This is a genomic window from Pseudoalteromonas sp. TP27 (assembly GCF_056470645.1).
On sequence record NZ_JARDAK010000007.1, the window covers coordinates 1 to 57,671 of the forward strand.

Consider the following 57,671-nt stretch of genomic DNA (forward strand, 5'->3'; position numbering starts at 1 on the left):
CAGCTCCTAGAATGTAGGTCGGGCGAGCGAAGCGACTCCCGACGCTTAAAATATAATAAAAACACAATAAAACCCCTCAATATCTCTTTTTTGAAATACGTTTTTCTAACTTTAGAATAATACCTTTATTTATCGACTCTGATTAGTCATTGCTCTAATCTCAATTTATGATCTGTCCAATTATATAGTTTATAAAATGTGACAGAGCTCGTTTAAATAAAATTAGAATAATAAGGGCTTAATAATGAGTAAAATTGAAAATCATCCACATGGGATTTTTTGTTGGTCAGAACTTTGTACGCACAATTGGAAAGAGGGGAAGGCGTTTTATACATCATTATTTGATTGGGGATATGAAGATCAGCCTATTGGGGAGGACATATATTACACTATGCTACAAAAGCAAGATGATGATATAGCCGCTATGTACGAAATGCCTGAAGAGCAAATTAGTGCAGAGATACCAAGTAATTGGTTGGCCTATATTGCAGTCGATAATGTAGATGACTGTGCTGCAAAAGCGAAAGAGCTAGGTGCTGAAATTATTGTCGGCTCGCATGATGTTATGAATGCAGGACGAATGTTGATGTTAAAGATCCTGTAGGTGCCACTGTTGCACTATGGCAAGGAGGTGAGCATAAAGGTTGTAAACACTTAGGGGAGTTAAATACGCCTTATTGGCATGTGTTAGCAACCAGAGATAATAAAGTAAGTAGAGACTTTTACTGTACTTTACTAGGCTGGGAAAGTGAAATAAAGCCAATGGAAGGGATGAACTACACTTTGTTTTTGGTAGATGGACAGCCAATTGCCGGCATGCTTGAGATTACAAGCGACTGGCCTGAAGATATTCCTGCTCATTGGATGATTTATTTTGCAGTATAGAGTTGCAATACAGCAGTAAATAAAGCCGCTAGCTTAGGTGGACAAGTATGTGTTCCTGCAACAGATATCCCCGATGTTGGTCGTTTTAGTGTTATATATGCGACCCTCAAGATTAAGTATTTTCGGTGATCGAATCTGTTATAGATGACGTTTAAACAGTTAAATAGCTTTAGCGTTAATTTACTCGCTAGTTTGTTATAATACTCGCCAATTAAATCGTCAGAAAGTGCAGAGAACGCAATGGAATTTGAACAAGATAGCAATTTAACCCTTCCTTTATTTCTATTAGATGAATCATTAAGTGATAGAGATTTAGAGCAGCCTGATTTTGAAATATCAATTGGACTTGATGATGAGTTACTTGCTCAAATTTGCCAAAATCCAAGTGAAGATAGCAGTGTAGCTATTACCGTTAGCGGTTATGAGTTGCTTATAACTGATTCTCTGTATCTAAGTATATTAGAGCAAGAGCATGATGCGCAGATAACATTAACGCATGGACCTCTTTTAAGTATTGTTTTGAATACTGAAGGTCAAAAAACATTCGTTTCTCCTCAAATGGATATGATGCCCACCTTCGATTTAGGTGACGAGGACGAATGAAAAAAATAATAATAAGTACATTTGTATTAATTATCCTTAGTGGTTGTGCTTACTTAGGTAATGCACATTACGATGATTTATTTGGCCCTGAACAAGCGCAAGAGCGAATAGTTCCTCATACTACAGGTGCAGGCGCTGATTTTTTACAAAATGTAAAACCTGTGCTCGATACCCGCTGTGTTGTTTGCCACGGTTGTTACGACGCACCTTGTCAGCTTAAGCTCTCATCCCCTGAAGGTATTGACCGTGGCTTGAGTAAAGAACTTGTTTACGATGGAACTCGTTTATTGGCAACAACCCCAAGCCGTTTATTGTTTGATGCAACCAATACACAGCAATGGCGAGAAAAAAACTTTACCCCAGTGCTTAATGAGCGCATGCAAAGTGAAGAGGCTAACTTAGCGGGCAGTGTGTTGTTTAACAGCTTGGTATTAAAGCAAAGCTATGAATTACCAGTTAATGAAGTTTTAGGTGATGAATTTGATTTTTCGTTAGGGCGTTCACAAACCTGTGCAACAATGGGGGAGTTTGATAGATTAGCAGATGATCAGCCTCATGGCGGTATGCCTTATGGTTTACCAGGTGTTTCGCGTGAAGAGTTTAATCACTTACAGGACTGGCTTAAAAATGGCGGTAAAATGTCACACATTAAGCCGCCAAGTAAATTTGATCAGAATAAAATAACGGGTTGGGAAGCATTTTTAAATCAAGACGATTTAAAGTATCAGTTATCAGCACGTTATATTTATGAACATTGGTTTTTAGCACATATTTATTTTACGTCAGAAAACCCACAAAGCTTTTTTAAACTAGTTCGCTCGAGTACGCCTCCTGGTGAAACAATAAAATTAATAAATACGCGTCGTCCATATGACGATCCTAAAGTTAGTCGTGTTTATTATCGCTTTATGCAAGAGCGTACAACCATACTTTCTAAAACGCATTTACCGCTTGAGCTTAATGAAGCTAAGTTACTGCGCTTATACAAGCAGTTTATTGCACCAGATTATACAGTTACGCAAATGCCAAGTTATAAAGCAGAGTCGGCTTCTAATCCTTTTAAAACCTTCGAAGTAATCCCTATTAAGTCTAAATATCAGTTTATGCTTGATGAGTCTGAACTTATTATTATGGGCTTTATTAAAGGACCTGTTTGTCGTGGTCAGATTGCTTTAAATGTTATAAATGATCACTTTTGGGTGGCGTTTGCTGATCCTGATAAGGTTGCGACTCCTGCTGTAGGGGAAATGCTAATGCAACATGAAGAAGCTCTAGAACTTCCTGCCGCTGAAGAAAGTAATGCGTTACCTATTTCTAGCTGGGTTAAATATTCAGTTCGTGAGAAAAAATATTTACAGGCAAAAGTTGAGCTTGCTAACGAAATGTTTAAAGGTGGCGAGCATCTTACAACTGACTTGCTTTGGAAAGGTGATGGGCACAATAAAAATGCTGCGCTGACTATTTTCCGCCATTTTGATAGTGCAACTGTTGTTAAAGGTTTTATTGGTCAAGAGCCTAAAACCACGTGGATACTTGATTATGCGTTATTTGAACGTATTCATTATTTGCTTGTTGCAGGCTTTGATGTATACGGAAATATAGGCCATCAATTGGTTACACGTTTATATATGGATTTTTTACGTTTAGAGGGAGAGCAAAACTTTTTAGCTCTATTACCTGAGCACAAGCGTAATCAAATCAAAAAGCAGTGGTACCGTAATTCACCACCTGACTTATCTAAGTTCTTTAAAAGTAACCGAGAATTTAGCCAGCCCAGTGGTATTAACTATGAAACTGATGATCCACAGCATGAACTATATACCTTGATGAAAGAAGCCTTAGCGCCAGTTTTAAGTGAAAAATACAACTACACTGAAGTGCCAAAGCCGTTAAATGTAGTAAGTAACATGCCAGCAAAAGCGGTTAACTTATTACCTCAGCTTTCTTTTATACTTGTAAAGCAAGAAGATAATAGCCATAAGGGCTACACTATTATTCATCATAATGCGCACTACAATATATCTAGTTTATTAAACGAAGATGGTCAGCGTGCTTATGATGAAGATACAGCAACAATCGTTCCTGGCTTTATTGGTGATTACCCAGCTGCCATTTGGTATTTAAATAACGAGCAACAAGTAAATGCTTTTGCTGAGCAATTACCAATGATGCAAATTGAAGCTGATTACCGCGCTTTAAAAAGTAAATATGGTATTCGTCGTACTCATCCGCAATTTTGGCAATACAGCGATATATTGCACGAAACGGCTAAAAAATATCGAGGAATAGAATATGGAATGTTTGACTATAATCGATTAGAGAATCGTTAACACTTACCTTTATATATGCCCAGCTTTTGCTGGGCTTTTTATTGCTTATTAACTTAAAAACATAATTACTCTGACTGATTTTTTGTTTTATAAAATTAGTCTACACTTAAATAAAAAACAGGCTTTTGCATGTTCGATATTATTAAAAGTGTTAGAAAGCGATATCGATGGGCGTTATTGACTATTGCTCTTTTAATCAGTGGTTCTGCTCTATTGTTACAATATAGTTTTTCCGTTCAAAAATATGATGCAAAAGTTATTAATATTGCTGGTAAGCAAAGAATGCTGTCGCAAAAAATAGCGTGGCATAGCAATACCATACTCAGCATTAGTAATTATTCACCACTTCATACAGAATCGCTTGAAAAATCTCTCAATACATTTAAAAAATCCCACCAAACACTATTAACAAAAAATTCTGATGATGAATACATTTATTTAGATTCAGCATTAGTGGATTTATATTTTGGTGCAACTACTGGCTTGGATAAGACAGTATTAGAATATGTAGAGCAAACTGAGAGGCTTTTGTATCAAGAAGGTGAGGTAAACCACTCAGTATTTTCTATAAAGCATATTGAAACGCTGTTAGCTACGCTTGATAAAGCGGTTAGCTTATTTGAGTCCCAAGCTGTTAAAAAAATTAACAGAGTCGCCAACCTAGAGATATTATGCTGGTTATTGGCAATGGTGCTGCTACTTGTTGAGCTAAGATTTGTTTTTATGCCAATGGAAAAAGAGATTTCAGATACGCTTATAAAACTACAAAAGCAAAAAGATTTTGTTCATCAAACAAGCCAAAATAAAGAGCACTTTATTGCTAGAGCAAGTCACGAATTTAGGACACCTTTGCAAGGGCTTATTACGTCTATTGAGGATCTGGAGGTTTCTGATACTCAGCAAAGCGTTAAAACCCAAGCTAACTATTGCGCGCTTCGGTTAATAGCTATATTAGATGAGCTACAGGACTTACAGGCTTTAAGCGCAGGTAAATGGATACCGCATTTAAAAGATGAAAACCTTTTAGAGTCGTGTAACAAAGTAGTAATAGCTTACGAGTATGCATGTCAGCAAAAAGGCCTAAAACTAGTTAGTTGTTTAGATGAATCGTTAAATTGTGTATGTAAATTAGATCACCAACGTTTGCAGCACACACTTACAGAATTAATTAGTAACGCTATTAAGTTTACGAAAGAAGGTGAAATTACTGTCTCTGCAAAGCTTTTTAATGATGAATTTCATTTAACGGTGAGTGACACTGGCAGTGGCTTTTCGAAGAAAATTACTGACCTGGAATTTGACTCATTTAAACAAACCAATCACTTTCAAGGGTTAAGAACAGGCCTAACCCGGGTTCAATACGTTGTAAAAGCACTGAATGGTGAAATTATTTTTACAAATAATAAAACTCATGGTGCTTTGGTGTCTTTGTATTTACCAGTGGCAATAAGTAAAGCCCTCCCAAAACCTCTTAAAGTAAACGACAAGCTAACGTGTTTAGTCGTCGAAGATAATCCATTAAACACCATGTTATTAACCCGCATACTTAGTTTATTAGGTTTAAGCTATGATTGCGCAGAAAATGGAAAAGTCGCCTGTGATATGGTGAGTGAAAATCAGTACGATATTGTTTTTATGGACCTAAACATGCCAGTAATGGATGGGTTTGAGGCGATTAAAAAAATACGATCAGAGCTTAATAAAGTAATGCCAATTATTGTTATAACAGCAAATACCTCACAAAATGATATAGATCGAGTTTATGAATACGGGGCTAACCTTCATATTCATAAACCAATAAGTCAGCAAGCAATTAAAGACGCATTAAATAGTATTAGCGTTGTGAATGAAATAAATTAATTTTGCAGATAACACGCTTGCTAAGCACTTTTAATATGCGTTAATTTACTGTTTTAAGGTCTATTAGGGAAAGTTAGTGCAGTCAATTACGCTTGAGCAATTTAATGGTTACTTACAAGGGCAAGGCAAAAGTCGTTATGATATATGCAACCTAGATTGGCAAGTGAACCTAGGAGAACATTGGTTGCTTCTAGGTGCTAATGGAGCAGGTAAATCTGCATTAACAGCTGCGTTAGTTGGTGAGGCTAAGTGCGAAAGTGGTAAGCGTACAAGTAGTATAAATAAACTTATGCTTGTGTCTTCAGATTCGCATAAACAGTTACTGGCCCAAGAATTAGAGCGTGAAAAGCATAGCCTTGTTAAAGACCTTATATTTGCAGAGCATAGTAATAATAGTGAGTTATTAGCGCAGCTAATAGAATTATTTAAATTTAGCTCATTACTAAATAGGCATTTTAGAGATCTTTCAACCGGTGAAACTCGTAAACTCCTACTTATTAAAGCACTCAGCTCCCAGAGCGAGTTAGTCGTGCTTGATGAGCCATTTGATGGGCTCGACGTACAATCTTGCCAGCAGCTTAATAAAATACTCATAGCGCTTAGCCACACAGTTACTTTTGTTTTTGTACTAAACCGCCTAGACGAAATCCCTTCATTCATTACTCACTATGGTTATGTAAACCAAGGCAGCTTGTTACATACTTTAGCAAAGCCAAGTAGTGAGCAATTAAGTGACTTACTAAAACTACTTCATTTAGAGCATACTTCATTGGATGTGCCATCTCCTGATACCGAGCAAGAGCAAAAGGCATTCACTGGTAATACCTTAGTTAAATTGAGTAATGCTAAAGTTAGTTATAGTGACGCAAGCATATTCAAAAATCTTAATTGGACTATAAAAAAGCATCAGCATTGGCAGCTTAGTGGGGCGAACGGTTCAGGTAAAACCTGCCTATTAAATTTAATAACAGGTGATAACCCACAGTGTTATAACAACGACATTGAAGTATTTGGTTTTAAACGTGGAACAGGGGAGAGTATTTGGGATATAAAACAGCATATTGGTTTTATATCTAACGCGCTACATATGGATTATCGCATAAGTATATCGGCTTTAAATACTGTTATTTCGGGCTTTTACGACAGCATAGGCTTATATCAAAAACCGAGTGACGCACAAACTAATATTGCTCAGCAGTGGCTGGCATTTATTGGTTTAAGTGACAAACAAAACACCTCATTCACCCAACTTTCGTACGGCGATCAACGTATGCTGTTAATTGTACGAGCTATGGTAAAGCATCCAACATTACTTATTTTAGATGAACCTTGCTTAGGTTTAGATGAAGCAAACAGGCAGCGTGTACTACTACTAATCGAGAAAATTTGTGCTGCCAATACAAGTACCGTGATTTATGTAAATCATCATGCGGCAGACAAAATTAAAGGAATAGAGAACTACTTAAAAATGGAAGACTTTAATTAAAAGCTCAAAGAAAGGTTGAGCGAAAACTCACTCAACCCATTTTTATTTTAAAGACGAGTAACGCTAAACCCTTTATCTCGTAGCTGTTTAAGTAAACCGTGTTTTTCAGGCAAATGTAGCGCACCCACGGCAATAAATAGTTGCTCATTTGCTAAACGCGGTGTGAGTTGTTTAACCCAATTATTATTGCGATTAGTTAGCATAACTTGCTCGCTAATCTCGCCGTAATTACTGTCATCAAAACTCATGTTGTAGTAATCGGTTAGTGTATCCATATCACCGTTTTTCCAGGCATTAACTAACTTGATAAAGTAAGTATTAATATCGCTTAGCTGCTCAAATGTTTCTTCAATCATTTCATTGCTCAGTAGCGCCATGCCATCAAACATCTGTAGTTGTTGCTCTAGCGTTTCAAGCTCACCTATTTTTATTTTATGCTCTTTAGCGTAAGCAAGTACTTGTTTATCTATGCCTGTTTTATCTGAATATCCTGCATTTTGAAATTCAATTTGCATCATAGTCACCATAACAGCCCATGGTTTTAAGCCATTAAACATAGCAATATCAATCGACTTTTTAGCAAAGTAATCTTTTAGCTTGGTATAATTTTGCTTTGAAAGCTCAGTTTGCAATGTTTTACCGTCACTTAGCATCATAAATGGCATTGAACGCTGCTGCATTTCAAGCGGTGTGAGTTTACTTATATCAACCTCAACAATCACTTCTTGGCTAGCAGAAATAGCATCGGTTACATTTTTAGGTAAGCCTTTCATACTGGCATCACCAACGTGTACGGTGCCAAATAAGTAAGAGCTGACGCCATTTTTTTCTATTTTATATAAGGCAGGAGCTGCATAGCTGTTAAGGCTAAATGTTATAAGTAATGCCACAATAAAAAAGTGGCTAACACGGATAAGAGCATTCATGGTTTGTCCTTAAATCTGGAAATTAGTAGTGTAAATACTAACCTAAATTTACTTAATGGATAACGTTAATATAAACGTTAGCGTATTGTTCTCGGTATTACTGGCCGTAATCGTAAAGCCATTTAAGTTGCATAAGCTCTGCACAATAGATAACCCTAAACCGTGGCGCTGGTTATTAGTTCTAGATGAATCTAGCTGATAGAGCGGGTCAAAAATAGCTGTTAGCTGTTCACTACTTAATGGCTGATTTACTTTGTTGCTAACAGAAATAGTCATGTTTGTGTTGTTATTTACCGCAGTTAATTTAATTAGCGCCTCAGGGAGTCCATAAAATAGTGCGTTATCGATTAAGTTACACAAAATGGTATTTAAACTAAATTCGTCAGCATTAAGTGTAAGTTCGTCACTTATTTCGTTATTTAAACGCGTTTTAATATTTGGATGCTTAAAGGTCAGCTCATCAATAACTTGATTTACTAAGTTATTTAAAATGATGCTTTGTGCATTCAATTGCATAGTACTACTACTTGAGCGCTGCAATAGTAAGAGGTTGCTAACAATCGTTTTCATGCGCTGTGAAATACTAAGTACATCACTGGTATAGGTGTCACTAATACGTTTATCTTCGGGATAACGAATAGCTACCTCTGAAAGGCTTATAAGTTCAGCAATTGGGGTTTTTAGCTCATGTGCAATATCGCTTGTTAGGCGTTTTTCATTACTATAAAGCTGCTGATTAACAGTAATAAACTTATTTAGCTCGTTACGTATGGGCTCTATTTCAACTACTTTAAAGTCGCTTTCTATTGTTTGTGCCACACCTGTAATATCGAGTAACTTAATTTGGTCGTTTAAGCTGTGTAGAGGATGCAGGCCTTTATTTACAATACGTGTCACTAAATAGCGCACACCAAACACACCAAGCACACAGGTTAAAATAAAGACCACATCAATAATAATCAGTACTTTATTAAGTTCGGCTGTCGGCGCTGCAATCGCAAGAGTCATGGTATTAAAAACAGCAGAATGAGAGGTGTCTCTATCATCTTTTTGGGCTATAAAATGACTTATAAGTGCGCGGCCATCAAGTCCGTTAGGGAGCTCGTAATCTATAATTTTAGATTCGTTTATCGGCATTTCTAAAAAAGGCAGGTTAGCATTTTCATAAAGCGCTAATGAGTCCGAGCGCTCAAACACGTCACGGCCATGCCATAATTGGTAAAACTCAGTGGCATCTGCAGCTTCATACTCCGACATAAACTCGCCAGCAAAATCAAATTCAACCACATTGTTGTCATCTTCAACTAAGGTTTTTAAGTAGTTGGCTTTATTAGTTAAAGATTGATTGAATTGATCTTCCACCCAAGTATCAACGCTTAAATCAACGGTTAAAAATATGGTGAATAAAATAACTAAGATCACGGCGCTAATATTATTAACGAGTTTACGCCTTATTGAGTGACTTTTATTTTGTTGTTGCGACATAACCAAATCCACGTTTATTTTTTATCGGGAGCTCGCCATCAAACTGTCTTACTTTTTTACGTATAGTAGATATGTGTGCTTCAAGCGCATTTTTAGAGAGCATATCGAACTGACCTACTACTGCTTCACTTATAAACTCTAGTCCTAACACCCGCTCAGGAGTATTAAATAAGCATTCTATTATTTTATATTCATTACGAGTGAGCTCAATGGCATGTTGCTTGTAATGAAGCGTTTTAAGCGAGAGATCTAATACGCAGTCGCCTACTGTCAGTGTATTTTGTTGGTTTTGCAGTGATCCACGGCGAAGTAATGCAAGGACACGAGCATGGAGTTCTTCAAACGAAAATGGCTTAGTTAAATAGTCATCTGCGCCTTTCATCAGGCCGTTAATTTTATCTTGAGGTTCACTTCGTGCAGATAAAATAAGCACACGGCTTTGGCTATTACTGCTACGCAGTGCTTGTAAAATACTCATGCCATCAACACTCGGCAGCATTAAATCAAGTACCAGGAGGTCGTAGTTTCCACTCAGTGCCATGCTTAAACCTTCTGAGCCATCACCGGTTTCATCTACCGTAAAGCCAAGGTTGCTAAGGCCAACTTGCAAGCTGCGCCTTAGTGCTTCAGAGTCTTCAATTACGAGGATTTTCATGTTTACTCGGTTTATAAAAATAGCCTTGTTACTTTAACAAGGCTTTATTATCAAGTCACTTGGTTAATGATACCAACCGTTTGTATAAGCTAAGTTACCTAAGTTCGCGTGGGCGAGGGCCTTTTTAATCAGTTGCTCATCGTTTTCACATGGTACAAGCTGATTATTACTATATGTATAGGTGGTTGCTGGTTTTTGTGGTTGCAACACCACCACTTTATTACCGTGCATATAGGCAAAGTTTTTGTCGTATTGCATCATGGCGCGTTGTTTGTTGTTGCCAATTGGCTTTGATAAATCATGGCCTATCATAGGGTGCTTGCCACTTGCACCAATTAAAGACAGTAAAGTCACAGGGATATCGAGTTGGCTGGCTAGCTGGTTATCACGTTTATGGGTAATACCTTTACCAAAAATAACGGCTGGAATTTTAAAGTGATCAACAGGAACTAAGCTCGAGCCCGATACGCGTGAATCGTGATCAGCAATAACTATAAATACAGTGTCGTCCCAGTAGCTCGATTTTTTAGCTTTTTTAATAAACTTACCTAGTGCGTAATCGGCATATTTTGCAGCATTATTACGGGTTTGTTTTTGTTTATCGTACAACGTTATTTTGTCGTCAGGAAAGTCATACGGGCTATGATTAGAGCTTGAAAATATAAGGCTAAAAAAGGGTTTATTCTGTTGTTTAAGTTTAGTGAGTTCTATGTCGGCTTGGTCGTACAAGTCTTCGTCTGATGCGCCCCACGAGCCATTAAAGTCTATTTTTTTAAAATTATTTGTATCTACGATATCTTTAAAGCCATTACCTAAAAAGAAGCTTCGCATGTTGTCGAAGTGGCTTTCGCCACCATAAATAAACTGTGTGTTGTAATTTCTCTTCGCTAAAAAGTCAGCAATAGTAAAAAAGTCACGTTGTGATTTATCAAGTTTAACAACCGCACGCGAAGGTGTGGGTGTGAACCCTGTAATTACTGCCTCAATACCACGCACCGAGCGCGTACCCGTGGCGTATAAGTTATCAAATCCCCAGCCTTGTTTATAAAGGGCGTCTATATTAGGTGTAAGCGGTAAACCGCCAAGCGTGCCTACGTAACGAGCACCTAAACTTTCTTGTAAAATAATGACTAGATTTTTTGGCTTACCTGTATTGCTTGCGCCATGAAACGTTTTTGTAGGGGCGGTTACATCATTAAATGCGGCTTGCGTGTTTTGCATGTTACTACGCACAATGCTAAGCAATTCATCGGTAGGCATTTTGCCATAATAGTCTTGGCTTGATTGCTCGTTAGAGAGTTGCTTAACTGCAAATGCGACGCTATAAAGTGAGTTAAGGGTTAAGTCGTTAAGTAAGTGATCAGTAGAGAACGAGACCATGGCGGGGTTAAGTGGTCTGTGCCCTAATGAGTTACGCGCGCCCAAAATAGTTAAGCATACTAAAACGAGCGCTAAAATTGATTGGTTTAAGCCTGTTAGTGATGACGTACTTTGCCATTGATTGCCAAATACTTTACCTGCAAATTTACAGCTTAAAATAAGTGCTATAACAGCAATAAATACTTCTAACTTATAGCCCGAAAAAATCATTTTTGAGACTTCTTTAGGGTAAATTAAATACTCTATAAATAAGCGGTTTGGGCGCAAGTCATACTCGTTTATAAACGTAGGTGTAATCACTTCAAAAAAAACAAGTAAAGCCGACATAGCCACTAAGTAAATTTTAATTAGGCCGCGTACTTTATTTTGCCACCCTATGCTTTGCATAACTAAAGTCAGTAGTAATGCGGGCATAATAATGTAGCTTAAAGTGGCTATATCTACTCTTAAACCACCTATAAATATAGATAACCACGCATGCGATCCAAATACACGCTCACCTTGCCAAACACTCAAACCAAAACGAGCAAGTGTTAAAAAGCTAAGTGCCAAAACAGCAAATACAACAAAAATCCATACAGGGCCAAGTGCATTTTGTACCTTAGGTATTACTTTAAATATTAGCCTCGTTATTTTAGCTATAAAAGTTAGCTTTATGCCCATAACACAGCCCACCAAATAAGAGCCGTAATTAGCATGGCTATAAACACACTGGCTGAGGCAATATCTTTAGCAAGACCCGAAAGCTCATGGTATTCACTGCCAATTCTATCCACCACAACCTCAACGGCTGTATTTACCAGTTCAGCAAACAAAACAAAAAGCAGGCTAGCTATCAGTAATAACTTGTCGCTTAGTACAATTTTTTGTAGCCACACAAACACCCCAAGTAACGAAAACAGTGCTAGCTCTTGTTGAAACGCCGCTTCAAATCGACTCATCCATTTTAAGCCGTTAAAAGAATGACTTAAGGTAAAAATAAGGCGCATTAAGCCTTGGCGTTTTATAACGGTTTTATTACTCATAGTTGTATTTCGCTTGGTGTTGTTTGGCAGCTAGCAAGTAAATCGAGCGATGCCTGATACGTTTTGCTTTTAATGCCAATTAAATTTAAAAGGGTGTGAAAAATATTGTTGTGTGAGCGTGCAGCAGTGGTATCTAAATTAGCTAAACAGGTATTGGTAATGTGCTGATTATGCTCATCAGCCCACATATAAAGGGGGACATGTGTTTGTGTACTTGGGGCAAAGCTATACGGAAAACCATGTAAATACGCACCGGCTTCGCCAAGTGATTCACCATGATCGGAGACATATAAAAATTGCTTATCTATGTTGTTTGGCAGTGCTTTTAATTGCTCAATTACTTGGGCGTTAACAAAGTCACTGTACGCAATTGTGTTGTCGTAGGTATTAACTAATTCATCGAGTGAGCAGTTTTGAATGTCGCTTCTGTCGCACGTAGGTGTAAATTGCTTAAACTTTTCTGGGTAGCGCTTAAAGTAGGTTGGCCCGTGTGAACCCATCATATGTAGGACGATAACAGTGTTAGCTTGGCTTAAATTAGCGAGTTTGCGTTTAAGTGAAGCAAGCAGAGCTTCATCAAAGCAATATTTCCCATCGCAAAGCGCTGATGCAGCGGTTGAAATATCAATGCTAACAACACGGGTGCATACGTTTTTACAGCCGCTGTTGTTATCAATCCACAGTACGTCGCTGCCAGCTTGCTGTGCTAGGTCAATCAGGTTTTGTTGGTTGTCGGCCGCTAATCGATCAAAGTTATCTTGTGTTTGCAGCGAAAACATACACGGCACAGATACAGCTGTTGCCGTACCGCATGAGGCGACATTATTAAAATACGTTACATTATGCTTTTGTGTATAAGGGTTGGTGCTTCGTTTATAACCTTGGTAAGCAAAGTTTTCTGCTCGTGCGGTTTCGCCAACAACTATAACGGTTACGCTGGTGGTGTTAGGCGCAATTAAAGTGGGTGTTGTATCTATATTTTTAAACTTTATATTGGTGTACAGCAGTTGATCGCGCATATATTTATAACCGCTGGAGAGATACTGAAATGGGATAATTTCTTTTTTCAAAATGCGGTTATTACGGCCAGTCGCTGCGTAGTCGGCGTAAAAGTTCACGACCACTAAAACAATTAATGAGCAGCACGCTACAATAAGTTTTATACGGCTAATCGCTTCTTGATGGGGGCGAGTAAAGTGTATTTTTACTTTGCTTAATATAAAAACAGGTAGCGCACAAAATAGCAGTAAAAAGCCTATGAGCTGTGGATTTAAATAGCTCAGCGCTTCGCTTGAATCCGTTTCGAATGTGTTTTGAATCATTGAATAGTCAAACACGACGCCGTAATTTAATGAACCGTAAAGCACGGCACTCGAAATTATCAGTAAAAGGTAATTAAGTGGCTTTAGTAACCACCTAACCGACACTATCGAAAAGAAAATAATTAAAAGGCATAGCAAAAGCAGCGGCACTGAAAGTAAAAACAGCCACGAAAAAGAAGCAAGGGAGGTGATGGCACTAAATGAACCTTGGATAAAAGGAATGTTTATAACTAAGCAGTAATAACAGGCAATCATCACTACAAAGGCGTTTGCACTACAGTGAATGTAAAACCGTTTACTACGATTTGGCTTTTTTTGTGTTGGTGTTTGGCTAGTTACGTTCATATTTAGGCTCGTTTAAAATAACAACGCCATGCTATGTAACAACACTTAAGAATTGCTTAAGAGAACCTACGCATTACCTGAAGATGATAAATAATTTTATTTATAGAAATATTCTTAAAAATTAATCAAACCTTAAATAAGGAATATAAGAATAGTGAATTTCTGTGATTAAAATTAGAGCATAAAAAAACCACTAACAGCTTATATAATGAATTTTAAAACCTGATAAATTGCCTTTTAGTCTTTTTGTTAGATTAACTTTGGTGTTGACTTAAAGGGCCTAGCGCGGTACTAATATAAAAAGAGAGCGAAGGAATAACCTTCGCGATAAATGAACAAAATTTGGTATTAATTACATGCTTACAAATGCACTTAACCTAGTCCTGATTATTATCGTGGTGATTATTCCCGCGAGGGCTTCGTAGTGCTTTAAAAACTTAAGCATTAAAAAAGCCCTCCGCACCTAACCGTTCGGAGGGCTTTTTAGTTTTAAGGGTAAAGTTTTAAGCGTAAAAATGTAATTGGGTTGTCACTGAGGAATGAGGGTTTTATTAATGACAGGCGCAGAACTAACAATCGACTTATTGGCCAAACACGGCGTAAATGAAGTATTTGGCTACCCAGGCGGAGCTATTATGCCAATTTACGATGCGCTGTATGGCGCGCCAGTCAAACACTACCTTACTCGTCATGAGCAAGGTGCAGGGTTTGCAGCCGTTGGTTATGCTCGCAGCACGCGTAAATTAGGTGTGTGTTTTGCAACATCGGGCCCTGGCGCAACTAACTTAATCACTGCCCTTGCTGATGCGATGATGGACTCAGTGCCATTATTGGCGATCACCGGTCAAGTGCCTACTGCTGCCATTGGATCAGATGCATTTCAAGAAATAGATGTACTAGGCATGTCGCTTTCGTGTACTAAGCACAGTTACATGGTTGAACGAGCTGAAGACTTAGCAGAGATACTACAAGAAGCGATTCATTTAGCGCAAAGCGGCCGACCGGGTCCTGTACTTGTCGATATCCCAAAAGATATTCAAATGGCGCAAGTACCTTTTAAACCTTGGCTTGCAGCTGATGAATACTTACCACAATTAGATTTAAATCAAGTTGCTATTGCTAATCAATTACTTAGTGAAGCAAAACAGCCTGTAGCGTATGTCGGTGGTGGTGTACAAGCCGCTGATGCGCAAGACGAGCTAATGCAGTTTTTAAATAAAACACAAATGCCTGCTGTATCAACACTTAAAGCATTGGGCAGTGTGTTACCAGACTACGAACACTACTTAGGCATGCTAGGTATGCATGGCACTCAAGCGGCTAATATTGCTGTGCAAGAATGTGATGTGCTTGTATGTATAGGGGCGCGCTTTGATGACCGCGTAACGGGTAACTTAGCTAAATTTGCAGCTAAAGCCAAAGTAATCCATTTAGATATAGATGCTGCTGAAGTAGGTAAACGTAAACCTGCTAAAGCTTCATTAATTGCTGATTTAAAAACGTCGTTACCCGCACTTGAGTGCTTTGTAACACCTAAAGCGTGGTGTAACACAAATAAAGAAATGAATATTAAGCACGCGTGGCGTTACGACTACCCTGGTGAGAAGGTTTATGCACCTTATTTACTTAGTCAGCTTAGTGAGCGTATGCCAAAAACTGGCGTTGTGTGCTGTGATGTTGGCCAGCACCAAATGTGGGTCGCGCAGCATATGAAATTTAGCCATCCGAGTAATCATTTAAGTAGTGGTGGCGCAGGCACAATGGGCTTTGGTTTACCGGCAGCTATTGGCGCACAAGTAGCACGCCCTGATGACTTTGTTATTACCGTGTCGGGCGATGGCTCAATCATGATGAATATTCAAGAGCTTGCAACTATTCGTCGTAATAATTTACCTGTAAAAATATTAATTTTAGATAACCAGCGCTTGGGTATGGTTCGCCAATGGCAGGAACTGTTTTTTGAAGGGCGCTACTCTGAAACTAACCTTTCAGATAACCCTGACTTTGTTCAACTAGCTGCAGTGTTTGGTATTCCTGGGCAAACAATTACCCACGCTAACCAGGTTGATGATGCTATTACTGCATTAGTTAACAGCAAAGGCCCGTACATAGTACATGCCTGTATTGATGATAAAGAAAATGTTTGGCCACTTGTACCACCTGGGGCTGCTAACGACGAAATGATGACGGAGAAAGCAAAATGAAACATAGCCTAACTATTGCATTAAAAAGCCAAAGTATAGCGGTAGAGCGCTTTTTACGAGTGGTGCGTCATCGTGGTTTTGATCTTACGCATTTTCAGCTCAATATAGATGATGGTTTATACAATGTAGCCATGACGGTAGATAGTGATAAACCTATTCACCTATTAACCAGCCAGCTAAACAAGCTGGTGGATGTAAAAGAAGTCACTTTACAAAATTTACAGCACCAACAGGCTGTGTAATTGCGAATTAAAAAATAAATTTACGAGTAACTGAGTCACTCGGTTATTCACCAATTTTAGAATGAGGAATGCCCGCTTATATTGCGGCAAAAACTGAGGTAACTATGGCTAAATTAAGAAGTGCAACAACAACTGAAGGACGTAAACGCGCAGGCGCAAGAGCATTATGGCGCGCAACAGGTATGACAGACTCTGATTTTGGTAAACCGATTATTGCCGTAGTTAACTCGTTTACACAATTTGTACCAGGGCATGTACACCTTAACCAGCTTAGTGAGCTTATGGGTGAGACAATTACGCAGGCTGGTGGCGTTCCTAAAGAATTTAATACCATTGCGATTGATGATGGGATTGCAATGGGTCACGGCGGCATGCTTTATTCATTGCCTTCGCGTGATTTAATTGCTGATTCGGTTGAGTACATGGTAAATGGCCATTGTGCTGATGCGATGATCTGTATTTCAAACTGCGACAAAATCACCCCAGGGATGATGCTTGCAGCGCTACGTTTAAACATACCGGTAATATTTGTATCGGGCGGTCCAATGGAAGCGGGTAAAACTAAACTTGCTAATATCGACATTAAACTTGATTTAGTTGATGCCATGGTTAAAGGCGCAGATGAATCGGTAAGTGATGCAGATTCAGAACAAGTAGAGCGCTCTGCATGTCCTACATGTGGTTCGTGCTCAGGCATGTTTACGGCAAACTCAATGAACTGTTTACTAGAGGCAATAGGTTTAGCGCTGCCGGGTAACGGTACCACGCTTGCGACTCATAAAGACCGTAAACAACTTTATGTTGAAGCGGGTGCCCGTATTGTTGATTTATGCCGTGAGTATTATCAAAAAGATAATCAAGATGTATTGCCACGTGCTATTGCTAACAAAACAGCCTTTATGAATGCAATGGTTGTTGATATTGCAATGGGCGGCTCGTCAAATACCGTATTACATTTACTCGCAGCAGCGCAAGAAGCGGGCGTTGATTTTGATATGTCGCACATTGATGCGCTTTCTCGTAAAACACCATTTTTATGTAAAGTGGCGCCGGCAACACCAGAGTACCATATTGAAGATGTACACCGTGCTGGTGGCATGATGGCAGTTGTACGCGAGCTTGGTAAAGCGGGCTTAGTTGATATGTCGGTTAATCATGTAGCTGGGTCAACAATGGCTGAGCTTGTTAAAAAATGGGATGCAACAGATCCTACTAACGAAGCTGCGCGCAAGTTTTATCGTGCGGGTCCTGCGGGTATTCGTACTACTAAAGCCATGAGCCAAGAGTGTCGTTGGGATGAAGGCGATAATGACCGCGTGAATGGGTGTATTCGAAGCGTTGAACATGCTTTTCGCCAAGACGGTGGTTTAGCTGTGCTTTCGGGCAACTTAGCCGTTGATGGCTGTGTTGTTAAAAGTGCTGGCGTCGTTGACGAAATGCTACATTTTGAAGGCACCGCAGTTGTGTACGAATCACAAGATGATTCGGTAGAAGGTATTTTAAACGACGAAGTAAAAGCCGGAGATGTCGTTGTTATTCGTTATGAAGGGCCAAAAGGCGGCCCAGGTATGCAAGAGATGCTTTATCCAACAAGTTATTTAAAATCAAAAGGCCTAGCTGAACAATGTGCGCTTATTACTGATGGCCGCTTTTCGGGTGGTACTTCGGGTTTATCAATTGGCCACGTGTCACCAGAGGCAGCAAGTGGTGGCGCAATTGCTTATGTTGAAAATGGCGATAAAATTATTATTGATATCGCAACACGTGAAATTACGTTAGCGCTAAGCGATGAAGAACTTGAAGCACGTAAGCAAAAGCAATTAGCACGCGGAAAAATGGCGTACAAGCCAGTTGATCGTGAACGTTATGTGTCGTCTGCTTTAAAAGCTTATGCATTACTTGCAACCAGTGCTGACAAAGGCGCTGTGCGCGATTTAGCTAAATTGGAGGCGCTTAGTTAATTATGGTTTCTCAAGAGCTCGATTATTTTCGCGCTATTATTCAAGCAAACATGGAGCCTTTGGCTAAAGTCACTGAGGTCAGCGAAATGGCTGAACTCAGTAAAAAGCTAGGTAACCATGTTTGGTTAAAGCGTGAAGACCAACAGCCCGTGTATTCGTTTAAATTACGCGGTGCGTATAACAAATTAAATAAATTACCTAAAGGCTCGGTGGTTATTACGGCTTCTGCGGGTAATCATGCTCAAGGGGTTGCATTAAGTGCATCTCACCTTGGGCACCAAGCTACTATTGTAATGCCAGTAACAACGCCTGAAATAAAAGTCAGCGCAGTGCGTGCACTTGGCGGTGAAGTTGTATTATATGGCCATCATTTTGATGCAGCAAAAGCATATGCGCTTGAGCTTACAGAACAGCGAAAAGGCATATTTGTTCCACCGTTTGATGACCCTGACGTAATTGTTGGTCAAGGCACTGTAGCACGTGAGTTAATGCAGCAATTAAACGAGCTTGATGCTGTGTTTATTCCTGTTGGCGGTGGTGGCTTACTTGCTGGTATGGCGGTTTATATTAAATCTCTGCGTCCAGATATAAAAGTCATTGGCGTAGAAGCCGACGAAAGTGCGTGTTTACAAGCAGCACTTGAAGCGGGTAAACCGGTAGAGCTTGATCGCGTTGGCAGTTTTGCCGATGGCGTAGCGGTTAAAATTATTGGCACTGAAACATTTCGTTTAGCGCAAAAGTTTTGTGATGAGGTTGTAACCGTAACTAGCGACGAAATATGTGCAGCCATGCAGGATATTTTTGTATCTACCCGCGCAATAGCAGAGCCTTCAGGTGCACTTGCAACGGCAGGGCTTAAAAAATGGAGTCAGCAGTCGGGGTTAAAAGGGTTGCACTTAGCGGCTGTTTTATCGGGTGCTAATTTAAACTTTGATCGCTTGCGTTATGTGGCAGAGCGCACTGCACTGGGTGAAAAAAACGAAGCGCTATTAGCGGTTACTATTAAAGAAGAAAAAGGCAGCTTTAAACAGTTTTGTGCTTCTTTAGGTGGCCGTGCTATTACTGAGTTTAACTACCGCTATGCAGGACCTGGTGAAGCACAAATATTTGTAGGTATTGCCCTGCGCCAAGGCGAGCAAGAACTCAATGAGCTAAAGCTAGATTTAACAAATAACGATTATCAATTTTGCGATCTGTCGGATAACGAACTCGCTAAATTACACGTGCGTTATATGGTTGGGGGAAAAGCACCAGAGCAATTACATGAGCGTTTATTGCGTTTTGAATTTCCTGAGTATCCAGGTGCGCTTGCACGCTTTTTAGATACTTTAGGCAGTAATTGGAACATTACCTTATTTCATTATCGTAATCACGGTGGTTCGATGGGGAATGTACTGGCAGGTTTTGCTATTGAGCCGAGTCAGTATGAGATGTTTAACGAGCATTTAAATCGCTTAGGTTACAGTGTACAGGATGAAACACAAAACCCGTGTTTTAGCCAATTTTTAACATCAAAACCGCAAGCAGAAAAAGTAGAAAAACTCGCCTCAGTATAACCCTTCTTTAAAGGCCGGCACCTAACTGGGGTGCTTGCTTTATTACACGTTTTACATATAGTTACAGGTAATCGTCATACTTTTTGAGGACACCTATTTGCTATTTAAAGGATTAATCATTGGATTGTGCTTTTTTTGTAGCCATATAATGGCGCAAGAATCAGTCACATTACAGCTAAAATGGACACATCAGTTTCAGTTTGCTGGCTACTATATGGCAAAGCAAAAAGGCTTTTATAATGAAGCGGGCCTTGATGTAACTATTAAACAAGCTAATCCAATGAAACCTGATACCTTTGGTCCTATCGCTCGTGGCGAGGCGCAATTTGGCGTAGGACATTCGGGTATTTTACAGCAACGTATTGATGGTCAGCCCTTTGTTGCAATGGCAGCTTTACTGCAGTTTTCACCTTACTGCTGGATGGTAAAAGACACGTCTGATATTTTTCACCCTCGTGACTTTGTTAATAAACGTATCACTGCTGTGAGCAAAAATGACGGCACCGAGTTGCTCATTATGCTCAAACGCAGCGGTGTAGAAGTGGATAATCTTAAAGTTTACGACGGCATAAATCCAGGCCAGGCTTGGATTGAAAACAAGCTAGATGCTATGCAAGTTTATGTTACTACAGAGCCTTATTATATGACTCAACAAGGGATCGCTCATCGGCTTGTTTGCCCACAGCGTTATGGGATGGACGTATATAGCGACATTTTATTTACCAGCGAAAACATGCTTAAGCAAAATCCGCAAACGGTCGAAAAATTCTACCAAGCGAGCCTAAAAGGTTGGCGTTATGCAATGATGAACATGGATGAAGCCATTGCAGTTACCCAGCAAAACTATGCACCGAATAAAAGCTTTCATCAGCTCGCCTTTGAGGCTGAAGTGTTAAAAAATTATATAGTACTACCTACCACCAGTTTAGGGCATATGTCGATAGCAAAGTGGCGCTTAATTGCTGATTTATATGGCATACAGCAAAGCGAATTTGACGAAGTAAAATCTCACTTTATTTATAAATACCAAGAGCCTGAAAAAATGCAATTATCGTGGATGCTTATAGCGGCTATTTTGGTGAGTATTATTTCAATCCCTTTGTATTTAAGGCTGATTTTTAGTAAAAATTAACTGTTTAGTGAGATCTCACTGAGCTGATATAATTAATTGTCTTTTTTATTATTTAAGCTGTTATGACTTTAGCCGAGCAATTTTTTGCACTTGATTCACTTTTAATGCGTCATCGCCAGTATTGGCAGTGCACCGCATTTGATTTTGACACTATTCCTTGGCCAGAGCTGCAAGGCATACTTAGCGAATTAACTGATGATCAAGTAACCGCTCTTGATAACGATCAAAATCAGCTATACCAATTTTTTAGCCAACACATAAACCAACTTGATGAACTTAAAAAATTATGCGAATTACCTAGCGCTGCCCCCTCTCGAGTTGATTATCCATTTTGGATAAGTAACGGCATTAAAGGTCGTAAGTTTGATCAGTTACAAGATTTTGTATCTGCATTACCTACTACTAAGCAACCGGTTTTAGAGTGGTGCGCGGGTAAAGGGCACTTAGGGCGAATGCTTGCATTTAATGGCGCAAGTGATGTGCACAGTATTGAGCTGCAACTAAGCTTATGTGAACAAGGGCTAAAAAGTGCACAGCAACAAGGTTTAGCAATGCACTTTAGCCAAGCTGATGTATTAAAAGATGATATTACTCAATTTTTTAATACTGATATGCATGCTGTAGCGCTCCACGCATGTGGTGGTTTGCACCAAGCATTTATGCGCCAAGCAAGTTTGGCAAAAGTACAACAAATTAGCTTTTCACCTTGTTGCTATCACTTATTTACGGCTAATGAGTACCTTGCAATGAGTGAGGTTGCAAACCAAAGTGAGCTTAACCTAACGCATCGCGATTTAAAGCTCGCCTTGCAAGAAACCGTTACAGCGCCTTCTCGTCTGGAAAAAGTACGTAAAACAGAACTTGAATGGCGACTTGGTTTTGATGCACTTAGAAAGTCGATTACTGGCGAGCAATATTATGTAAGCGTACCTTCGGTTAACAAAGCTATATTCTCAGATTCGTTTAAATTATTTTGTGCATGGGCTGCAGACAAAAAGGCAATAAACCTACCTCAAGATACTGATTATAATAAATATTTAGAGGTTGGGGTTGCTCGAAAAAAAATAACTGACCGAGTTGAACTGGTTCGACATGTGTTCAGAAGAGCAATTGAAGTTTGGCTTGTGCTCGATCGTGCTTTATATTTGCAACAGCAAGGCTATCAAGTAAGCGTTAAAACGTTTTGTGAAAAGCAGTTAACGCCTCGTAATATATTGATTCTCGCTAATATCCATTAAATTTCCGTCCTCGACTTAATAAGAGATGCAATGAGAAAGTTAAAAAATTTATTCGATAACAATAAACGTTGGGCTGCTCGCACAAGTGAAGCTGATCCTGAGTTTTTTAAAATTTTATCTATGCAACAAAATCCAGAGTATCTATGGATTGGTTGTTCAGACTCTCGTGTACCTGCTAATCAAATAGTTGATTTATTACCAGGCGAATTATTTGTACATCGTAACGTTGCTAACGTGGTTGTACACACTGACCATAACTGTTTGTCGGTTATGCAGTACGCTGTAGAAGTCTTAAAAGTAAAACATATCATGGTAGTTGGTCACTATGGTTGTGGTGGCGTACAAGCTGTTTTAAACAATGCAAAATTTGGCTTTATTGATAACTGGCTACGCCATGTAGGTGATGTAAAAGAAAAGCATCTTGAGCAACTTGATGCAATGCCAGAAAGCGAACGTTTAAGCCGACTTATTGAGCTAAATGTCATTGAGCAGGTACGAAATGTATGCCGTACTAACATTGTGCAAGATGCGTGGGATCGCGGACAAGAGCTAAGCGTTCATGGTTGGGTTTATGGTTTAGAGAACGGCCACCTTCACGATTTAGAATCTGTAGTAACGTGCGCGAGTGAAGAAACGCAAAGCTACAAAAAAGCAGTGCAGCACGTACTTAAAAAAGTGGGCGAGAATAAATAAATTTATGACTAAAACGGCGATATTAATAGGTGCTACAGGTTTGGTTGGTAACGAGTTGCTGCATAAGCTACTTAATAGCGATCGTTATACCAAAGTGGTTACGTTAAGTCGTCGGGCTTTGCCTATTACACACGCAAAGCTAGTTAATCATGTTATTGATTTTGAAAAATTAACTCAATACGTTGAGCTTTTTAAAGGCGACATATTGTTTTCGTGTTTGGGCACAACCCGTAAACGGGCGGGCTCTACACAAGCTCAGCGTAAAGTAGATTTTGATTATCAGTTTATAGCAGCGCAGTTAGCGGCATGTAATGGTGTTACGCACTACTGCTTAGTGTCATCAAGCGGGGCGAACACGCACAGTAATAGTGCTTATTTGAAAATGAAGGGTGAGCTTGAGCAACATATTAAAGCACTCCCTTTTGATAAAATAAGTATTTTACAACCGTCTTTATTATTAGGTGATCGTGAGCAATTTAGAGTGGCAGAAAAGATAGGCAGTATTATTTTTCCTGTTATTACACGATTTGCGTTTTTAAAGCGTTACAGACCAATAAAAGGCGAGCAAGTTGCACAAAAAATGCTGAGTGTGAGTTTAGAGCAACAGGCTAAGTTATTTTATTATGTGCTAGATGAGCTATTTGAATAAGCTTAGTAAAAGGCAAAAGGCAGCTTAAGCTGCCTTTTTAATTATTCAGCGTCAGTTTTAGCGCTGAGTTGTTGCTCAAGCAAGGCAACTTTAGCTTCAAGTTCGGTTAGTTTTTCGCGAGTACGAATAAGTACTTGGCTTTGCACATCAAATTCTTCACGGCTCACAAAGTCCATCTCAGCAAGCTTGTTTTGTAAAACTTGCTTTGTTTTACCTTCGAGTGTCTCTGCTAGGTTTTTTACACCTTGTGGCATATTGCTAGTAATTTGCTTAGCAATTTCTTCAAGTTTTGCTGGGTTGATCATATTTTTCCCTTCGATGCGGCCTAAAATAATAATAACTAATATTACCTTATACCTATGGTATTTAACACATGATCATCTTTACCTTAATTAATTAAGGCAATTGCTATGCTCGCTGTAATGGTTACGTTAAAATTACGCGTCTTTTAAATTTCTTTGGTCGTTATGAAACTCAATCCTAAACAAGATGAAGCCGTAAAATATATTAGTGGTCCATGCTTAGTGCTCGCAGGCGCAGGCTCTGGTAAAACTCGTGTTATTACTAATAAAATAGCTTATTTGGTAAAAAAATGTGAGTACAAAGCGCGAAATATAGCTGCCGTTACCTTCACCAATAAAGCCGCTAAAGAAATGCGTGAACGAGTACTGCAAACACTTGGTAAACAAGACGCTAAAGGGTTGTGGGTATCAACGTTTCATACACTAGGTTTAGAAATAATAAAAAAAGAGTTAAGTACACTGGGCTTTAAACCTGGCTTTTCCTTATTTGATGATCAAGATACCAATCAGCTTCTTAGTGAACTGACCGAAGACGAACTAAAAAAAGACAAAGACTTACTCAAACTACTTAAAATGGAAATTGGTAGTTGGAAAAACGAATTAGTGCTTCCTGAGCAAGCAATACGAGAAGCCCGCGATGCGCAAAAGGCGTTGTTTGCACAGCTTTATGCTCGCTATCAAAATCAGCTGCGCGCTTATAATGCATTGGATTTTGATGATTTAATTATGATCCCTACTTTGCTACTTACTAATAACGCAACGTCGCGTGAGCGCTGGCAGCAGCGCTTTAAATATTTACTGGTGGATGAGTATCAAGACACCAATACGAGCCAATATCAACTTGTTAAATTACTTGTTGGTGAGCGTGCCCGTTTTACTGTGGTAGGTGATGACGACCAATCAATTTATTCTTGGCGTGGCGCTCGCCCACAAAACTTAGTGTTATTAGGTAAAGACTACCCGGGGCTTAGGCTAATAAAGCTTGAGCAAAACTATCGAAGTGCAGGGCGAATACTAAAAGCCGCTAACATTTTGATAGCTAATAATCCGCATGATATCGAAAAAAAGCTATTCAGTGAGCTTGGTTACGGTGAGCCAATTAAAGTAATAGGGTGCCGCGACGAAGAGCATGAATCTGAGCGCGTAGTTGCCGAGATAATTTCCCATAAGTTTATGAAGCGAACTAGCTATAAAGACTACGCTATTTTATATCGTGGTAATCATCAAGCTCGTGGCTTTGAAAAATCACTAATGAGTAACCGTATCCCCTATAAAATTAGTGGCGGGATGTCATTTTTTGCTCGCTCAGAAATTAAAGATATTATGGCGTATTTGCGCTTGTTAGTTAATCAAGACGATGACAATGCATTTTTACGTATCGTAAATACACCGCGCCGCGAAATAGGCACGGTTACACTCGAAAAACTGGGTACGTTGGCTAATGAAAAGCACGCGAGCTTGTTTGCTACCTGTTTTGATAACGATTTAGGTTACAGACTAAAAGGGCGTGGCTTTAATGCGCTTGCTGGGTTTGCACGTTGGGTTGTTGAGCTATCTGATAACGCTGTACGTGGCGATACACTTGAAGCTGTTAAAGACTTAGTGCGTAATATTAATTACGAAGCATATTTGTACGAGTCGTCACCGAGTGCTAAAGCCGCTGAAATGCGTATGAAAAACGTTTCTGAATTGTATCGCTGGATCACCGATATGTTGACCGGTGATGCCGACAACGAACCAATGACATTGGCTGAGGTTGTTAGCAAGCTAACCCTTCGCGATATGCTTGAGCGTAACGAAGAAGAGGATGAAACCGATGCAGTGCACTTATCAACACTGCATGCATCAAAGGGCTTAGAGTACCCATACGTATTTATGGTAGGTATGGAGGAGGGCTTACTTCCGCATCAGGTAAGTATTGATGAAGATAACGTAGATGAAGAACGCCGCTTAGCTTACGTTGGTATTACTCGTGCACAGCAGGAGTTAACACTTACTTATGCAAAAATACGTCGTCAATTTGGTGAAACCTCACAAACTGAGTTAAGCCGGTTTGTGCAAGAGTTACCACAAGACGACTTAGCGATTGAAAACAAAAAAGCGCCAAATACCCAAGCAGAGCGAATGGAAAAAGGCCAAGCAAGAGTCGCCAACCTTCGCGCTATGTTTAAAAAGCCTGAGTAATACCTCAGGCTAATTTTATAAAGACTGGGTTGCTTGTATTTCAGGTAACTCAGCGCACACTAAAGCGTGTTGTTTCCCCACAAAAAAAGCTAAGCCATGCTTGTCTAATAAAGCCCTAAAATTAAGTATTGATGGGCCTTTAGCAATGACTTTCATTGCTTTAAGTTTTGTAATGGCTAGTACACCTTGTAGCTGAAAATCGTAACTTTCTTGTTGTAAAACACGTTTACTAAAGGTCGAGCTAAGTAGCAGGTAATCAAAGTTAATATCGGTTAGTAAATTCAGCTCGCACCTGTCTTTAGCAAAATTGTTTAAACCAATTGAATAGCCTAGTTGCGGTAGTTTTTTAAGATTTTCAATTTGTGTTGCACTTGCATGGCGAACTTCTTGTTCATCAAATAATAAACAGAGTTGGCTTTGCCCTTGCTGTTTACCTAGCGTATCTGTAAATAAAATAAACTCGTGTTCTTCTAGTAATAAACCCGAACAAGGCAATAGCGCCATAGTTACTTTAGTACTTATTGCTTGTGCGTAAGCGCGTTGCAATAGTTGCAGCTCTACCTGTAGGTGTTGTTCTTTACCGGATGCAAATTTTTTCAAAATATCAAAGCTAGTAAAGCCAAGTATCGGGTGCTCACCAAATGCTTCAAATAATGATTCCGACTGATGCTGCTCATTGAGCGTAACTATCTCTGAGCTTCTAAAGCTCATAGGAAGTATATCAAGGTAATGGAGGGCTCTTTGCCCCTGCATAGGTCTTGATTGCGTTAATAGCGGATGAAATAACTCATAGCGGTTTTTTCCTGAATTTTTAGCGTGATACATTGCAGCATCAGCGTCACGAATAATTTCATCTGTATGCTTATAATCCTGATTTGAATGAGTTATTCCTATACTTGCACCACTTTGTAAGGACTCCCCTTTAAGACAAAAAGGCTTTTTCATCAAATCGATAATACGATTAGCAACATCTTCTGCTTGTTGAGGCTCAGTTAAATGCGTTAATAAAATTACAAACTCATCGCCACCTAGGCGTGCAAGTAAATCATGCTCGCGTATACACTGGGCAAATAATTCACTCACGTTAATCAAAAACTGATCGCCAGCATGGTGACCAAGCTGGTCGTTAATATCTTTAAATTTATCTAAATCGATAAACAAAACAGCAAAGTGATGTTCAGGAAAGCGCTGATAATGTTGTAGCGTTTTTTCCAGCTGAGTTAAAAATAGGCTGCGATTAGGTAAGCTAGTAAGAGAGTCATGATGTGCATCATGATAAAGCTGCAGCTCTATTTTTTTGCGCTCATCTATTTGCATTTGTAAATGCAGATTAGTTTGACGCAACTCTTTGGTTTTTTCGTTTACTCTAAATTCAAGTTCTTGATGGCTTTTTGCAATCGCTTGATTAGCGAGTTTGGTTTGTAATACAGCTGCAATTTGATGCGATACAAAGGTCATTAGCTCACAATCATCTTGGCTAAAAATATGTTTGTTATCGTAAGCTTGGCAAACAAGAAGGCCGATAACACCTTGAGCTGTTTTAAGTGGAGCGCCTAACCAACTAGTGGCCATTTGCTCTTTAGGCACAGGGGCTGAGCGCTGTACTACACCATTTTCTATCAATTCTTTTGCTCTATACGGGTGTATAAGCTGTGTTTCTTCTGTACTTATTACCAGCTCACTATAGCCTTTAGCAAAGCGCCTGGGTTGTGTGTTTTCTTTAAATTCATCAACGCAATAGGGGAAGCTAATCCAACCAGATTCTTTATCATAAAGTGCAATATATAAGTTTTCTGCGTAGGTAATTGTTTTTATTATTTGATGTATCTTAAAGTAAGCATCATCAAGGTTTTTAGCTTGTGTTGCGATTTCAGATATTTTAAACAAAATATGTTGGCGCTGAAGTGCGCGTTTACGTTGTTCAACTTCGAGGTTTAACGCATCGTTACTTTGTGTGAGTGCGCGGGTACGAATTTTAACTTCTGACTCAAGGAGTTCTCGTGTTTTTACACGCTCTATGGCGGTTGCTAAATAAAGCGACATAAACTCAAGTAGTTGTATTTGCTGTGGGCTATAACCTTGTTTTGTATCATAGCTTTGCGCAGCGAATACGCCGATAATGTTCTTTTCTTGGTAAACAGGTACACCTACCCAGTGCTCTGCTGGAGTGCCTAATGCTTTAAATAAGCCTTCGGCTGCAGCGTCTTGCATTTGTTTCTTGGTAAAGCATGTTGTTTTACCTTGTTTAAAAACATAACCGGTGGCACCTTCATCAAAGCTGTTTGATTGATTTAGCGCGACAGCAATACCGTCTTTTTCATCTGAAAAATAAGAAAGTTCTAATGATTGGCTATGTTGATCTAATAGCACCACGTAAAAGCTTTTACTCGGTACATACTTTTGTAAAATATCGTGAATGGCAGGATATAATAGGGTTAGCTCGGCAACAGTACTCGCTTGCTCTGATAATTGGATCAGGGCATTTTGTAAATGATGTGATTGCTTGTATTTTTCGAGTAGCGTTTTAAGACGTTTATTTTGATATGCTAATTTACTCGATACGGGGTGTTTATCTTCCAATGATCTAGCCGGCTATTTTTATTGTATAGTTATTAACCTTATACTTTCACTTTTAACGTCCAGCGTCAAGTTGATATTCCTACTAAAATAGCGGTTAAAAGCACTATTTCAGGCATTAAAAAAGGCTTACCGAAGCAAACCTTTTTTGTGTATTTTAATTGTATTTATTTAGATGTCATGAAGTCGATAGCAGCGCTAATTTCATCATCAGAACAATCCATACATGTGCCTTTTGGAGGCATAGCATTAAAGCCATTGATTGCGTGGTCAAGTAACGTATCTTTACCTTTTGCAATGCGCGGAGCCCAATCGTCAGCCGATTTAGGCGCGCCTAGTGCGCCAGTACCGTGACATGCAAAACATGCACCTTGATACACTTGCTCACCAGAACGAGGGCCTGTAGGCGCCGCTGCAACAGCAGCTTTATCGCCTTCAAGGTATACAGCACCAACCGGCGCGAGACGTGCTTTAATTGCTTCTTCAGTCATAGAGTTATCATATGGCTGTGCGTATGCGGTGGTTGCTAGTATTAATAATGCCGCAGCTGTTAATTTTTTCATTTTGGCCTTGCTCACTTCGATTTGAACGTGATCAATCACGATTAAATATGACGGAAATTAAACCGATTATAACTCTCTGAGCAAATTTATAAAATGCTAAGAGGCGTTTTTATTAATAAAACTGACTACTTTTTGCGTTAACGCAATAAAAATTAATTATTTACTGACTTTTGTTAAGCAATTTAATAAGCGCAATCAGTTAGATAATTAACTTTTTGGAGCTTAAAACTATAATCAGTGTATTGATAATACGCTACTAACGAGCTTTGCGATCCCCGCATCCGCATCAAGAATCGATTCTGCCAACATGTAAGCTGGTGTGGTAACTAGCTTATTTGCTTCATCGATAACTATATCATTTACTGCGCAGTTTATATGTTTAGCGCCTAATGCGTTAAGTGCTTGTGCTGTATCTGCATCGTTGCCAATAGTAAGTACGGCGTTATCATAAATAAACGGGATCAAAGCGGGTGCAATACACATATAACCAGCAGGCTTATTTGCTTTTGCGAATGCTTTACAAACATTGAGTACATCTTCATTAATATTTGCTTGTGCGCCTTTAATTGCAAAGTCGCATAAGTTTTTTGCAGCGCCAAAACCGCCAGGTACTATTAATGCGTCAAACTGAGTTACGTCTAGTTCAATTAAAGATTTGATGTCACCTCGTGCAATACGAGCCGCTTCGGTTAATACATTGCGTTTATCAGGCATTACTTCGCCTGTTAAATGGTTAATGGTATGAAGTTGTTCAATATTCGGTGCAAAACACTGATAAGTCGCGTCATTTTTGGCTATATGTAATAAAGTTAAAATTACTTCATTTATTTCACTACCATCGTATACGCCACAACCTGCTAATATTACCGCTACGTTTTTCATGCTTTTGTGCCCCTAAAGTCTTTTTTATAAGTCTATCGGATGAAGTCTAACATGCTCAAAATTTCTCGCGAAAATAAATTTACAGTACAAGAATCATTCGCTGTGCAAGTTGTATTGCGGTTTATGCCATTTGCGATCACTTTGCCTATAAAAAAATTATAAAGGATCGCTATGATCTTCGATCCATTGTGCTAGAATACTCCTCCGGTTATTTAAATGGATGCGAATAATCAAAGTGAATAACAACACAAGCAGTCGTTAGAAAACCTTTTTCCACATTGGTTTAAAATAATAAAAAAAGAACCTCGTATTATCTTTTTTAAATTAAAACATACAGTTAAAGTATTTTCTAGGCATTTTAAAATGCTTTGGAAGAATAGCTCGTGGCTGTTATCTACACACTTATCCACAGCTTGCTCTAGTTTTAATAACACGATAAGCAGTAATTCACTGTCGTTTTATGAACTACCTTATGGCATGCTTATAATTACCTTAATTTTTTGTATTTAGGATCCAAATTCACCATGGCTCAGATCCCCGAAAACCCACTTATTTTAGTTGATGGCTCGTCATATTTATTTCGTGCTTATCATTCTCCGCCGCATTTAACTAATTCTAAAGGTGAGGCTACGGGCGCTATTTATGGCGTGATCAACATGCTTAAAAGCTTGATCAGACAATACGATCCCTCACATATGGTGGTTATATTTGATGCTAAAGGCAAAACGTTCCGTAACGATATGTATAGCGAATATAAGGCAAATCGTCCGCCAATGCCGGATGACTTACGCACTCAAATAGCGCCAATACACAGTATTATCAAAGCGATGGGCTTTCCGCTAATTAGTATTGAAGGCGTTGAAGCTGATGATGTTATTGGTACATTTGCACGTATAGCGTCAGAGCAAAAGCGACATGTACTCGTCTCTACCGGCGATAAAGACATGGCGCAGCTTGTTAATGAACACGTTACGCTAATAAACACGATGACCGACAGTATTTCAGATCCCCTTACTGTGGTTGAAAAGTTTGGTGTAGGCCCTGAGCTTATTATTGATTACCTTGCGCTTATGGGCGACAAGGTTGATAACATCCCGGGTGTTGAAGGCTGTGGCCCTAAAACTGCGGTTAAATGGTTAGAAAAGTATGGCTCGCTTCAAGGTGTAATGGATCATGCCAGTGAGATTAAAGGTAAAATAGGTGAAAAGTTAGCAATTGCGCTCGATCATCTGCCTTTGAGCTACGAACTTGCGACAATTAAGTGTGATGTTGAAGTCGAATCTGATCTTGATACATTCAAACTTCAAGAACCTAACAAAGACGAATTAATTGCATTATATGGTGAGTGCGAATTCCGTCGTTGGTTAGCTGAGTTACTTGATAATCCTAAAGATGCAGAAACACATCTAGCTGTACCTACCGAAGCCACTGAATTACCAAAAGTAGAAGACGCCCATTACGAAACTATTTTAACGCAAGCGCAATTTGATACGTTAATAGAGCAATTAAATAGTGCCGAGTTATTTGCATTTGATACAGAAACTACCAGCCTTGATTACATGAAAGCGCAATTAGTGGGTATGAGTTTTGCCGTAAAAGCGGGTGAAGCAGTGTATTTACCTCTAGCACATGACTATCCGGGTGCGCCTGAGCAATTAAGTCTTGAATTTGTAATGCAAAAGCTAGGTCCAATTTTGGCGGATGAAAACAAAGCTAAAGTAGGGCAAAACCTTAAATACGATAAAAGTGTATTAGCGAATGCAGGCTTTGCGCTAAATGGTATTAAGTTTGACACCATGCTTGAGTCATACGTATTTAATAGTGTGGGTACACGCCATGATATGGACTCGCTAGCACTTAAATATCTAGGTCATAAAAATATTAGCTTTGAAGATATTGCTGGCAAAGGTAAGAAGCAACTTACCTTCAACCAAATTGAACTTGAAAAAGCTGCGCCTTACGCCGCAGAAGACGCCGATATTACTTTGCGCCTACATGAAGTGCTTTGGCCAAAAATAGCGGCTGATGAAAAGCTAAAATCGGTATTTGAAGATATAGAAATGCCACTTGTTAGCGTGATTTCTGATATTGAACGCACAGGTGTAGCAATAGATAGCAATATGCTTGCAGCGCACAGCCAACGATTAGGCGAGCGCTTAATTGAACTTGAAAAAGAAGCATTTGAAATAGCAGGCGAACCATTTAATTTAAGTTCTCCAAAGCAACTACAAGTATTGTTGTTTGAAAAGCTTGGCCTGCCAATTATCAAAAAAACGCCAAAAGGTGCACCTTCTACCGCAGAAGAAGTACTGCAAGAGCTTGCGCATGATTATCCGCTACCTAAAGTAATCATTGAGCATCGTGGTTTATCAAAGCTTAAATCAACGTATACCGATAAGTTACCATTAATGGTGAACGAGAAAACACAGCGCGTGCATACCTCTTACCATCAGGCAATTACAGCAACAGGGCGCTTAAGCTCAACCGATCCTAACTTACAAAACATTCCTATTCGCTCAGAAGAAGGGCGTCGTATTCGTGAAGCCTTTATAGCTGCAGATGGTTATAAAATTGTCGCTGCCGATTATAGCCAAATTGAGCTGCGTATTATGGCGCATCTTTCACAAGATAAAGGCCTATTAAATGCATTTGCCAACGGCTTAGATGTGCATAGTGCAACTGCTGCTGAAGTATTTGGTGTAGAGCTTGATGATGTAACCACCGACATGCGCCGTAAAGCGAAAGCAGTAAACTTTGGCTTAATTTACGGTATGTCGGCATTTGGTTTAGCACGTCAACTAGATGTGCCACGCCATGAAGCGCAGCATTATATAGATAAATATTTTGAGCGTTTTCCAGGTGTATTAGAGTACATGGAAACAACACGCGAAAAAGCGGCTGAAAATGGCTACGTTGAAACTATTTTTGGACGTCGTTTGCATTTACCAGAAATAAACGCACGTAATGGTGCGCGCAGAAAAGGAGCCGAACGTGCTGCTATTAACGCGCCAATGCAAGGTACTGCCGCTGATATTATTAAAAAGGCAATGCTGAGCGTCAATCGTTGGGTACACGAACAAGCACCAAATACGATTAAGTTACTTATGCAAGTACACGATGAATTAGTATTTGAAATTAAAACAGACTGCGCAGAGCAATACACAAAACATATTTGTGAGCTGATGTCGCAAGCTGCTGCGCTTGATGTACCACTTATAGTTGAAGCCGATGAAGGCGACAACTGGGAACAAGCCCATTAATGCAATTTGAGCATTTTAATAAAAGCGCCTTTTGGCGCTTTTTTTATGTTTAATAAAAATGGCGAATAACAGCTATTTAATTTGCTACATGCAAGCTTTAGTTAAAATAAGGTTAATTTAAGCAACTATTTGTATTAAATAGTTATATGTTCGTCAATTCGAGCTATTTTGCAGGAATATGATTGTATTTTAATGCGTGCATTTGTTAAAGTCCCGCCTGTCCTATCCTGTAGGACATCCTGTTGATGATGCATCTGAAAGGGTGCAACAAATTGATAGCTTCTCCCCAGTTTGCTATACCGGCCTACCAACTTGTTTGGTGGGCCGTTTTTTATTCTATCTTTGAAAATTCTACTATATTGATGCTTTTTGTTGTGCTATTCATTCGTCACTTTGTGGTGGTTTGGGTACATTGCAGGTGATACCATCAAAGCGCTATTATTTTTCATTTTTATTATTTTTCAATTTATCACTAAGGAGTGCGTTATGTTTAAAGCATTAGCTATTGCAGGTTTTTCTTTATCAAGTTTAGTTATCTCTAATGTTGCCCAGGCTAATTGGCAGTTAGTGAATGATAAAAGCCAATTAAGCTTTGTCTCTATAAAAAAGGACTCTGTTGCCGAAGCTCACCACTTTACTAATCTTGAAGGTATGCTTTCTGATAAAGGCGAGTTTAGCGTTAATGTTGATTTAACATCAGCTGAAACCCTAATTCCTATTCGAAATGAGCGTTTAACGGCATTGTTGTTTGAAGCGGCTAAATTCCCCAATGCAGTTTTAACTGCCAATTTAACTAAAGAGTTGAGTAATATTAAAAAGCCTGGTCAATATGTATTGAAAGGCATTAAAGCTGAGCTTGATTTTCATGGTAATAAAAAACCACTGGCTATTGATGTACTTGTTAATAGCACACAAAGTGGCGATTTAACTGTGTCATCATTTACACCTATTATTATTAATAGTGCTGATTTTGGTGTAACGGAAGGTGTTAAACAGCTGCAAAAATTAGCAGGCCTACCTTCAATCGCAACAGCGGTGCCTGTTACGTTTGCAATTACACTTAAAAAGCAGTGATTTCTTTAAGTGAGCTTAGCAAGCAATTAAGCGAGCCAAGCAAACCTTTTGATAGTTGGCAGCCTAACAATTGTGGGGAACTGCCGATTGTCATTAATCATGACGGTAAATGGTTTTACGATGGCAGCGAAATAACACGCCCAGCCATGGTGAAGCTGTTTGCTTCTGTTTTATGTAAAGAAGGTGAGCAATTTTATTTAAAAACACCTGTCGAAAAAGTAACAATAACGGTTGATGATGCGCCGTTTATTATTGTTGATTGGCGTTTTGAAAATACAGCGCAAGGGCAGGTGTTGTGTTGTATTGATAATTTAGCTAGGCAGTGGTTGGTGAGCGCCCAGCAGCCTTTAGTTATAAAAGACTATAAAGGCTCAAAAGTACCTTATCTAAAGCTACCTTATGGCTGTAGTGCGCGTGTTGCGCGAAGCGTATATTATCAGTGGGCTGAAAAAGCCGAGTCTGATAAGCTCGGCTATTTTATTAAATCTGCAGGAAAGCAGTTTTATTTATCGTAACACCAGAAGCTTAAGCTTCTGGGTTAGTTTCGTCTGTGACTACTTCATCAGTAGGTGGTACAGCAATAACAGGCCCTAAAAACCATTCATCTAGCTTTTTAGCAACTTCTGGTAAGCCCGTGCCTTTTAATGATGAAAACGCATGAACTGTAATATCCCCATCAAGCGTGCTTAATTCACGACGAACTTGCAGCACTTGTGATTTACGAGGACCTTGCTTTAATTTGTCGGCCTTAGTTAATAGTGCTAATACTGGAATTTCACTACCAATAGCCCAATTAATTAAATCGCGGTCTAAATCTTTTAACGGATGACGAATATCCATTAAAATAACAATACCTTTTAAGCTTTGACGCTTTTGCAGATATTCCCCTAGCGACTTCTGCCATTTCTTTTTCATTTCGATTGGCACTTTAGCAAAACCATAGCCTGGTAAATCGATAAGGCGCATATCGTCAACATCAGCTAAATCAAATGTATTAATTAGCTGAGTACGTCCAGGTGTTTTACTTGTACGTGCTAGTTTTTGATCGGTTAATGCATTTAATGCACTCGACTTACCTGCGTTGGAGCGACCGGCAAACGCAACTTCAATTCCCGTATCAGCAGGTAATTTAGTAATGTCGGGAGCGCTTGTTACGAAAGACGCAGTATTATATTTGATACGAGATTTGAGCACAGGCTCTCCTAAAACTTAAAAAAATAACGTTGAGTAAACCAAATTCACTCAGGGCGCGTATTTTATACTATAAAGGATGTATTAAAAAGCGTATTTAACCACCTAAAAACAGCACCTATGGTACATTTAAAACATGTTAAAGCTTAATCTAAGTCAAAACCCTGTAAATTATAAGCTTAATATGTGTAGAAAACGTGCCAGAGAATTTATTATCGTGTAGAATATATGTATTACAACATCACGATTGTAGATGATACAGGGTCGGAAACAGAGAATTCACCATGAAAAAAATAGCACTATCTTTAACAATATTGCTTGGTGCGTTGTCAGCAAGCAACGCAACAGCATTTGATGGCGATGTAAACGCAGGTAAAGAAAAATCAGCAACGTGTGCGGCTTGTCACGGCCCAGACGGTAATGCGCCGGTTAATATTTACCCTAAAATTGCAGGTCAACATCCAGATTATATCCTTAAGCAACTTCAGGATTTAAAATTAGGTATGACGTCAGGCGGCAAAGAAGGGCGTATGGATCCAGTAATGAGCGCTATGGCTATGCCACTTAGCGAGCAAGACATGAAAGATCTAGCTGCTTATTTTTCTTCAATGAACATGTCTGAAGGTGCTACACCTAAAGATGTTGTTGAAGTAGGCGAAATGCTTTTTAAAGCAGGTGACGCAGAGCGTGGAATTCCATCATGTGCAGCATGTCATGGCCCACGTGGTAATGGCTCGTCACTGGCTAAGTTTCCAAAAATTTCTTTTCAGCATCCTGGATATATCAAGTCTCAACTTGAAAAGTTCCGTGATGGCACTCGCCACAATGACTTAAATGGCATGATGGGCGACATTGCAAAGAAATTAACAGATAAAGACATTGAAGTACTATCTCAGTACTTAGGTGGTTTACACTAAAGTCGTATTTATTTAACCGTTAATAATAAATACACTACAATGTGTTACAAAAAGCAGCTTAGGCTGCTTTTTTTGTGCCTGTAATTAACGATATCACCCGTTTGCATGTAAGACATTGACTATGCTCTACTGTAAGAAAAGTCTTCTTTTATTTTTAAATTATATGCTAAGTAATTGTAATTTAATGTTTATGTGTTTTTTTAATGTAATGGTTATAATAAAAGTTATATAAATCAGTTGTAACAAAATTATTAACGAGTAAATTAACCCCTGTCGCAAAAACAATAACAAAACGGAAACAGCTATAAGGAAAGTAGCGCGGCATGACTACATAGCACAAAATTGGTGCTACTAAAGGAAATAACAAAAAAGTGTCAGGATGACCGAAAATAATAAAAAACTCATGGAAGTTTAATAATAAAAACAAAATGGAATGTAACAAGGAACGTAAAAATAATAACAATACGGACTGATAATAATAAAAATAATAAAGACTAAAAAAAGTCGAAGGGAGAAGTGTCCAGATAATGGCGCTCAGATTAGCAGGCGGTAGAGATGTTTTCTCTACCGCCTTTTTATTTGTCCTGTTACAATACCCACCGTTTAAAATTAGCGATTAATTAGCTAAGGCGCTTTTAAATGGGAAACCCAACCTCTATAGCGCAAACTGAATTCTTCTGGCTAGGCCAGCACTGCGATGCCCATTAATTTGCGCTTCGCTCAAAACCTCTTAAGTGAGATGATCAAGATATGAGTAGAACTAAAAAGTCACGCAAAAGCCCAGCAAATGGACCTGTTCGTTTAAGCCAAGATAAGCTTAAAGAAATGCGCGCATTAAAAGAGCAGCGAGTTAAAAAAACCAAAGGCGCTAAGCCGGGTTCTCGTAACGCGCCAGATTTACTAGATAGCGAAAGCCATAATGCTGGTCACGCGCCTAAAGATAAGCGTGTAGGCAGTAAAAAGCCAGTACCATTGATTGCAACTGCGCCAGAACCTAAAGTTGAAATGAAACGCAACTTAAAGCCAACTATTGAGCTGAAAAAAGTAATTGAGCCACAGTTTACACCTGAGCAAGAGCTAGAAGCGCTTGAAAATGACGAACGTCTACTTAAATTAGTAGAGCGTCATGAAGAAGGCGAAATGCTAACAGGTAAAGATGCTAAGTACTTTAATAGCCGAATAGCTCGCCATCAGGCGTTATGTGAAATTCTTGGTATTGAAGACGAGGATGAAGACGAGTTTGAAGATGACCTTGAAGATGATATTGAAAGCAAGGGCAGCTCTGATTTCGATCAATACTTATCTGACGATTTAGCTAACGAATGGTTAGATGAAAACGACAAATAGTAAGGATAAATAATGAGTACTGCGGTAATTTTAGCCTTACTTTTAGGTGCTGCTATAATAGTTGGTTTAGCATTTTATGCGGGTCAGTTGCTGTATAAGTTAAATGCGCAAAAAAAGTTAATTGCTAAAACGCAGGCTGAACAAAAGCAAAAGCTTGAAAAGTCTCGTTTAAAGCGAAATGCAAAGCTAGCTGATAGTATTCATTTAATTGCGCGTGCAATGAATGAAGAGCAGTGTGAGTTTTCTGAAGGCTGTTTACGTATTTGGGTACTTATGTCTCAATATGGCTTTGAGAGCGAGCGTGATTTAACGACGCAATATCCTGGCATTTATAAAATGTACCAGGTAGTTAAAGAAATGCCGACACACGATGCACGAAAAAAATACGCTAAAAAAGAGATTTTTAAGCTTGATACAGCCCGGTGGCAAGCTGAAGAAACACTTAAAGATGAAGTTAAAGCCGATTGCGCTAAAATTATCATCGAATTTAAAGCTGCCCCTGGCAGCGATAAAGTGGTTTTTAACTAGTTTTAATTTTGTAAAACTCTCAGAAAAAGCAGACCTTGGTCTGCTTTTTTTATGCCGAACAATTTTTAGCTAAATCACTCGTGAAAACCTCGTGGCATTTATTTGTTTTTGTAAATGAGCGTCAAAGCACATACATATAATGCGGATAAATAAATTCCCTCTTGGTGTTACGCTAATTTTATTATCAATTATAGTGACTAACTCATCTTTAATAAGTGGTACAAGCGCTAATAACGCATCCTCAAAGTAGTCATTAAATATAAGCGCATGCTTTTCGCTAAAGTCTTGTATATCTAACTCAAATTGGCAAATGAGCTGTTTAATTGCATCAGCACGAATAACATCATCATGTGTTAAGTGCATACCTTTATTAAGAGCACAGCCGCTTTGTGTTTCTACGCTGTGGTAATAATGTTTTAATTCTTTTTGATTTTGTAAAATGGCGGTGCCAATTTGCGAAATTGATGAAACTCCCAAACCTAATAAATCACAATTACCATGGGTTGTATAACCCTGGAAATTACGATGTAGCTTACCTTCATTTTGTGCAACAGCTAGTTCGTTATCGGTTTTTGCAAAGTGGTCCATACCAATAAATTGATAGCCTGCTTGCGTCATCTGCTCCAGTGTATTTTTAAACATGGTGAGCTTATTATGCGCACTGGGTAAGTCTGCATCTTTAATCTTACGTTGTGCGGCAAAGCGCTCTGGTAAATGCGCGTAGTTAAACACCGATACTCGGTCAGGGCTTAACTCAATAAGTTGCTCTATAGTTTGCTTAAAGCTCTCTGGCGTTTGCAGAGGAAGCCCGTAAATCATATCGGTATTTATAGACTGAAATCCTAGCTCGCGAGCTTGTGTAATTAATTGCTTTACCGTATCTGCATTTTGAGGGCGATTAACAGCAAGTTGTACGTCGTCGTTAAAGTCTTGAATCCCAAACGAGACACGGTTAAAGCCAAGCATTCTTAAGTCAACAAGCATATTGTCGGCAAGTGAACGAGGGTCTATTTCAATGCCGCGCTCTGTGGTACTTGTAAAATTAAAGTGCTGTTCTAAAAGCTCCATTAAACGGGTCATTTGTTTTGCGGTTAAAAAGGTGGGAGTACCGCCACCTAAATGTAATTGCTCAACCGTGTAGCTTTTAAATAAAGAGGCTTGAGCAGTAATCTCTTTTGCTAAAAAGTCGAGATACGTATCTGCCTTAGATTGATGGCGGGTAATTATTTTATTACAGCCACAGTAGTAGCAAAGCTGGCTACAAAATGGGATGTGAATATATAAAGAAAGTGAGCGACTCGTTGATGATTCTACAGCGCTTAGTAGGTCTTGTTGTTGATATCCATCACGCAGTGATAAAGCCGTCGGGTACGAAGTATAACGCGGGCCAGACACGTTATATTTGTTTATTAGGGTTTGATCCCATTGTGGAAGTTTAATCATCACGCGCACCTAAGTATTTATTTAGGGGTGATTATAAAAAAGTACGCAGTGAGGCGGTTTGATCTATAACAAAAAAGGTGCCGAAGCACCTTTTTTAATAAAATATCAATTAATGCGGTCTAATTAATATGTAACGGTATGAGCATCTTTAAGGTATTGAAATAACTCTTTATAACCTTTACCCGGTTTTTCAGCTTTCGCTTCTTTAGCCGCATTGCGAACCAATTGACGCATTTGCTGACGATCAAGAGACGGGAACTGCTCAATGGTCTCATTGATAAGGTCATCGCCTTGTTCAATTAGGTCTGAACGTAGTTGCTCAATTTTTTTGACCAATACTTCAGCTTGGTTATTTTTATTAAGCATTACATCGATAATCGCTCTAATAGCGTCAATGTTTTCTACAGTACGCAACGTTTTAGCGATGTAGTTTAAGTGACGGCGGTACGCGTCACTTTTATTACTTATTTTATCAGCAACAACCATTGCGGCTTTTAAATCGTCATTTAATGGCAGGCGTTCGCGCTGTTTTTTACCCATTTTGGCAATTTCAGTACCTAACTGATGAAACTCTTGCGCTTCGCGCTTAAGCTCCGTTCTTGATACATATTCAATTTCTTCTTCAATTTCAGCAGGCTTGCCTTTTTTCTTTGCCATGGGGTGCTCTTAAATAAAAATAACTTTTGCCATTATACATGAATATGATACTTAGGAATATTAGCTGATGTGATGCATTGAGTGTGTTAGCATTTAAATATAAGAAATGCGTGCATTATGCCTCTAAGGCTCAGGACTTAATTTATGAAAAGCCAACAAAACGATCCAATTTATTCTCAAATATCGCAAGTTAAAGATGCGGTAGCAGAAGTACTCGAACATGCTAAAAAATTAGGCGCTACAGCTGCAGAAGCAGCCATGTCTAGCACGTCTGGTTTATCGGTTAGTACACGAATGGGGGAAGTAGAAACCATTGAGTTTAACCAAGACGGCGGTTTAGGCATTAGCGTATATGTTGGTAATAATAAAGGATCTGCGTCGACGGCTGATTTAAATCCAAAAACATTACGCATGGTAGTAGAAAAAGCGATTGATATAGCAAAATTTACATCGGATGACCCATTTAACGGCGTTGCTGATAAAGGATTGCTGGAATTTAATCCTAAAGATTTAGATTTATACCACCCTTGGGATGTAAGTCCTGAGGAAGGGATTGAGCTTTGTCATGCTGCTGAGCAAGCTGCATTAAATGCAGATGAGCGCATTGTTAACTCTGATGGCGCAAGCTTTTCGTCGCATCAGGGGCTACGTGTTTATGGTAACAGCCATGGTTTGATAACGGGCTTTCCACGCACTCGTCATAGCATTAGTACGATGATAATAGGTCAAGATGGCGAGCAGATGCAACGCGACTCTGCTTATACTGTTGCGCGCGACCAAGCGGGTTTAAATGACGCAGCGGCAGTTGGGCTTGAAGCTGCAGCTGAAACGCTCGCTAAGTTAAATAGCCAAAAGCTAGGCACAATGAAAGTGCCTGTTATTTTTAGAGCCGATATTGCAAATTCATTGTTTGGCCATTTAGTGTCGGCAATTGGTGGTGGCGCGCTTTATCGTAAATCAAGTTTTTTACTTGATAGCTTAGGCACACAGGTATTTAATAATTGCGTGAATATTGCCGAGCGTCCGCATATTTTAAAAGGATTGGCATCGTCGCCGTTTGATAGCGAAGGTGTTAAAACATTCGATAGAGAAATTATTCAAGGCGGCGAGTTACAAACGTATTTATTAGCAAGTTATGCCGCGCGTAAAATGAATATGACCCCAACAGGGCATGCTGGCGGTATACATAACTGGTTAGTTGAGCAAACTCATAACGATTTAACAGCGCTATTAAAAACGATGGGCACGGGCTTGTTAGTGACCGAGCTAATGGGGCAAGGCGTAAACACAGTAACGGGTGATTATTCTCGTGGCGCTGCTGGTTTTTGGGTCGAAAATGGTGAAATTCAATATCCGGTAAGTGAAATTACCATTGCTGGTAATTTAAAAGATATGTTTAAAGGCATATCTGCTATTGGTGGTGACATAGAGCGCCGTGGTGGTATTCAAACCGGCTCAGTATTAATAGAGCAAATGCAAATAGCCGGCGCGTAGTATTAATACGCAGTGTATACTTAGACCTAGAGTATTATCTCTGGGTCTAAGTGAGCTTTTACGAGGTGTAAAATGGCTAAAGATAGATATGCACCAAAACCGCTAACCGATATTATGGCGGGTTTAAATAATCGTTTATCAGCTTATGCAGGCAAAAGCCAAGCACTTGATACACAGCAAACCCTATTAAAAGATTTTTTAGGCCCTAAGTTGGGTGATAAATGTCGAGTCAGTAATTACCGAGACGGTACACTAATGATAGAGGCGGTATCTGCACCTATTGCGCTTAGGCTTAATTATTTAAAAATGGATATGCTTTCGCATTTTAGAGCCGCCGGAATGGCAGAGCTCGGGCAAATAAAAATCACAGCAAATCCGCAAGCAACTCAGAGATTAAGTACAGTGAATAAGTCGGGTAGCCCTGCAGTTACCAACTCTCGTAAAATGAGTGAGCAAACAGCTGATTACTTAAACGCGATAGCATCTTCGGCCCCTCCTTCTTTAAAAGAAAAGCTAGAGCGTTTAGCGCTTCACGGAAAAAATAAAAGTTAGCCTTAACTACCCACCATTTTGTCATTGGTAGGGCTATTTTTGCAGCTCACCGCATTCAAAATACTTTGTTACATATTCCATTTTATTGTTGGCCTAATGAGGTTTATGATACTGCGTAGGCTTTATATTGATTGAAGCTCTTTGATACCCATTCCATTAAGTAAAAGCGTGTAGGCAGTGCTATTTTTATTCCTGCTATATTCAAGAATTTAATGGAGTTGGTATTAAGTTCTAACTAACAAACGGAATAATTATGAATAAAGTAACAATGGCTGCTGCAAGTATCGCACTTGCGCTTGGCTTGGTAGGTTGTGGTGAAAAACAACAAGAAACTAAAGTAACCGACACTCCAGTAGTAACAGCACCTGCTGAAAAACCACTAGAGCTTGGTATTGAATTAGCCAATATGGATAGTTCAGTACGTGCACAAGACGATTTTTACTACCATGTAAACGGTGAGTGGCTAGCAAAAACTGAAATACCGGGTGATAAATCTAACTACGGTTCTTTTTCGCAGCTATATGATGAGTCGCAAAAAGCGATGAAAATAGCCCTTGAAAGTGCAGCCGCAAACAAAGCCGCTAAAAAAGGCAGTGATGAGTACAAAATCGGTGCATTTTATAAAAGTTACATGAATCAAGCTGCGCGTAATGAGCTAGGTATTACGCCATTGCAACCGTCATTAGATACAATTGATAGCGTTAAATCTAAAGCTGATCTAGTGGGTTTAATGGCTAAAATTCAAAAACAAGGCGGTACTTTACCGTTTGGTTGGTTTGTAAATAATGATGCTAAAAACTCAAGCGAGTACGCACTGTACTTATCTCAGTCTGGCCTTGGTTTACCAGATCGTGATTATTACTTAAAAGATGATGAAAAATTCACTAAAATTCGTGCTTCTTACGAGCAATACATCACTGACGTTTTGGCAAAATCAGGCGTTAAAAATGCAGCCGAAGCCGCTAAGAGCGTTATTGCATTTGAAAAAACATTAGCTGATGCACAGTGGAGCCGCGTGCAAAGCCGTGATGCAACTAAGTCTTATAATAAGATGACAGTAGCAGATGCAAGCAAGCTTATGGGTGACCTTGATTTAGCTGCATTCTTTAAAGATGCTGGTGTGACTGCGAGTGACATTATTGTACGCCAACCTAGCTATTTAGAAGCGCTTGCTACTATTTACAAAGACACTGATTTAGCAACGTGGAAAAACTACTTAAAATTCCATTTTGTAAGTGGTTATGCAGAGCTACTGAGTGACGATTTAGTTAACCTTAACTTTGACTTTTACAGCACAACACTTCGTGGCGTAGAAGAACAAGCACCTCTTTGGAAGCAAGCGGTTGATGCATCTAACAGCGTACTTGGTGAGATTTTAGGTAAGGTATACGTTAAAGATAACTTCCCGCCAGAAGCTAAAGCACGCATGGAAGAATTAGTTGATAACGTAATTAAAGGTTACGGTGTTGCTATTGAAAACCTTGAGTGGATGAGCCCTGAAACAAAGCTTGCAGCGAAAGAAAAACTAGACAAATTTACACCTAAAATTGGTTACCCAGATACGTGGAAAGACTATTCTGAGCTAGAGATTAACTCAGATGAGTTAGTAGGTAATTACATCCGTTATAGCGAATGGGCATACGCAGACATGATTGCTAAATTGGGTAAACCAGTTGATCGTTCTGAGTGGCACATGACTCCGCAAACAGTAAATGCGTATTACAACCCAGTAAACAACGAAATTGTATTCCCAGCCGCAATTTTACAACCGCCATTCTTTAATTTAGAAGCGGATGATGCAGTAAACTACGGCGCAATTGGTGCAGTAATTGGTCACGAGCTTGGTCATGGTTTTGACGACCAAGGTGCTAAATACGACGGTGATGGCAACTTACGTAACTGGTGGAGTGAGACTGACCTTAAGCAATTTGAAGAGCGTACAGCAGCTTTAGTTGCACAGTATAACGAATATAAACCGTTTGAAGATGCAAGTGTTAATGGCGAGCTAACGCTTGGCGAAAACATTGGTGACTTAGGTGGCTTAACGGTTGCGCATAAAGCGTATATGCTATCTTTAGGTGACAAAAAAGCACCCGTGATTGATGGTTACACAGGCGATCAACGTTTCTTTATGGGTTGGTCACAAATTTGGCGTCGTAACTACCGCGATGAAGAGTTACGTAATCGTTTACTAACAGACCCTCATTCACCAAGCCACTACCGTGTAATCGGTATCTTGTCGAACATGCCTGAGTTTTACGAAGCGTTTGACGTAAAAGAAGGTGATAAAATGTATATCAAACCAGAAGACCGTGTAAAAATCTGGTAATTACATTTTATAAATAACAAAAACCAGTAAGTTTTTAGCTTACTGGTTTTTTTGTATCTTGAATTTTTTCATCAATGCTAGCTCATTAGGCATTGGTGCATCCATTGCTCGTTATTAAGTATGCTTTTATAAAGTGCGAGCTGGTTTTGTGCTCGCTCTAAATTATGCTCTGCATGAGCCACTTTAAAATAAACATCGTTATTTAAGTAATCAGTCAAAAAGCGCACACTGAGCATGAGCGGCATTATTTTAGCGCCTAACAGCAGGCTTTCTTGTTCTATTGTGCTCATGCTACTTTTTAATGGTGCTACATAGCCTTTAACAATGGCTGAAAATATATCTTTTCGAATAATAACGTTGTGTAAGTTTGTTGAATCTTCTGCTTCGGGGGAGCAGAAAGTACGTACCATGTCACCAAAATCATAAAGCCAAAACCCAGCCATACAGGTATCTAAATCAATAACCGCTTTTGCTTTATGGGTTGTACTACAAAACAACATATTATTTATTTTTGTATCGTTATGGCAAACCCTAAGTGGTATCTGCTTAGCTATACTACTAAGCTGGGTAATTAAATGTTGCTGCGATAAGCAATATTCTATTTCGTCAGCGCAGTACTTTATTCTATTTACAGAGTTATTTGTGATTGCGGTATTTAATTGCTCAAAGCGCATCGCTAAGTTATGAAAATCAGGAATGACAGTATGCAGTCGTTGTGCATCAAAATCTTGTAAAGCATTAGCAAATACGCCAAAAGCGTAAGCTGCTTGCTCGCTTTGCTGCGCATTTTTAACAACGTCTTCGCTGTAGCTGTCACTTATATAGTTAAGGACGCGATAATGCGCACTATCAATTTCTATTAAGTGTTTGTTGTTTTGTATGGCTATATGCTTAACTGTTTCAAGGGGGTAGTTGCTTTGTAGTTGTTTGGTATTTAAATGCTGCTCAATTAGCTTTGCATTACTTACTAACTGAGCAGGGTATTTGAATACCTCAGTATTAAGTTTTTGCACAATAAACTGTTTATCAATACACGTAAGTAGCCATGTACTATTTATATGGCCGCTACCAATCACACTAACTTGAGTTAACTCAGGATTTAATGCTAATTGTTCGCTTAGCTTATTTTGTATTGAGATGTTCATTGTGCTCACTTGTACCTAGTTTGTTATGCGTATCGGGCTACTATTTTCTCGATAATTTCAGCATTAGCTTCAGGAAAATCATAATTTTCTAATTCACTAATTGCTACCCATTCACTAGGTTGCCCTTCAGCGCCATGTGCTTCACCGCTAAAGTTACTTACTACGTGTACATCTAATTTAACGCATTTATCGCCGTAGTCATGTTCAATAACCATAAGTTGGCTAGAGCTGTGAATCGTTAATCCAACCTCTTCAATAAGCTCGCGTTTAAGTGCAACAAAAACACTTTCACCTGCTTCTACTTTGCCTCCAGGAAATTCCCATAAACCGCCTTGATGTTGCTCATCTGCGCGTTTACAAATGAATATAGCGTTATTCTTCTTAATAACACCAACAGCTACATGTACAATTTCTATAGTCATTACTTTAAAACTCCATAAAAAAAAGCGACGCTAGCGCCGCTTTTTAATAAGCTAATAACAATATTGGGCTATTTTAATTTACCGCAACATTGTTTGAATTTTTGACCTGATTTACAAGGACAAGGGTCATTACGACCTACTTTTGGTTCTGTACGAGCCATTACAGTAGCTGTCTCTGGCGCTTCGCCACCTACTTGCTCAGCTTCTTCATGTTGGTATTCGCGAGGAGCATTTTCACTTTTACGGTGTTGCTCTTCTACTTTTTCAACATCTTCTTCTGCGCGTACTTGTACTTTACTTAGGATGCTTACAACATCTACTTTCAAGTTTTCAAGCATTTCAGAAAACAGCTCAAACGATTCACGCTTGTACTCTTGCTTAGGATTCTTTTGCGCGTAACCACGTAAATGAATACCTTGGCGTAAGTGATCCATAGCAGCAAGATGATCTTTCCAATGCTGATCAAGGCTTTGTAGCATAATCGCTTTTTCGAATTGACGTAAAACAGAATCGCCAACTTGCTCTTCTTTTTGCTTGTATGACTGCTCAACAGACTCTTCAATACGCTCACGAAGTTTTTCTTCGTATAGCTTATTGTCATCAGCTAACCACTGAGTGATTGGTAGTTCAATTAAGAAGTCTTGTTTTAAACGCTCTTCAAGTCCAGGAATATCCCACATTTCAGCAAGGCTTTGCGGTGCAATGTACTGGTCAATAACACTAGCAAGAACATCACCACGAATTGCAGTAATAGTTTCTGAAATATCGCCTTCTTCAAGTAGCTCGTTGCGTTGAGAGTAAACAACACGACGTTGATCGTTTGCTACATCATCGTACTCAAGCAATTGCTTACGAACATCAAAGTTACGTGCTTCTACTTTACGCTGTGCATTTTCAATCGCACGGTTTACCCATGGATGCTCAATTGCTTCACCGCGTTGCATACCTAGTTTACGCATCATGTTAGTCATGCGCTCACCAGCGAAGATACGCATTAGTGCATCATCCATCGATAGATAGAAGCGGCTAGAGCCGGCATCACCTTGACGACCGGAACGACCACGTAATTGGTTATCTATACGACGAGATTCGTGACGTTCAGTACCAATGATATGTAAACCGCCAGCATCAATTACAGCATCGTGGCGAATTTTCCAAGCCGCTTTAATTTCAGCTATTTGTTCATCAGTTGGGTTCTCAAGTTTTTCAACTTCACTGTTCCAGTTACCACCTAGCACGATATCGGTACCACGACCGGCCATGTTGGTTGCAATTGTTACTGTACCTGGTAGGCCAGCATCTGAAACGATATCAGCTTCTTGCGCATGAAATTTGGCATTAAGTACGTTGTGCTTAATTTTTTCTTTGCGTAAAAACTGCGATAAATACTCAGAGCTTTCAATCGAAATAGTACCTACAAGTACCGGTTGTCCGCGGTCTTGACAGTCTTTAATATCAATTAAAATAGCTTCGTATTTTTCTTCTTGCGTTAGGTAAACTAAGTCGGCGCGATCATCACGAACCATCGGCTTATTAGTTGGCATAACAACCGTATCTAGGCCGTAGATAGATTGAAACTCAAAAGCTTCAGTATCGGCGGTACCTGTCATACCAGCTAGCGTTTCGTATAAACGGAAGTAGTTTTGGAATGTAATAGACGCTAATGTTTGGTTTTCGTTTTGAATATTTACACCTTCTTTAGCTTCAACAGCTTGGTGTAAACCTTCTGACCAACGACGACCTTCCATTGAACGACCAGTATGCTCATCGATAATGATTACTTCGTTTTCTTTTACAACGTAATCAACATCTTTTTGGTATAGCTTGTGAGCACGAAGGGCAGCATAAACATGGCTTAGTAGCGTAATGCTAGCTGCTGAATAAAGCGAATCGCCTTCTTCAATTAAGCCGCGCTCAGTAAGTAGCTCTTCTACTTTAATTTGACCACGTTCTGTTAAATGAACTTGCTTAGACTTTTCATCAATAGTGTAATCGCCGTCGCCTTCAATACCTTCTTCGTCTTCTTTTTCTTGAAGCTCAAGTAAAGGAACGATGGTGTTTATTTCAGTGTATAGCTCAGAGCTATCCTCAGCCGGACCTGAAATAATAAGTGGCGTACGCGCTTCATCGATTAAGATTGAATCAACTTCATCGACTACAGCATAAAATAATGGACGTTGTACACGCTCATCAATGCTAAAGGCCATGTTGTCACGAAGGTAGTCAAAACCAAATTCGTTATTTGTACCGTATGTAATGTCAGCAGTATAAGCTAGCTTCTTCTGCTGTGGCATCATACCTGGTACGTTACAGCCTACAGTAAGGCCTAAAAACTCAAATAACGCACGGTTGGTTTCAGCATCACGCTTAGCAAGGTAGTCATTCACGGTAATTACGTGGACGCCTTTACCTGTTAAGCCGTTTAAGTAAGCGGGTAGGGTCGCTGTTAATGTTTTACCTTCACCGGTACGCATTTCCGCAATGCGACCTTGATGTAAAACCATACCACCTAATAACTGCACGTCGAAATGACGCATGCCATTTACACGCTTTGACGCTTCACGTACCACAGCAAAAGCTTCTGCTAGAATGTCGTCAAGGCTTTGTCCGTTATCGTAACGTTCTCTAAACTCAGCTGTTTTAGCTCTTAAATCTTCATCAGAAAGCGCTTCAAGTTGCGCTTCTAGCGCGTTTACTAGCGCGACCGTCTTTCTTAAGTTTTTAATAGTGCGGTCATTGCGACTACCAAAAAGCTTGGTAAATAAATTAGATATCATGATAAAACCGTTACAATGTATTCTTTGTCAGCCGAGTATCGGCTAACCCATTTTTAACAATTGGTAATTAATATGTGCTTTTAAGTAACGCTTAGAACATATTAATTAGCAATTTTGTATTAAACCGTTCAAAAAGAACTGTTTATTACGTGCGCTACTATACCAGACTCTGCCAAACAACAAACTATCTCAATAAAAAGATCTGTGTATAAAATCGAAAAATTTGATCTGGTTCGTAAAAATAACTTTGTATTATTCAATTACAGTAAAAATAGCAGCGAACTGTAAAGATATGGTGCTAAATAAATTAAAAACAAGGGTTATAGTTGTGCTTAAGTTTTGCACTTAAACACAGCTATAAAATGAGTGTTTTTTATAATTTAAATTGATTAACCGTTTTGTTAAGCGCCGCCGCTAAATCACTTAAATCGCGAGCTTCGTCAGCGAGCGTATGCGCATGGTCAGCGGTGCTGTTCACTAGGTTATTAATTGCTGAAAGGCTCGTATTAATATCTTCAGCAACGACTGTTTGCTCCTCGGTAGATGTGGCTATTTGATGACTTTGGTCTTGTACTTTAGTAACCGACTGCGCAATGTTGTGCAAAGAGCTAAGCACTTCTTTAGTTTGAAGCACTGAGCCCTCGGTTTGGTCTTGCCCTTGTTGCATCATCACTGAGGCTTGCTGGGCTATTTGCTGCAAGCGCGAAATCATATTACGAATATCGTCTGTTGATTCTTGTGTGCGACTTGCTAGCGAGCGTACTTCATCAGCAACCACGGCAAAGCCTCGACCGTGTTCGCCAGCTCGTGCGGCTTCAATTGCGGCATTAAGTGCAAGTAAATTGGTTTGATCGGCAATTGAGTTAATAACATCGACTAATGCCCCAATGTTATTACTTTCCTGTTCAAGGCCCGCAACCACTTTGGATGCTTCACCAATATGTAGTGCAAGTTCAGTCATTACTTTTTGTGCTTGTGTAGAGCGGCTAGCACCTTCTGCAGTGATTGCTTGTACTTCTTCAGCTGCGTTATTTGTATGTTGTGCATTACGTGATATTTCAAGCACGGTAGTCGCCATTTCAGTCACTGCGGCACTTACACTATCAACTTGCTGCTTTTCTTGCTGAATTTCAGAATTAGTTTGCTCAGAAACGCTTCTTAATTGAGCTGCTGCGTTGCTTAGTTGCTCTGCTTGGGCTGCGGTTTCGAGCATCATGGCGCGTAACTTATCAATAAACGTATTCATGTGATTGGCCAGTTGGCCGACTTCATCTTGGCTATCAATATCAATTTTTTGAGTAAGATCGCCTTCGCCTGATGCTATATCACGCATAATGTGTGTAAGCGTTGTAATGGGTTTTGAAATCATATGGGTAGCCCATAAAATCATGGCTAATATAATAATTAAGATAATAACTACCGCAGTTGTTGTTGCGGTTATTGCGGCATTTACGGGCGCTTCAATCATACTAGTTGGAATAAGTAGGCCTACATACCAATCTATATAAGGCTGCTCTAACTGCAGACGATGGTAAACCACATAAAACTGCTCGCCTTTAAAAGTAACCATTTGGCTGCCTTTAAGGTTATTTCGCATTTGTGTGTTTAACTCTTTAAAGCCTGCGGTATCTGTAAATTGTTGTTCAAGCGCATCGAGTCCTTCTTTACCGTTTGCACCTTCATCTGTGATTGAAAGCTTATGGCCAGTGGCTTTTGAAAAGTGCACCACTTTTTGATTACCATCTAGTAAAAAGCCATAACCTTGGCCGTTAAAGCGAATATTTTCGACCATGTCGTTAATTTTGTTTAATTGTAAATCAACACCGCCCATACCAATGAGTTTACGCTGTATGTTATAAACAGGTTGTTGTACTACAGCTGATGCTACGCCTGTGGTTAAGTCAACCGAAATAGGCCCTACATAAAGCTTATTAACCTGCATAGCTTCTTGCCACCAACCACGCTTGTAGGCGTAATAAGGCTGGCCGTTATAGTGACTTGTACGCTCGTTTTCTTTAAAGTATTCACCGGTGGTTGCAGAGGCAAAAAAGGCCGATAAAATGTTTTCGTCATTTGAGCTTAAGCGCACAAAATCTTGATTCACTTCGCTATAGCCAGCTGCACTATCAAGTGCCTGATCGCGAGTATTCCAATCCTCAAAAAAGTTGACTAAATGCGGGTTATTAACAAAGGTTGATACCATTTTACCGTACATTGCAAAGTAATTTTTCATTGAGAGTTGTTCGGTCTGTAGATACCCTTTCGCTTCGTTTTCTATATTTTCTCTAGATAGGTTGGCGATATGTTTAACAAAAAATGTTGAGGCTATAATCAGTAAAACGGTAATTGTTCCACCAATCAATAATAATATTTTCTTCTGTAATGATAAATTATTTAGCATAAGTGCACATATTTTTATTATTTATGAAATTATATCTAATCACATCTTACTTGAAATCTCTATAAAGTTAGATAAAAATCACTAATTATGCGTTTAAAATGAAAGGCTATATAAAAATGGAAACTGAAGCTAATAAATTAGTCGTATTAGGTGCGGGTTGGTTAGGGCATGCTTTATGCGTAAGAGCTCAAAAAGCGGGTTGGCAAGTACAAGGTACACACAGAACGGATGTACACGAGTCTAATTTTGAACGTCAATTTACACTTGAAGATGGGCAGTTAGTGCATCAGATTGATTTACAAGATGCTTATTGGATATGCGCTATTCCGCCACGTAGCAGGGACAGTGAAAGTAATTACCTTGAAACGCTCACAGCAGCGCTTACGCTTTCAAAGAAGCTAAACGCTAAAGGCTTTTTATTGTGCTCATCTACTGGGGTGTACGATCAAGAGCCTGGTTTATATAGCGAAAGTAGCGATATCTCATGCACCAATGAGCGGCAAATAAAGTTGTATGAAGCAGAAGAGCAGGTACTAGAACACGATGGGAAAGTGCTGCGTTTAGCTGGATTATTAGGTCCAAGTAGAGAACCAGGTCGTTTTGTAGCAGGCAAAGAGCTCAATACATCAAGTGAGCAAGTGGTAAATATGGTGCATCAACAAGATGTAATTAATGCCATTTTTGCGGTGATAGAACACTGGCAAGTAGGGCAAAATATTTATAATGTAGTAAATCCGGCGCATCCAACAAAAGCTGAATACTACGCAGTGAAGTGTGCAGAACATGGTGGCGAGTTACCACGCTTTACCAGTGATGATAAAGCTGAGCGCAAAGTTATTGGCTCAGCTATTGAAGCACTAGGCTTTACTTACCAATATGGTATTTAATATGCTGAAGGCAGGGGGCTACACTTGATGAAGTCGCATAACTTACCTTCACCAAGTAATGTATTGGTGGCCTCTATATCGGGTGCAAAGTAGCGGTCTTTATCGTAATAACTAACATGTTCGCGTAATAGGGTCTTGGCGCTTTGCACTTTATCGGATGGTTCAAGTGGTTTTCTAAATTCTAGCCCTTGAACCGATGCTAACCATTCTATAGCCAAAACACCTTGGGTGTTATTGGCCATTTCACCTAAGCGTCTTGCTGCAAAGGTTGCCATAGAAACATGATCTTCTTGGTTCGCTGATGTTGGCAAGCTATCGACTGACGCCGGGTGTGCTAATGATTTGTTTTCTGACGCAAGCGCAGCAGCGGTAACTTGAGCAATCATAAACCCTGAGTTCACGCCGCCGTTTTCAACTAAAAATGGCGGTAGTTTAGACAGGTTTGAATCGATAAGTAATGCAATTCGCCTCTCTGCTAATGCACCAATTTCGGCAATAGCAATGGCGAGGTTATCGGCAGCCATTGCCACTGGCTCTGCATGAAAGTTTCCGCCCGATATGATGTCGCCTACATCAGCAAACACTAATGGATTATCGGTTACGCCATTGGATTCACATAACAATACTTCTGCGGCTTGGCGTATTTGCGTAAGGCAAGCACCTAATACTTGAGGTTGGCAGCGCAAGCAGTAAGGGTCTTGTACTTTTTCACAATTAACATGGGAGTCACTAATTTGGGAGTGCGTATCGAGCAGCTCTCTAAACACTTTGGCTGTATCTATTTGTCCGCGTTGGCCGCGAATTTCATGAATGCGCGCATCAAACGGAGCACGACTACCCATTGCGGCTTCTATGCTTATAGAGCCAATAACACAGCTTTGCGCATATAAATCTTCCGCTCTAAATAGCCCTTGTAATGCAAACGCCGTAGACGCTTGTGTGCCGTTTAATAAAGCTAAGCCTTCTTTTGCTGCAAGGGTAAGGGGCTCAAGCCCTGCTATTTTTAGCCCTTGTGCTGCGCTAATTATTTTTCCTTTATGTCGCATTTGGCCTTCAGCTAATAAAGGTAGGCACATATGTGCAAGGGGGGCTAAATCCCCCGATGCTCCCACCGAGCCTTTTTTAGGCACGCATGGATATACTTCGCTACTAAGCAGCTGCATAAAAAATTGGATTACCTGCAGGCGAATACCCGAGTAGCCACGTGAAAGCGAGTTTGCTTTTAAGGTGATCATTAACCTTACTGTGCTGTCATCCATGTACTCGCCAATGCCTGCAGCGTGTGAAAGCACAATTGAGCGCTGTAATAATTCAAGTTCGTCGTCGGCTATTTTGGTATTAGCTAATAGCCCAAAGCCGGTATTAATTCCGTATACGGTACGATGCTCGTTTATTACATTTTGAACGGTTTGTGCGCTTGCTGCTATTTGTGACTCGGCATGCTTTACAAGGCTTAATTTTACCGGTGAATTATTAATTTTTCTCAGTGTGTTTAAATCAAGAGAGCCTGGCGTGAGAGTAAGTTCAAACATGATCATTCCTCGTTTAACATAGGTAGGTCTAAATTTTGTTCTTTAGCGCAGTTTTTTGCTATGTCGTATCCAGCATCAGCATGGCGCATTACGCCCGTTGCGGGGTCGTTCCACAGTACGCGAGCAATACGCTCTTTAGCTTCATCTGTTCCGTCTGCAACAATAACCACACCAGAGTGTTGGCTAAAGCCCATACCTACACCGCCGCCATGATGAAGTGACACCCAAGTAGCGCCACTTGCCGTGTTAAGGAGTGCATTAAGTAATGGCCAATCAGATACCGCATCAGAGCCATCTTTCATGCTTTCGGTTTCACGGTTAGGGCTGGCAACGGAGCCAGAGTCGAGGTGGTCACGACCAATAACGATAGGGGCTTTAAGTTCGCCATTTTTAACCATTTCGTTAAAGGCGAGTGCAAGGCGTGCTCTATCTTTTAGTCCAACCCAGCAAATACGTGCTGGCAGGCCTTGAAATTGAATACGTTCCCGCGCCATATCAAGCCAATTATGTAAATGTGCGTCATCAGGAATGAGCTCTTTTACTTTTGCATCAGTTTTATAAATATCCTCAGGATCGCCCGATAAAGCTACCCATCTAAATGGGCCAATACCTTCACAAAATAAAGGGCGAATATAGGCGGGTACAAACCCAGGGAAATCAAACGCGTTGGTAACGCCTTCGTCAAATGCCATTTGGCGAATATTATTGCCATAGTCTGTTGTTGCAGCACCTGCTTTTTGCAGCGCCAACATCGCTTTAACTTGAACTGCCATTGATTGTTTAGCCGCTTTTACCACGGCTGTTGGATCTTGCTCACGCATTTCTGCTGCGTGTTCCATCGTCCAGCCTTGTGGTAAGTAACCATTGAGCGGATCGTGAGCTGATGTTTGATCTGTAACTACATCTGGGGTAATACCTGTTTTAACCAGTGTGCTAAATACATCGGCAGCGTTACCAAGTAAACCCACTGAGAGGGCCTCACCTTTAACACATGCATCGGTTATTAATTGCAGTGCATGTTCAAGGCTCGTTGCTTTTACATCAACGTAACCTGTTTTTATACGAAAATCGATTCGGCTTTCATCACATTCAACAACAAGTGCACTAAATCCTGCCATTGTAGCTGCAAGCGGTTGTGCGCCACCCATACCACCAAGGCCACCCGTTAATACCCACTTGCCTTTAGCACTGCCCGAAAAATGCTGTTTTGCCATAGCTATAAAGGTTTCGTAGGTGCCTTGTACAATGCCTTGCGAGCCAATATAAATCCAAGAGCCTGCCGTCATTTGGCCGTACATCATCAAGCCTTTTTTATCTAGCTCGTTAAAATGTTCCCAATTTGCCCAGTGCGGAACTAGGTTTGAATTGGCAATAAGTACGCGAGGCGCATTATTGTGGGTTTTAAATACACCTACTGGCTTTCCTGATTGTACAAGTAGGGTCTCGTCATTTTCGAGTCTGTCGAGAGTTTCTATAATTTTGTCATAACTTGGCCAATCACGGGCTGCTCGGCCAATACCACCATATACAACAAGTGCGTGAGGATGCTCTGCAACTTCAGGGTCTAAGTTATTCATTAGCATGCGCTTGGCAGCTTCAGTTTGCCAGCTTTTAGCGCTTATTTTATCGCCATGAGGTGCACGTATTACGCGACTTGTGTCGAGTCGGTTGTTCATGTTTTGCTCCTGTTGTATATACAAGGTGATTTGTTATAAAAAAAGCGCTGTAAGCGCATTTTCTTTGTTGTTTATTATTTTTTAAATGTTAAGTGACCACCTAAGCGATATTTACTACCAGGTGATACAAGGCGGGCAAAGCTTACAATGCCATTAACAGACCATGTGCGTCGAATAACTTGCAAGCATGGCTCTTCGTTATATAAGTTTAGCCACTGGCACATTTCGCTGTTTGGCATGATGGCCTCTACGGTATGCCTTGCTTGAGTAAGCGGTGCAACACTAGATAAATACTCATGAGGTGTAAGCGTGCTAAAATCTTGTTGTAAGTAACCAGCGGCAAGCGCAGGGTTTACAAAACGCTCCTCTAATTGCAAGGGGCTGTCGTTTTCGTTATGAACGAGTACACTTCGATATACAACACTGTCAATCTCAACACCAAGCGCAATGGCAATAGGTGCGACTGCATTTGTTGATTCAAGTATGAGTACACTACAGGTGTAGTTGCCGTTACGTTCTTTTACTTCATCAGCAATGTTTTTTATTTCGAGTAACGATGACTGCGACTTAAATGTAGCTACAAATGTACCTAGCCCTTGGCTGCGCGTTAAAATACCTGTCTCAGTTAGTTCACTGAGCGCACGACGGGCTGTCATCCTACTTACACTAAATTGGCTACTTAGCTCGTTTTCAGAGGGAACACGTTGGTTTTCTTGCCATGTACCACTGCGAATCTTATCAACAATGAATTGTTTTATTTGCGCAAATTTGGGTGTTGTCATTAAATTAACGGCTAAATATAAAAATAAACGATATAAATAAGATGACATAATTAACTTGTATATACAAGGTGTGTTGTTAGACTATATTTCAATCACTACACGGCGCAAAAGGGCTGCACATGCAAAGTAATATACAAAGTTATGAGTTAGAAGAAATCGATTTACTTTTAACCGACGCCAACATTGCCACTATGGATAGCAATATAAATGCGCCTTACGGTGCAATCGAAAATGCTGCTATAGCAATCAAAAATGGCAAAATTGCGTGGATTGGAGAGCAATCAACATTGCCAAGCTTTGATGTGTTTGCAACGCCGACATTAAGTGTAAAAGGGCAGTGGTTAACACCGGGTTTAATAGATTGCCATACGCATTTAGTATTTGCAGGTTCAAGGTCGCAAGAGTTTGAGCAGCGCCTGCAAGGGGTAAGTTATGAGCAAATTGCAGCCCAAGGCGGTGGCATAGCAAGTACGGTTAAAGCGACGAGAGCAGCCGATCGTGAACAGCTATTTGTGGATGCAAAAGACCGTTTAAATACGTTGTTAAAAGAAGGTGTAACCACCGTAGAAATAAAGTCGGGCTATGGATTAGACACTGAAAACGAAGTGAAAATATTAGAAGTTGCTCGTTTATTAGGTGAACACCATCCTATTGATATCAAAACGACATTTTTAGGTGCTCATGCACTGCCGGCTGAGTATAAAGGCCGTGCTGATGAATATATTGATTTAGTGTGTACTGACATGCTTGATCAGGTTGTCGCTAATAACCT

The 57,671-nt window shown here is 39.7% G+C and carries 44 protein-coding genes and 1 pseudogene (1 of these 45 running past the window's edge); 25 read left to right on the plus strand and 20 right to left on the minus strand.

Translation table 11 applies throughout. From position 1 onward, the window contains the following. Positions 1-244 precede the first annotated feature (244 nt). The 5 genes and pseudogenes from PX700_RS10055 (at position 245) to PX700_RS10075 (ending at position 7,164) form a co-directional block, all read left to right on the plus strand. A pseudogene (locus PX700_RS10055) lies at positions 245-1,001 on the plus strand (VOC family protein). A 124-nt stretch (positions 1,002-1,125) separates the two neighbouring features. Continuing rightward, positions 1,126-1,488, plus strand: coding sequence for a hypothetical protein (locus PX700_RS10060; protein WP_024591417.1), 363 nt, complete (start codon positions 1,126-1,128; stop codon positions 1,486-1,488). Next, the gene (locus tag PX700_RS10065) at positions 1,485-3,818 is read left to right on the plus strand and encodes a fatty acid cis/trans isomerase (protein ID WP_479520644.1); all 2,334 of its coding nucleotides are present in this window, start codon (positions 1,485-1,487) and stop codon (positions 3,816-3,818) included. The genes PX700_RS10060 and PX700_RS10065 overlap by 4 nt, the downstream gene beginning before the upstream one ends. Positions 3,819-3,947: 129 nt before the next feature. Continuing rightward, a complete protein-coding gene (locus PX700_RS10070; RefSeq protein WP_479520645.1) occupies positions 3,948-5,678 on the plus strand; it encodes a response regulator in 1,731 nt (576 codons plus the stop codon). Between the two features lie 76 nt (positions 5,679-5,754). Then, positions 5,755-7,164 (plus strand): ATP-binding cassette domain-containing protein, encoded by a 1,410-nt coding sequence (locus tag PX700_RS10075; protein WP_479520646.1) that lies wholly within the window; start codon positions 5,755-5,757, stop codon positions 7,162-7,164. A 47-nt stretch (positions 7,165-7,211) separates the two neighbouring features. On the opposite strand, the gene PX700_RS10080 is transcribed toward PX700_RS10075, so the two are convergent. The 6 genes from PX700_RS10080 to PX700_RS10105 form a co-directional block, all read right to left on the minus strand. Further along, positions 7,212-8,090 carry a TraB/GumN family protein gene (locus PX700_RS10080; RefSeq protein WP_479520647.1) on the minus strand — a complete coding sequence of 293 codons (879 nt, stop codon included), beginning with the start codon at positions 8,088-8,090 and terminating at the stop codon, positions 7,212-7,214. Positions 8,091-8,138: 48 nt separating this feature from the next. Further along, complete coding sequence (locus tag PX700_RS10085; RefSeq protein ID WP_479520648.1) at positions 8,139-9,575, minus strand: sensor histidine kinase; 1,437 nt, start codon at positions 9,573-9,575, stop codon at positions 8,139-8,141. Further along, the gene (locus PX700_RS10090; RefSeq protein WP_479520649.1) at positions 9,556-10,230 is read right to left on the minus strand and encodes a response regulator transcription factor; all 675 of its coding nucleotides are present in this window, start codon (positions 10,228-10,230) and stop codon (positions 9,556-9,558) included. Before PX700_RS10090 ends, PX700_RS10085 begins: the two co-directional genes overlap by 20 nt. A gap of 63 nt (positions 10,231-10,293) precedes the next feature. Further along, positions 10,294-12,273, minus strand: a complete 1,980-nt coding sequence (locus tag PX700_RS10095) for an LTA synthase family protein (protein ID WP_479520650.1) — start codon at positions 12,271-12,273, stop codon at positions 10,294-10,296. Then, positions 12,264-12,635: a diacylglycerol kinase gene (locus PX700_RS10100; RefSeq protein ID WP_479520651.1), complete on the minus strand. Its 372-nt coding sequence runs from the start codon at positions 12,633-12,635 to the stop codon at positions 12,264-12,266. The genes PX700_RS10095 and PX700_RS10100 overlap by 10 nt, the downstream gene beginning before the upstream one ends. Further along, positions 12,632-14,302, minus strand: coding sequence for a phosphoethanolamine transferase (locus PX700_RS10105; RefSeq protein WP_479520652.1), 1,671 nt, complete (start codon positions 14,300-14,302; stop codon positions 12,632-12,634). The genes PX700_RS10100 and PX700_RS10105 overlap by 4 nt, the downstream gene beginning before the upstream one ends. 554 nt (positions 14,303-14,856) lie before the next feature. On the opposite strand from PX700_RS10105, the gene ilvG reads away from it, so the two are divergent. The 8 genes from ilvG to PX700_RS10145 all read left to right on the plus strand — a co-directional run bounded on the left by ilvG (position 14,857) and on the right by PX700_RS10145 (position 23,977). Continuing rightward, positions 14,857-16,506, plus strand: coding sequence for an acetolactate synthase 2 catalytic subunit (ilvG, locus tag PX700_RS10110; protein WP_479520653.1), 1,650 nt, complete (start codon positions 14,857-14,859; stop codon positions 16,504-16,506). Beyond that, positions 16,503-16,748, plus strand: a complete 246-nt coding sequence (ilvM, locus tag PX700_RS10115; RefSeq protein WP_024600392.1) for an acetolactate synthase 2 small subunit — start codon at positions 16,503-16,505, stop codon at positions 16,746-16,748. The genes ilvG and ilvM overlap by 4 nt, the downstream gene beginning before the upstream one ends. A 104-nt stretch (positions 16,749-16,852) precedes the next feature. Continuing rightward, a complete protein-coding gene (gene ilvD, locus PX700_RS10120; RefSeq protein WP_479520654.1) occupies positions 16,853-18,709 on the plus strand; it encodes a dihydroxy-acid dehydratase in 1,857 nt (618 codons plus the stop codon). Positions 18,710-18,711: 2 nt separating this feature from the next. Continuing rightward, a complete protein-coding gene (gene ilvA / locus PX700_RS10125; RefSeq protein WP_479520655.1) occupies positions 18,712-20,265 on the plus strand; it encodes a threonine ammonia-lyase, biosynthetic in 1,554 nt (517 codons plus the stop codon). Positions 20,266-20,413: 148 nt separating this feature from the next. Continuing rightward, on the plus strand, positions 20,414-21,397 hold the full coding sequence (locus PX700_RS10130) for an ABC transporter substrate-binding protein (protein WP_479520656.1): 984 nt from the start codon (positions 20,414-20,416) through the stop codon (positions 21,395-21,397). 62 nt (positions 21,398-21,459) lie between these two features. After that, on the plus strand, positions 21,460-22,635 hold the full coding sequence (locus PX700_RS10135) for a methyltransferase (RefSeq protein ID WP_479520657.1): 1,176 nt from the start codon (positions 21,460-21,462) through the stop codon (positions 22,633-22,635). 30 nt (positions 22,636-22,665) lie between these two features. Continuing rightward, the gene (can, locus tag PX700_RS10140) at positions 22,666-23,328 is read left to right on the plus strand and encodes a carbonate dehydratase (RefSeq protein ID WP_197119296.1); all 663 of its coding nucleotides are present in this window, start codon (positions 22,666-22,668) and stop codon (positions 23,326-23,328) included. A gap of 4 nt (positions 23,329-23,332) precedes the next feature. Continuing rightward, the gene (locus tag PX700_RS10145; RefSeq protein ID WP_479520658.1) at positions 23,333-23,977 is read left to right on the plus strand and encodes an NAD(P)H-binding protein; all 645 of its coding nucleotides are present in this window, start codon (positions 23,333-23,335) and stop codon (positions 23,975-23,977) included. A 41-nt stretch (positions 23,978-24,018) separates the two neighbouring features. On the opposite strand, the gene ubiK is transcribed toward PX700_RS10145, so the two are convergent. Continuing rightward, entirely contained in the window at positions 24,019-24,282 is a 264-nt protein-coding gene (ubiK, locus tag PX700_RS10150) for a ubiquinone biosynthesis accessory factor UbiK (RefSeq protein WP_121954625.1), read from the minus strand. A 162-nt stretch (positions 24,283-24,444) separates the two neighbouring features. Here ubiK and rep point away from each other — a divergent pair, with 162 nt between their 5' ends. Continuing rightward, complete coding sequence (gene rep / locus PX700_RS10155) at positions 24,445-26,463, plus strand: DNA helicase Rep (RefSeq protein ID WP_197119293.1); 2,019 nt, start codon at positions 24,445-24,447, stop codon at positions 26,461-26,463. Between the two features lie 15 nt (positions 26,464-26,478). On the opposite strand, the gene PX700_RS10160 is transcribed toward rep, so the two are convergent. The 3 genes from PX700_RS10160 to elbB all read right to left on the minus strand — a co-directional run bounded on the left by PX700_RS10160 (position 26,479) and on the right by elbB (position 30,485). Continuing rightward, entirely contained in the window at positions 26,479-29,043 is a 2,565-nt protein-coding gene (locus PX700_RS10160) for a GAF domain-containing protein (RefSeq protein WP_479520659.1), read from the minus strand. Between the two features lie 164 nt (positions 29,044-29,207). Continuing rightward, positions 29,208-29,603: a c-type cytochrome gene (locus tag PX700_RS10165; protein ID WP_415637775.1), complete on the minus strand. Its 396-nt coding sequence runs from the start codon at positions 29,601-29,603 to the stop codon at positions 29,208-29,210. Between the two features lie 234 nt (positions 29,604-29,837). Then, complete coding sequence (gene elbB / locus PX700_RS10170) at positions 29,838-30,485, minus strand: isoprenoid biosynthesis glyoxalase ElbB (protein ID WP_479520660.1); 648 nt, start codon at positions 30,483-30,485, stop codon at positions 29,838-29,840. 524 nt (positions 30,486-31,009) lie between these two features. Between elbB and polA the strand changes: the two genes are divergently transcribed. From polA to PX700_RS10185, 3 genes are all read left to right on the plus strand, one after another. Next, complete coding sequence (gene polA, locus PX700_RS10175) at positions 31,010-33,745, plus strand: DNA polymerase I (protein WP_479520661.1); 2,736 nt, start codon at positions 31,010-31,012, stop codon at positions 33,743-33,745. A 486-nt stretch (positions 33,746-34,231) separates the two neighbouring features. Next, positions 34,232-34,819: a YceI family protein gene (locus PX700_RS10180; RefSeq protein WP_197119292.1), complete on the plus strand. Its 588-nt coding sequence runs from the start codon at positions 34,232-34,234 to the stop codon at positions 34,817-34,819. Beyond that, positions 34,816-35,334, plus strand: a complete 519-nt coding sequence (locus PX700_RS10185; RefSeq protein WP_479520662.1) for a DUF1285 domain-containing protein — start codon at positions 34,816-34,818, stop codon at positions 35,332-35,334. Before PX700_RS10180 ends, PX700_RS10185 begins: the two co-directional genes overlap by 4 nt. A gap of 10 nt (positions 35,335-35,344) precedes the next feature. Here PX700_RS10185 and yihA read toward each other — a convergent pair whose 3' ends face one another. Beyond that, on the minus strand, positions 35,345-36,013 hold the full coding sequence (gene yihA / locus PX700_RS10190) for a ribosome biogenesis GTP-binding protein YihA/YsxC (RefSeq protein WP_008165591.1): 669 nt from the start codon (positions 36,011-36,013) through the stop codon (positions 35,345-35,347). A 281-nt stretch (positions 36,014-36,294) separates the two neighbouring features. Here yihA and PX700_RS10195 point away from each other — a divergent pair, with 281 nt between their 5' ends. From PX700_RS10195 to PX700_RS10205, 3 genes are all read left to right on the plus strand, one after another. Continuing rightward, a complete protein-coding gene (locus PX700_RS10195) occupies positions 36,295-36,927 on the plus strand; it encodes a c-type cytochrome (RefSeq protein ID WP_024600405.1) in 633 nt (210 codons plus the stop codon). Between the two features lie 750 nt (positions 36,928-37,677). Next, positions 37,678-38,274, plus strand: a complete 597-nt coding sequence (yihI, locus tag PX700_RS10200; RefSeq protein ID WP_479520663.1) for a Der GTPase-activating protein YihI — start codon at positions 37,678-37,680, stop codon at positions 38,272-38,274. 12 nt (positions 38,275-38,286) lie between these two features. Next, entirely contained in the window at positions 38,287-38,802 is a 516-nt protein-coding gene (locus tag PX700_RS10205; protein WP_166419904.1) for a DUF2489 domain-containing protein, read from the plus strand. 69 nt (positions 38,803-38,871) lie between these two features. Here the strand turns inward: PX700_RS10205 and hemN are convergent, their stop codons facing one another. Together hemN and yjgA are read right to left on the minus strand one after the other, a co-directional pair. Next, a complete protein-coding gene (gene hemN / locus PX700_RS10210) occupies positions 38,872-40,245 on the minus strand; it encodes an oxygen-independent coproporphyrinogen III oxidase (RefSeq protein WP_479520664.1) in 1,374 nt (457 codons plus the stop codon). A 123-nt stretch (positions 40,246-40,368) separates the two neighbouring features. After that, positions 40,369-40,902 carry a ribosome biogenesis factor YjgA gene (yjgA, locus tag PX700_RS10215; RefSeq protein WP_007582068.1) on the minus strand — a complete coding sequence of 178 codons (534 nt, stop codon included), beginning with the start codon at positions 40,900-40,902 and terminating at the stop codon, positions 40,369-40,371. Positions 40,903-41,046: 144 nt separating this feature from the next. On the opposite strand from yjgA, the gene pmbA reads away from it, so the two are divergent. From pmbA to PX700_RS10230, 3 genes are all read left to right on the plus strand, one after another. Then, a complete protein-coding gene (gene pmbA / locus PX700_RS10220) occupies positions 41,047-42,396 on the plus strand; it encodes a metalloprotease PmbA (protein ID WP_479520665.1) in 1,350 nt (449 codons plus the stop codon). A 72-nt stretch (positions 42,397-42,468) separates the two neighbouring features. Continuing rightward, positions 42,469-42,948, plus strand: coding sequence for a DUF721 domain-containing protein (locus tag PX700_RS10225; protein WP_479520666.1), 480 nt, complete (start codon positions 42,469-42,471; stop codon positions 42,946-42,948). A 253-nt stretch (positions 42,949-43,201) separates the two neighbouring features. Then, entirely contained in the window at positions 43,202-45,277 is a 2,076-nt protein-coding gene (locus PX700_RS10230) for a M13 family metallopeptidase (RefSeq protein WP_415637784.1), read from the plus strand. 77 nt (positions 45,278-45,354) lie between these two features. Here PX700_RS10230 and PX700_RS10235 read toward each other — a convergent pair whose 3' ends face one another. From PX700_RS10235 to PX700_RS10250, 4 genes are all read right to left on the minus strand, one after another. Continuing rightward, entirely contained in the window at positions 45,355-46,422 is a 1,068-nt protein-coding gene (locus PX700_RS10235; protein WP_479520667.1) for a phosphotransferase enzyme family protein, read from the minus strand. Between the two features lie 23 nt (positions 46,423-46,445). Beyond that, a complete protein-coding gene (gene mutT / locus PX700_RS10240) occupies positions 46,446-46,844 on the minus strand; it encodes an 8-oxo-dGTP diphosphatase MutT (protein WP_007582062.1) in 399 nt (132 codons plus the stop codon). Positions 46,845-46,912: 68 nt separating this feature from the next. Beyond that, the gene (gene secA / locus PX700_RS10245) at positions 46,913-49,621 is read right to left on the minus strand and encodes a preprotein translocase subunit SecA (RefSeq protein WP_479520668.1); all 2,709 of its coding nucleotides are present in this window, start codon (positions 49,619-49,621) and stop codon (positions 46,913-46,915) included. A 373-nt stretch (positions 49,622-49,994) separates the two neighbouring features. Further along, positions 49,995-52,022: a methyl-accepting chemotaxis protein gene (locus PX700_RS10250; RefSeq protein ID WP_479520669.1), complete on the minus strand. Its 2,028-nt coding sequence runs from the start codon at positions 52,020-52,022 to the stop codon at positions 49,995-49,997. 116 nt (positions 52,023-52,138) lie between these two features. On the opposite strand from PX700_RS10250, the gene PX700_RS10255 reads away from it, so the two are divergent. After that, positions 52,139-52,909: a Rossmann-fold NAD(P)-binding domain-containing protein gene (locus tag PX700_RS10255; RefSeq protein WP_415637788.1), complete on the plus strand. Its 771-nt coding sequence runs from the start codon at positions 52,139-52,141 to the stop codon at positions 52,907-52,909. Here the strand turns inward: PX700_RS10255 and hutH are convergent. The 3 genes from hutH to hutC form a co-directional block, all read right to left on the minus strand. Beyond that, a complete protein-coding gene (gene hutH / locus PX700_RS10260) occupies positions 52,906-54,441 on the minus strand; it encodes a histidine ammonia-lyase (RefSeq protein ID WP_479520670.1) in 1,536 nt (511 codons plus the stop codon). The genes PX700_RS10255 and hutH overlap by 4 nt on opposite strands. Before the next feature lie 2 nt (positions 54,442-54,443). After that, on the minus strand, positions 54,444-56,117 hold the full coding sequence (hutU, locus tag PX700_RS10265) for a urocanate hydratase (RefSeq protein WP_479520671.1): 1,674 nt from the start codon (positions 56,115-56,117) through the stop codon (positions 54,444-54,446). 74 nt (positions 56,118-56,191) lie between these two features. Continuing rightward, positions 56,192-56,899 (minus strand): histidine utilization repressor, encoded by a 708-nt coding sequence (hutC, locus tag PX700_RS10270; RefSeq protein ID WP_479520672.1) that lies wholly within the window; start codon positions 56,897-56,899, stop codon positions 56,192-56,194. Between the two features lie 119 nt (positions 56,900-57,018). Here hutC and hutI point away from each other — a divergent pair, with 119 nt between their 5' ends. After that, positions 57,019-57,671, plus strand: the 5' portion of a protein-coding gene (gene hutI / locus PX700_RS10275; RefSeq protein ID WP_479520673.1) for an imidazolonepropionase. The gene runs 595 nt beyond the window's last position; the window shows 653 of its 1,248 coding nt (coding positions 1-653); it begins with the start codon at positions 57,019-57,021; the stop codon falls past the right edge of the window.

Bases quoted from the DNA above. Each gene is read 5' to 3' on its own strand.
- PX700_RS10060 (WP_024591417.1), top strand. From the start codon at position 1,126: ATGGAATTTGAACAAGATAGCAATTTAACCCTTCCTTTATTTCTATTA.
- PX700_RS10065 (WP_479520644.1), top strand. From the start codon at position 1,485: ATGAAAAAAATAATAATAAGTACATTTGTATTAATTATCCTTAGTGGT.
- PX700_RS10070 (WP_479520645.1), top strand. From the start codon at position 3,948: ATGTTCGATATTATTAAAAGTGTTAGAAAGCGATATCGATGGGCGTTA.
- PX700_RS10080 (WP_479520647.1), bottom strand. From the start codon at position 8,090: ATGAATGCTCTTATCCGTGTTAGCCACTTTTTTATTGTGGCATTACTT.
- PX700_RS10085 (WP_479520648.1), bottom strand. From the start codon at position 9,575: ATGTCGCAACAACAAAATAAAAGTCACTCAATAAGGCGTAAACTCGTT.
- PX700_RS10090 (WP_479520649.1), bottom strand. From the start codon at position 10,230: ATGAAAATCCTCGTAATTGAAGACTCTGAAGCACTAAGGCGCAGCTTG.
- PX700_RS10095 (WP_479520650.1), bottom strand. From the start codon at position 12,273: ATGGGCATAAAGCTAACTTTTATAGCTAAAATAACGAGGCTAATATTT.
- PX700_RS10100 (WP_479520651.1), bottom strand. From the start codon at position 12,635: ATGAGTAATAAAACCGTTATAAAACGCCAAGGCTTAATGCGCCTTATT.
- PX700_RS10105 (WP_479520652.1), bottom strand. From the start codon at position 14,302: ATGAACGTAACTAGCCAAACACCAACACAAAAAAAGCCAAATCGTAGT.
- ilvG (WP_479520653.1), top strand. From the start codon at position 14,857: ATGACAGGCGCAGAACTAACAATCGACTTATTGGCCAAACACGGCGTA.
- ilvM (WP_024600392.1), top strand. From the start codon at position 16,503: ATGAAACATAGCCTAACTATTGCATTAAAAAGCCAAAGTATAGCGGTA.
- ilvD (WP_479520654.1), top strand. From the start codon at position 16,853: ATGGCTAAATTAAGAAGTGCAACAACAACTGAAGGACGTAAACGCGCA.
- ilvA (WP_479520655.1), top strand. From the start codon at position 18,712: ATGGTTTCTCAAGAGCTCGATTATTTTCGCGCTATTATTCAAGCAAAC.
- PX700_RS10130 (WP_479520656.1), top strand. From the start codon at position 20,414: ATGGCGCAAGAATCAGTCACATTACAGCTAAAATGGACACATCAGTTT.
- PX700_RS10135 (WP_479520657.1), top strand. From the start codon at position 21,460: ATGACTTTAGCCGAGCAATTTTTTGCACTTGATTCACTTTTAATGCGT.
- can (WP_197119296.1), top strand. From the start codon at position 22,666: ATGAGAAAGTTAAAAAATTTATTCGATAACAATAAACGTTGGGCTGCT.
- PX700_RS10145 (WP_479520658.1), top strand. From the start codon at position 23,333: ATGACTAAAACGGCGATATTAATAGGTGCTACAGGTTTGGTTGGTAAC.
- ubiK (WP_121954625.1), bottom strand. From the start codon at position 24,282: ATGATCAACCCAGCAAAACTTGAAGAAATTGCTAAGCAAATTACTAGC.
- rep (WP_197119293.1), top strand. From the start codon at position 24,445: ATGAAACTCAATCCTAAACAAGATGAAGCCGTAAAATATATTAGTGGT.
- PX700_RS10165 (WP_415637775.1), bottom strand. From the start codon at position 29,603: ATGAAAAAATTAACAGCTGCGGCATTATTAATACTAGCAACCACCGCA.
- elbB (WP_479520660.1), bottom strand. From the start codon at position 30,485: ATGAAAAACGTAGCGGTAATATTAGCAGGTTGTGGCGTATACGATGGT.
- polA (WP_479520661.1), top strand. From the start codon at position 31,010: ATGGCTCAGATCCCCGAAAACCCACTTATTTTAGTTGATGGCTCGTCA.
- PX700_RS10180 (WP_197119292.1), top strand. From the start codon at position 34,232: ATGTTTAAAGCATTAGCTATTGCAGGTTTTTCTTTATCAAGTTTAGTT.
- PX700_RS10195 (WP_024600405.1), top strand. From the start codon at position 36,295: ATGAAAAAAATAGCACTATCTTTAACAATATTGCTTGGTGCGTTGTCA.
- yihI (WP_479520663.1), top strand. From the start codon at position 37,678: ATGAGTAGAACTAAAAAGTCACGCAAAAGCCCAGCAAATGGACCTGTT.
- PX700_RS10205 (WP_166419904.1), top strand. From the start codon at position 38,287: ATGAGTACTGCGGTAATTTTAGCCTTACTTTTAGGTGCTGCTATAATA.
- hemN (WP_479520664.1), bottom strand. From the start codon at position 40,245: ATGATTAAACTTCCACAATGGGATCAAACCCTAATAAACAAATATAAC.
- yjgA (WP_007582068.1), bottom strand. From the start codon at position 40,902: ATGGCAAAGAAAAAAGGCAAGCCTGCTGAAATTGAAGAAGAAATTGAA.
- pmbA (WP_479520665.1), top strand. From the start codon at position 41,047: ATGAAAAGCCAACAAAACGATCCAATTTATTCTCAAATATCGCAAGTT.
- PX700_RS10225 (WP_479520666.1), top strand. From the start codon at position 42,469: ATGGCTAAAGATAGATATGCACCAAAACCGCTAACCGATATTATGGCG.
- PX700_RS10230 (WP_415637784.1), top strand. From the start codon at position 43,202: ATGAATAAAGTAACAATGGCTGCTGCAAGTATCGCACTTGCGCTTGGC.
- PX700_RS10235 (WP_479520667.1), bottom strand. From the start codon at position 46,422: ATGAACATCTCAATACAAAATAAGCTAAGCGAACAATTAGCATTAAAT.
- mutT (WP_007582062.1), bottom strand. From the start codon at position 46,844: ATGACTATAGAAATTGTACATGTAGCTGTTGGTGTTATTAAGAAGAAT.
- secA (WP_479520668.1), bottom strand. From the start codon at position 49,621: ATGATATCTAATTTATTTACCAAGCTTTTTGGTAGTCGCAATGACCGC.
- PX700_RS10250 (WP_479520669.1), bottom strand. From the start codon at position 52,022: ATGCTAAATAATTTATCATTACAGAAGAAAATATTATTATTGATTGGT.
- PX700_RS10255 (WP_415637788.1), top strand. From the start codon at position 52,139: ATGGAAACTGAAGCTAATAAATTAGTCGTATTAGGTGCGGGTTGGTTA.
- hutH (WP_479520670.1), bottom strand. From the start codon at position 54,441: ATGTTTGAACTTACTCTCACGCCAGGCTCTCTTGATTTAAACACACTG.
- hutU (WP_479520671.1), bottom strand. From the start codon at position 56,117: ATGAACAACCGACTCGACACAAGTCGCGTAATACGTGCACCTCATGGC.
- hutC (WP_479520672.1), bottom strand. From the start codon at position 56,899: ATGACAACACCCAAATTTGCGCAAATAAAACAATTCATTGTTGATAAG.